This window comes from Rufibacter radiotolerans (assembly GCF_001078055.1).
GTDB classification, from domain to species: Bacteria; Bacteroidota; Bacteroidia; order Cytophagales; family Hymenobacteraceae; genus Nibribacter; species Nibribacter radiotolerans.
Map to the genome: position 1 here is coordinate 1,843,192 of NZ_CP010777.1, position 57,671 is coordinate 1,900,862.

General features: G+C 49.0%; 51 protein-coding genes (2 of these 51 only partly in view). 13 read left to right on the forward strand and 38 right to left on the reverse strand.

What is annotated here, in order from left to right; genetic code table 11:
• The 4 genes from gyrA to TH63_RS07705 form a co-directional block, all read left to right on the forward strand.
• Positions 1 to 430 carry the 3' portion of a DNA gyrase subunit A gene (gene gyrA / locus TH63_RS07690; protein ID WP_048920439.1) on the forward strand. The gene continues 2,138 nt to the left of window position 1, outside the view, so 430 of the gene's 2,568 nt are visible here — the last part of the coding sequence; its start codon lies off the left edge, out of view; its stop codon occupies positions 428 to 430.
• Between the two features lie 64 nt (positions 431 to 494).
• Positions 495 to 1,652, forward strand: a complete 1,158-nt coding sequence (locus tag TH63_RS07695; protein ID WP_076606439.1) for a tetratricopeptide repeat protein — start codon at positions 495 to 497, stop codon at positions 1,650 to 1,652.
• 207 nt (positions 1,653 to 1,859) lie between these two features.
• Positions 1,860 to 2,240, forward strand: a complete 381-nt coding sequence (locus TH63_RS07700) for a methylglyoxal synthase (RefSeq protein WP_048920441.1) — start codon at positions 1,860 to 1,862, stop codon at positions 2,238 to 2,240.
• 95 nt (positions 2,241 to 2,335) lie between these two features.
• Positions 2,336 to 2,881 carry a DUF4136 domain-containing protein gene (locus TH63_RS07705; RefSeq protein WP_076606440.1) on the forward strand — a complete coding sequence of 182 codons (546 nt, stop codon included), beginning with the start codon at positions 2,336 to 2,338 and terminating at the stop codon, positions 2,879 to 2,881.
• A 123-nt stretch (positions 2,882 to 3,004) separates the two neighbouring features.
• On the opposite strand, the gene TH63_RS07710 is transcribed toward TH63_RS07705, so the two are convergent.
• From TH63_RS07710 to TH63_RS07720, 3 genes are read right to left on the reverse strand one after another with little or no spacing between them, the layout of a single operon-like run.
• On the reverse strand, positions 3,005 to 4,129 hold the full coding sequence (locus tag TH63_RS07710; RefSeq protein ID WP_048920443.1) for a VIT1/CCC1 transporter family protein: 1,125 nt from the start codon (positions 4,127 to 4,129) through the stop codon (positions 3,005 to 3,007).
• A gap of 28 nt (positions 4,130 to 4,157) precedes the next feature.
• Positions 4,158 to 5,324 (reverse strand): efflux RND transporter periplasmic adaptor subunit, encoded by a 1,167-nt coding sequence (locus TH63_RS07715; protein ID WP_048920444.1) that lies wholly within the window; start codon positions 5,322 to 5,324, stop codon positions 4,158 to 4,160.
• A gap of 4 nt (positions 5,325 to 5,328) precedes the next feature.
• Complete coding sequence (locus tag TH63_RS07720; RefSeq protein WP_048920445.1) at positions 5,329 to 9,723, reverse strand: CusA/CzcA family heavy metal efflux RND transporter; 4,395 nt, start codon at positions 9,721 to 9,723, stop codon at positions 5,329 to 5,331.
• Between the two features lie 213 nt (positions 9,724 to 9,936).
• On the opposite strand from TH63_RS07720, the gene TH63_RS07725 reads away from it, so the two are divergent.
• Positions 9,937 to 10,788 carry a cyanophycinase gene (locus tag TH63_RS07725; protein WP_048920446.1) on the forward strand — a complete coding sequence of 284 codons (852 nt, stop codon included), beginning with the start codon at positions 9,937 to 9,939 and terminating at the stop codon, positions 10,786 to 10,788.
• 533 nt (positions 10,789 to 11,321) lie between these two features.
• Here TH63_RS07725 and TH63_RS07730 read toward each other — a convergent pair.
• Both TH63_RS07730 and TH63_RS07735 read right to left on the reverse strand, forming a co-directional pair.
• Positions 11,322 to 12,635: a S41 family peptidase gene (locus TH63_RS07730; protein WP_082161592.1), complete on the reverse strand. Its 1,314-nt coding sequence runs from the start codon at positions 12,633 to 12,635 to the stop codon at positions 11,322 to 11,324.
• A gap of 7 nt (positions 12,636 to 12,642) precedes the next feature.
• Complete coding sequence (locus TH63_RS07735; RefSeq protein WP_197088654.1) at positions 12,643 to 13,317, reverse strand: TIGR02117 family protein; 675 nt, start codon at positions 13,315 to 13,317, stop codon at positions 12,643 to 12,645.
• Between the two features lie 402 nt (positions 13,318 to 13,719).
• Between TH63_RS07735 and TH63_RS07740 the strand changes: the two genes are divergently transcribed.
• A complete protein-coding gene (locus tag TH63_RS07740) occupies positions 13,720 to 14,763 on the forward strand; it encodes a nucleoid-associated protein (protein ID WP_076606619.1) in 1,044 nt (347 codons plus the stop codon).
• Positions 14,764 to 14,857: 94 nt separating this feature from the next.
• Here the strand turns inward: TH63_RS07740 and TH63_RS07745 are convergent, their stop codons facing one another.
• The 5 genes from TH63_RS07745 to TH63_RS07765 form a co-directional block, all read right to left on the reverse strand.
• Positions 14,858 to 15,253, reverse strand: a complete 396-nt coding sequence (locus TH63_RS07745) for a phage holin family protein (protein ID WP_082161593.1) — start codon at positions 15,251 to 15,253, stop codon at positions 14,858 to 14,860.
• A gap of 90 nt (positions 15,254 to 15,343) precedes the next feature.
• The gene (locus TH63_RS07750; RefSeq protein ID WP_048920448.1) at positions 15,344 to 16,045 is read right to left on the reverse strand and encodes an N-formylglutamate amidohydrolase; all 702 of its coding nucleotides are present in this window, start codon (positions 16,043 to 16,045) and stop codon (positions 15,344 to 15,346) included.
• Positions 16,042 to 17,283: a carboxylate-amine ligase gene (locus tag TH63_RS07755; protein ID WP_048920449.1), complete on the reverse strand. Its 1,242-nt coding sequence runs from the start codon at positions 17,281 to 17,283 to the stop codon at positions 16,042 to 16,044. The genes TH63_RS07750 and TH63_RS07755 overlap by 4 nt, the downstream gene beginning before the upstream one ends.
• Complete coding sequence (locus tag TH63_RS07760; protein ID WP_048920450.1) at positions 17,280 to 18,746, reverse strand: RimK family protein; 1,467 nt, start codon at positions 18,744 to 18,746, stop codon at positions 17,280 to 17,282. Before TH63_RS07760 ends, TH63_RS07755 begins: the two co-directional genes overlap by 4 nt.
• A complete protein-coding gene (locus tag TH63_RS07765; RefSeq protein WP_048920451.1) occupies positions 18,721 to 19,500 on the reverse strand; it encodes a peptidase-C39 like family protein in 780 nt (259 codons plus the stop codon). Before TH63_RS07765 ends, TH63_RS07760 begins: the two co-directional genes overlap by 26 nt.
• 259 nt (positions 19,501 to 19,759) lie before the next feature.
• On the opposite strand from TH63_RS07765, the gene TH63_RS07770 reads away from it, so the two are divergent.
• From TH63_RS07770 to TH63_RS07780, 3 genes are all read left to right on the forward strand, one after another.
• The gene (locus TH63_RS07770; protein WP_048920452.1) at positions 19,760 to 20,479 is read left to right on the forward strand and encodes a LytR/AlgR family response regulator transcription factor; all 720 of its coding nucleotides are present in this window, start codon (positions 19,760 to 19,762) and stop codon (positions 20,477 to 20,479) included.
• A 129-nt stretch (positions 20,480 to 20,608) separates the two neighbouring features.
• Positions 20,609 to 21,178: a TetR/AcrR family transcriptional regulator gene (locus TH63_RS07775; RefSeq protein ID WP_076606621.1), complete on the forward strand. Its 570-nt coding sequence runs from the start codon at positions 20,609 to 20,611 to the stop codon at positions 21,176 to 21,178.
• An 11-nt stretch (positions 21,179 to 21,189) separates the two neighbouring features.
• Positions 21,190 to 22,056, forward strand: coding sequence for an alpha/beta fold hydrolase (locus TH63_RS07780; RefSeq protein ID WP_048920454.1), 867 nt, complete (start codon positions 21,190 to 21,192; stop codon positions 22,054 to 22,056).
• A gap of 58 nt (positions 22,057 to 22,114) precedes the next feature.
• On the opposite strand, the gene hisIE is transcribed toward TH63_RS07780, so the two are convergent.
• The 8 genes from hisIE to hisG form a co-directional block, all read right to left on the reverse strand.
• Positions 22,115 to 22,765, reverse strand: coding sequence for a bifunctional phosphoribosyl-AMP cyclohydrolase/phosphoribosyl-ATP diphosphatase HisIE (gene hisIE, locus TH63_RS07785; protein ID WP_048920455.1), 651 nt, complete (start codon positions 22,763 to 22,765; stop codon positions 22,115 to 22,117).
• Between the two features lie 63 nt (positions 22,766 to 22,828).
• Positions 22,829 to 23,581 carry an imidazole glycerol phosphate synthase subunit HisF gene (hisF, locus tag TH63_RS07790; protein ID WP_048920456.1) on the reverse strand — a complete coding sequence of 251 codons (753 nt, stop codon included), beginning with the start codon at positions 23,579 to 23,581 and terminating at the stop codon, positions 22,829 to 22,831.
• 172 nt (positions 23,582 to 23,753) lie between these two features.
• Positions 23,754 to 24,473 (reverse strand): 1-(5-phosphoribosyl)-5-[(5-phosphoribosylamino)methylideneamino]imidazole-4-carboxamide isomerase, encoded by a 720-nt coding sequence (gene hisA, locus TH63_RS07795; RefSeq protein ID WP_048920457.1) that lies wholly within the window; start codon positions 24,471 to 24,473, stop codon positions 23,754 to 23,756.
• A gap of 2 nt (positions 24,474 to 24,475) precedes the next feature.
• Entirely contained in the window at positions 24,476 to 25,057 is a 582-nt protein-coding gene (hisH, locus tag TH63_RS07800; RefSeq protein WP_048920458.1) for an imidazole glycerol phosphate synthase subunit HisH, read from the reverse strand.
• Positions 25,057 to 26,151: a bifunctional histidinol-phosphatase/imidazoleglycerol-phosphate dehydratase HisB gene (hisB, locus tag TH63_RS07805; protein ID WP_048920459.1), complete on the reverse strand. Its 1,095-nt coding sequence runs from the start codon at positions 26,149 to 26,151 to the stop codon at positions 25,057 to 25,059. Before hisB ends, hisH begins: the two co-directional genes overlap by 1 nt.
• A 145-nt stretch (positions 26,152 to 26,296) precedes the next feature.
• Complete coding sequence (hisC, locus tag TH63_RS07810; protein ID WP_048920460.1) at positions 26,297 to 27,364, reverse strand: histidinol-phosphate transaminase; 1,068 nt, start codon at positions 27,362 to 27,364, stop codon at positions 26,297 to 26,299.
• Positions 27,365 to 27,551: 187 nt separating this feature from the next.
• Positions 27,552 to 28,832 (reverse strand): histidinol dehydrogenase, encoded by a 1,281-nt coding sequence (hisD, locus tag TH63_RS07815; RefSeq protein ID WP_048920461.1) that lies wholly within the window; start codon positions 28,830 to 28,832, stop codon positions 27,552 to 27,554.
• Between the two features lies 1 nt (position 28,833).
• Positions 28,834 to 29,685: an ATP phosphoribosyltransferase gene (hisG, locus tag TH63_RS07820; RefSeq protein WP_048920462.1), complete on the reverse strand. Its 852-nt coding sequence runs from the start codon at positions 29,683 to 29,685 to the stop codon at positions 28,834 to 28,836.
• A gap of 444 nt (positions 29,686 to 30,129) precedes the next feature.
• Between hisG and TH63_RS07825 the strand changes: the two genes are divergently transcribed.
• Entirely contained in the window at positions 30,130 to 31,005 is an 876-nt protein-coding gene (locus TH63_RS07825; RefSeq protein WP_048920463.1) for a DUF2911 domain-containing protein, read from the forward strand.
• A 101-nt stretch (positions 31,006 to 31,106) separates the two neighbouring features.
• Here TH63_RS07825 and TH63_RS07830 read toward each other — a convergent pair whose 3' ends face one another.
• From TH63_RS07830 to mnmA, 4 genes are all read right to left on the reverse strand, one after another.
• On the reverse strand, positions 31,107 to 33,563 hold the full coding sequence (locus TH63_RS07830) for a TonB-dependent receptor (protein WP_048920464.1): 2,457 nt from the start codon (positions 33,561 to 33,563) through the stop codon (positions 31,107 to 31,109).
• Between the two features lie 6 nt (positions 33,564 to 33,569).
• Positions 33,570 to 34,226 carry a ribulose-phosphate 3-epimerase gene (rpe, locus tag TH63_RS07835; protein WP_048920465.1) on the reverse strand — a complete coding sequence of 219 codons (657 nt, stop codon included), beginning with the start codon at positions 34,224 to 34,226 and terminating at the stop codon, positions 33,570 to 33,572.
• Positions 34,227 to 34,408: 182 nt separating this feature from the next.
• Positions 34,409 to 35,143, reverse strand: a complete 735-nt coding sequence (locus TH63_RS07840; protein ID WP_048920466.1) for a hypothetical protein — start codon at positions 35,141 to 35,143, stop codon at positions 34,409 to 34,411.
• A gap of 17 nt (positions 35,144 to 35,160) precedes the next feature.
• Positions 35,161 to 36,270 carry a tRNA 2-thiouridine(34) synthase MnmA gene (gene mnmA / locus TH63_RS07845; RefSeq protein ID WP_048920467.1) on the reverse strand — a complete coding sequence of 370 codons (1,110 nt, stop codon included), beginning with the start codon at positions 36,268 to 36,270 and terminating at the stop codon, positions 35,161 to 35,163.
• 281 nt (positions 36,271 to 36,551) lie between these two features.
• Between mnmA and TH63_RS07850 the strand changes: the two genes are divergently transcribed.
• Positions 36,552 to 37,172 carry a phosphoribosylanthranilate isomerase gene (locus TH63_RS07850; protein ID WP_076606441.1) on the forward strand — a complete coding sequence of 207 codons (621 nt, stop codon included), beginning with the start codon at positions 36,552 to 36,554 and terminating at the stop codon, positions 37,170 to 37,172.
• A gap of 242 nt (positions 37,173 to 37,414) precedes the next feature.
• On the opposite strand, the gene trmB is transcribed toward TH63_RS07850, so the two are convergent.
• From trmB to TH63_RS07905, 11 genes are all read right to left on the reverse strand, one after another.
• The gene (gene trmB / locus TH63_RS07855; protein ID WP_048920469.1) at positions 37,415 to 38,071 is read right to left on the reverse strand and encodes a tRNA (guanosine(46)-N7)-methyltransferase TrmB; all 657 of its coding nucleotides are present in this window, start codon (positions 38,069 to 38,071) and stop codon (positions 37,415 to 37,417) included.
• 3 nt (positions 38,072 to 38,074) lie between these two features.
• Positions 38,075 to 39,367 (reverse strand): bifunctional folylpolyglutamate synthase/dihydrofolate synthase, encoded by a 1,293-nt coding sequence (locus TH63_RS07860; RefSeq protein WP_231583567.1) that lies wholly within the window; start codon positions 39,365 to 39,367, stop codon positions 38,075 to 38,077.
• Between the two features lie 16 nt (positions 39,368 to 39,383).
• Positions 39,384 to 40,232, reverse strand: coding sequence for a hypothetical protein (locus TH63_RS07865; protein ID WP_048920470.1), 849 nt, complete (start codon positions 40,230 to 40,232; stop codon positions 39,384 to 39,386).
• Between the two features lie 6 nt (positions 40,233 to 40,238).
• Positions 40,239 to 40,640 carry an ExbD/TolR family protein gene (locus TH63_RS07870; RefSeq protein WP_048920471.1) on the reverse strand — a complete coding sequence of 134 codons (402 nt, stop codon included), beginning with the start codon at positions 40,638 to 40,640 and terminating at the stop codon, positions 40,239 to 40,241.
• Entirely contained in the window at positions 40,640 to 41,347 is a 708-nt protein-coding gene (locus TH63_RS07875; protein WP_048920472.1) for a MotA/TolQ/ExbB proton channel family protein, read from the reverse strand. The genes TH63_RS07870 and TH63_RS07875 overlap by 1 nt, the downstream gene beginning before the upstream one ends.
• A gap of 1 nt (position 41,348) precedes the next feature.
• Positions 41,349 to 42,551 carry an HU domain-containing protein gene (locus TH63_RS07880; RefSeq protein WP_048920473.1) on the reverse strand — a complete coding sequence of 401 codons (1,203 nt, stop codon included), beginning with the start codon at positions 42,549 to 42,551 and terminating at the stop codon, positions 41,349 to 41,351.
• Between the two features lie 6 nt (positions 42,552 to 42,557).
• Positions 42,558 to 44,231: a hypothetical protein gene (locus TH63_RS07885; RefSeq protein ID WP_048920474.1), complete on the reverse strand. Its 1,674-nt coding sequence runs from the start codon at positions 44,229 to 44,231 to the stop codon at positions 42,558 to 42,560.
• On the reverse strand, positions 44,221 to 47,265 hold the full coding sequence (locus TH63_RS07890; protein WP_076606442.1) for a tetratricopeptide repeat protein: 3,045 nt from the start codon (positions 47,263 to 47,265) through the stop codon (positions 44,221 to 44,223). The genes TH63_RS07885 and TH63_RS07890 overlap by 11 nt, the downstream gene beginning before the upstream one ends.
• Before the next feature lie 214 nt (positions 47,266 to 47,479).
• The gene (holA, locus tag TH63_RS07895; RefSeq protein WP_048920475.1) at positions 47,480 to 48,532 is read right to left on the reverse strand and encodes a DNA polymerase III subunit delta; all 1,053 of its coding nucleotides are present in this window, start codon (positions 48,530 to 48,532) and stop codon (positions 47,480 to 47,482) included.
• Positions 48,533 to 48,771: 239 nt separating this feature from the next.
• On the reverse strand, positions 48,772 to 49,575 hold the full coding sequence (locus TH63_RS07900; RefSeq protein WP_048920476.1) for a hypothetical protein: 804 nt from the start codon (positions 49,573 to 49,575) through the stop codon (positions 48,772 to 48,774).
• A gap of 89 nt (positions 49,576 to 49,664) precedes the next feature.
• Positions 49,665 to 50,174, reverse strand: a complete 510-nt coding sequence (locus TH63_RS07905) for a hypothetical protein (protein WP_197088655.1) — start codon at positions 50,172 to 50,174, stop codon at positions 49,665 to 49,667.
• Positions 50,175 to 50,571: 397 nt separating this feature from the next.
• On the opposite strand from TH63_RS07905, the gene tyrS reads away from it, so the two are divergent.
• Positions 50,572 to 51,876, forward strand: coding sequence for a tyrosine--tRNA ligase (gene tyrS / locus TH63_RS07910; protein WP_048920478.1), 1,305 nt, complete (start codon positions 50,572 to 50,574; stop codon positions 51,874 to 51,876).
• A gap of 167 nt (positions 51,877 to 52,043) precedes the next feature.
• Here tyrS and TH63_RS07915 read toward each other — a convergent pair whose 3' ends face one another.
• Positions 52,044 to 52,226: a hypothetical protein gene (locus tag TH63_RS07915; protein ID WP_048920479.1), complete on the reverse strand. Its 183-nt coding sequence runs from the start codon at positions 52,224 to 52,226 to the stop codon at positions 52,044 to 52,046.
• 111 nt (positions 52,227 to 52,337) lie between these two features.
• Positions 52,338 to 53,576: an aminotransferase class I/II-fold pyridoxal phosphate-dependent enzyme gene (locus TH63_RS07920; protein WP_048920480.1), complete on the reverse strand. Its 1,239-nt coding sequence runs from the start codon at positions 53,574 to 53,576 to the stop codon at positions 52,338 to 52,340.
• Positions 53,577 to 53,779: 203 nt separating this feature from the next.
• Between TH63_RS07920 and accC the strand changes: the two genes are divergently transcribed.
• Positions 53,780 to 55,282, forward strand: a complete 1,503-nt coding sequence (accC, locus tag TH63_RS07925; RefSeq protein WP_048920481.1) for an acetyl-CoA carboxylase biotin carboxylase subunit — start codon at positions 53,780 to 53,782, stop codon at positions 55,280 to 55,282.
• Positions 55,283 to 55,450: 168 nt separating this feature from the next.
• Here the strand turns inward: accC and bshB1 are convergent, their stop codons facing one another.
• The 3 genes from bshB1 to trxB all read right to left on the reverse strand — a co-directional run.
• Positions 55,451 to 56,179, reverse strand: a complete 729-nt coding sequence (gene bshB1, locus TH63_RS07930) for a bacillithiol biosynthesis deacetylase BshB1 (protein ID WP_048920482.1) — start codon at positions 56,177 to 56,179, stop codon at positions 55,451 to 55,453.
• Positions 56,180 to 56,188: 9 nt separating this feature from the next.
• Positions 56,189 to 57,238: a M23 family metallopeptidase gene (locus tag TH63_RS07935; RefSeq protein WP_048920483.1), complete on the reverse strand. Its 1,050-nt coding sequence runs from the start codon at positions 57,236 to 57,238 to the stop codon at positions 56,189 to 56,191.
• 103 nt (positions 57,239 to 57,341) lie between these two features.
• Positions 57,342 to 57,671, reverse strand: partial view of a thioredoxin-disulfide reductase gene (gene trxB / locus TH63_RS07940; protein WP_048920484.1) — the final stretch only. The gene runs 615 nt beyond the window's last position; 330 of the gene's 945 nt are visible here — the last part of the coding sequence; its start codon lies beyond the right edge, outside the window; it ends in the stop codon at positions 57,342 to 57,344.

Here is a 57,671-nt window from a genome sequence, read left to right on the forward strand (position 1 = left end):
CACCAACTTATTGGTAGTATCTGAGAAAGGCTTCGGGAAACGTTCATTACTGGAGGAATACCGGATTACCAACCGGGGCGGTAAAGGCGTGAAAACCCTGAACGTAACCGAGAAAACCGGTCACCTGGTTGCCATCATGGGCGTGATTGATACAGATGACCTCATGATCATTAACAAGTCTGGCATAAGCATTCGCTTGCGCGTGGCAGATCTGCGGGTGATTGGACGGGTATCACAAGGGGTAAGGCTTTTGAGGCTAAACGAAGGCGACGAGATTTCTTCTGTGGCTAAGATTGAAGTGGAAGATAAGGCGGAAGTCATCTTAAACGAATCTGAGCTGCCACTTGATGAAACCTTGAACCCGGAAGACCTGATTGATCCTGAGACTGCCACTGATTTAACTGGCCCGGAAACCATAAGTGAGAACTAAGCTTCGGCTTGGTTCTTAAATTTTTAATTACACAAAACAACTATCCACAAACGTAAAGAAAGCAATGAAAAAGTTTCTTTTGACTGCAGTAGCGGCAATTTCCATGCAAGTGGCCTTCGCCCAGACTTCTGCTATTACCAATGCCATTATGTACCAACAGAAAGGTACACTAGATAAGGCCAAATCTGAGATTGACAAAGCGGTGGTGAACGAGAAAACGGCCAACAACGCTAAAGCCTGGTATTACAAAGGCGTCATCTACATGGACATGGCCAATCACCCCGTCTATGGCAAACTGATGGACCAGACGGAAGCGACCAAACAGGCGTTTGAGGCCTTCTCTAAAGTGCCGGCCCTGGAGGCCAATGCCAAGAAAAAGGAGTTCACCGAGGAATCCAACAAGCGCAAGGAGATCCTGACGAACAACATGTATGCCCTAGCCTTGAACGCAGGGGTGGAGCAATACAATGCCAAGAAGTTCGCGGAGGCCCAGAAGTCTTACATGGAGGCCATCAACTATAAGCCAGAAGATACTACGGCTTATATCTACGCCGCTTATGCCGCTGCCGGAAACCAGGATTATCCTGCCGCTAAAAAACTGTACAACCAATTAGTAGACAAAAACCTGGCCTCTGCCTCAGTTTACAGCCAATTGCTGTACATCTCTGCTAACGTGGAGAAGAACGACAAGGAGACCATGGCTATTCTGGAAAAGGCCCGTGCCAAATACCCCAATAACCGTGACTTCATGCTGCAGGAACTGGATTTGTTCATCAAGTCGGGCAGAGAGCAGGAAAGCCTTGCCAAACTGGATGCCGCCATTGCCGCTGACCCTAAGAACGCCAACCTGTACACCGTTAAAGGAAACTTACTGGAGCGCACTAAAAAGCCAGAAGATGCCTTAACCGCCTACAAAAAAGCTGCTGAGTTAGACCCTACTAACTTTGATGCCCAGTACAACCTGGGAGTTTACTATTTCAACAAAGGCGCTAACCTGAACAACAAAGCCAACAAGATGAGCCTGGCCGAGTACCAGAAAAGCGGGAAAGCCGTACAGGCCGAAGCCAAGAAATTCTTTGTTCAAGCGTTGCCTTACTTTGAGGCCGCCCACAAGGCCCAGCCAAAAGACCGCACCACGGTTCAGTCTCTCCTGAAAGTGTACACCGCTTTAGACAGACCAGCTGACGCCAAGAGAATGGATGCCATTCTGCAGACCTTATAGTTAACCGCTGAATTATTTTTAAAAAAAGGGCCTCCTGTGAGGCCCTTTTTTTATGTCCTTACTTTTCCTTTGGGAAAAAGGACTTTCTGTCTTTCCTGTTTTTGGCCTGTTTTCTTAAGAACAGGCCAAAAACAGGAAAGTAGGATACCACGCTTTTTAAATAAAACTGTAGTTTTAGCCAGTTAAGAAATTAAGTCTATGACAAAGATGAAACGAATAGCCGTGATTGCCCATGATGGCATGAAAGCCGAAATGGTGGCTTTTGTAAAAGACCATTCTGCCTTGTTCAGTAACTCAAAATTGTTTGCCACCGGCACCACGGGACAGTATGTACAGCAGGCCGGCCTTACAGTGAAGAAACTTCTGTCTGGCCCCAAAGGTGGTGATGCCCAGATTGCCAGCATGGTGGCCGAAGGAAAACTGGACGCCGTTATTTTCTTTAGAGATGCCCTAGGCAAACATCCCCATGAACCAGACGTGCAAATGCTGCTTCGCCTCTGTGACCTGCATAACGTAGCCCTGGCCACCAACCCATCCACCGCCAAACTGCTGGTGCTTGGGTTAGAAGCCCAAATGGCCAATGAGTAGCATTTATTAGGATTGATTGCCCTGCAATAGCTTTAAAGAACTTTGTCTCACTTAACGGGTATATAAAGGGATGTAAACCTTTAAAAAATAAACCCATGGTAAGACTGAGGCTGATGATGTGTTTAGGGCTCCTTTTTCTGGGTGTTGCTTGCCAATCGGTGCGGGTAGTGAAACAGGAAGCGGCTGAACAGTTTTCCCTAGCTTCCTATAAGACCTTTGACTTTTACCCTGAAGATAACGGTGCCAAAGATACCCTGAGCCAGGAGAGTATCCTGGATATGAAGATCCTGAAAAAAGAGGTGGAACAGCACTTGACTGCCCGAGGTTTGGTAAAAAGTCCGCAGGAACCAGACGTTTGGGTGAACCTGGGGATGGTGATAGTAGAGAAAGACCAAACCCGGGAAACTATCTTCGGCCGTGATGCGCCCTATTACCTGGGCCAGCGCCGCTACTCCTGGAAAAGCCAGGAAGTAAAGGTAGGCCAGTACAAAGAAGGCACCATTTCCCTGCACCTGGTAGACCGGCGGAACAATGAATTAGGATGGCAAGGGGAAGCCGAGACCGTTATCCCGAAGAAGCCGGCCTCCTCCGAGGAAAGAATTAAGGAAGGAGTGGCCGCTTTATTTAAGAGAATAAAGTAGTTCTTTTTTGGGCCTGTTTTCATTAAAACAGGCCCAAAACAGAAACAAGTCTTTAGGAAAAAGATTCTGTATCTCCTTCATAGCTTCATTTTCCATGAGCCTTCCATCAAGCATTATGCAAGCTTATCCGGCGAGGGAAACCCCGATCCATTTCCCTATGAAAAAGGTGATGGCGGCCGCTGCCAGCCCAAACAGCACCTGCCGGGCACCGGAATACCAGACACTTTTGCCCGTAAACAGCGTAATGGCCGCTCCAATAATAAACAACCCCAGCGTACTGAAGACCAGGCTCTGGATAATGGCGCTGTTACCAGAAGTATAGAAAAAAGGTATTACCGGCAGCACCGCGCCAACCGCAAATAGCAGGAAAGAGGCAATGGCGGCTTCCCAGGCCGAGCCTTCCAATTCATCTCTGTTGATACCTAGTTCCTCTTTCACCAGAATATCATGCGCCCGCTTGGGGTCAGACATGGCGGTGGCAGCCATCTGGTGGGCCTGCTCCTCAGGTAATCCCTTGGCAATATAGATGAGGGCCAACTCGCGCAGTTCCCCTTCGGGGTTGGTTTCTATCTCCAGCATTTCCAGGGCCATTTGCCGTTCATATAGCTCCTGCGAGCTTTTTACGGATATCCATTCGCCCAAGGCCATGGACAAGGCCCCGGCCAGAAGCCCCGCCAAACCCGCCAGCAAGACGCCGCTGCCGCCGTTGGTGGCACCGGCTACGCCCATCACCAGGCTCATGTTGGACACCAGCCCATCATTGGCACCTAATACGGCCGCCCGTAAAGCGTTTCCGCCAATGCTCCGATGCTTGCCTTCTATGCGGGAAATGTGCTCGCCCGTCACCTTGCTTTTATTGTTTAGCAGGGTTTGTAGGATCCTGACGTGGTTGACTTCATCGCCGGAAGGCGCAATATTGCTTTTCTCTTTTAGCGAAAGTTGCGCCACGGCTATGCTTTTCTCGGTGTCCATGAGCACGCCAATCACGTAGCCGTACCCCAGGATTTTACCAAGCCGGTCCAGCACCCGGGCCCGCCAGGAGGGGGGCGGCAAAGAAATATCATGCCCGTCTTGCTTCAGCCTTTGCTGCATCTTTTCGGCGTGTTCCTGCTCAATTTCCCCTAATTCCTGAAACAAACGGGCAATGGCCGGCACTTCCTCGGCAGCCGCAATGCGCCCGTACAGGTAGGAAGCGTCTACTTCGGTTTGCAGGCTGTCTGTGTATTTTCTGGCGGGTACTGGATTCATAACAGGAGTTTTAAATTGCGAATAAAAGCTATTCTTCCTCTTTGTTCTTTAGTTTCATGAGCAGGGAATAGGCGCCCTTGGTGACATAGGTCTGGCTTTCGGGGTTAAGGCCCGGGGAGGGAAGGCCCGGGGAGGGAAGCAAGGCCGTGAATCCGTGCTCTGAGTTCCCGGTCTGAGCCTCCACCATCTCAAAGACGCCAGTGTCACGGACGGTAAACACAAACTGCTTGTTACCGAAGCGCACAATGGCATCTTCTGGCAAGGTGTAGGCTTCATGGCTTTGTAATTCTATTTCGGCGGTCATAAACATGCCAGGCACCAGGGAAGGGTCATCCTTCTCCAGATGGCAGTGCACTTCAATGGCCCGGTCCTGGGCCACGTCTTTGCCAATGTAGATGATTTTGGCAGGGTGCTTCTTCTCCGGCTGACTGGTCTGGTAGGCCATTACCTGTTGCCCTATCTGCAGCTTACCTAAATCTTTTTCGAAGACCGTCAGCATCAGGTGTAGGTCTTTGGGATTGACCAATTCAAAGAGAATATCAGAGGGGACCACATATTTCCCCTGGTTCACGTTTACCTTGGTCACGTACCCGTCAATGGGGGAATACAGCCTGAGCCGGCGGGAGAGGTTTTGCTCTGTCAGGCGGCTGGGGTTTAAACCCACCATGCGTAGTTTTTCTGCCAGGGCCTGCTGCAACACCCGCTGGCTTTTATACTCCGAAACGGTTTGCTGGTAAACTTTGTCGCTGGTGGCTTTGCTTTGGTTAAGGTCGCGCTGGCGGGCGTATTCTTTTTCCAGGTAATACAGGCGGGCCTTGGCGGTGAGGTAATCCTGCTGCAGTTGTATGTAGGCCTGGTCTTCCAGTTCGGCCATGAGCTGCCCTTTTTTAAGGTGCATACCGGGTAAAAGGGTCGTTTTCTTGATATATCCGCCCAGCGGCACACTCACGGAGACAAGGCTTTGGGGCGGCGCCTCCATGACCCCATTTACCTGCAGGGCCGTGCCAATGGTTTTAAGCTGCGCCTTTCCTGTCTTTACGTTGCCATTGCGTAATTGCGCGGGCGTGAGCTGCACCAGATTGGTCACCTGCTCTTTCTCTGCTTCTGCCGTACTGGGTTCTGACGCAGGCTCAGAGCTGCAGCCCAGCAGCAGCCCGCCTAGAACAGAGATTAAGAAATAGACGGTTCTTTTCATGGGCTTATCTTCTGCCGGTTAGGGCTTTAATGTCTAAAGTAATCTGGTTGTAACTTCTCACCGCCTCGAGGTAATTGGTTTGGATAGTGATGGCCTGGTTAGTGAGCAACACCCATTCCAGGTAATCAATCTCCCCGTTCCTGAACAGGTCATTGGCAGAGGAGATAATGGTGGCAGCATTCGGCAAAGCCGATTTCTCAAAATAAGTCAGCGCCTCTTCGGCTAACAGAAACTGCTCCCGTGCCTTCTTGAGTTGGGCCTCCAGGGCAAAGGTGACCGCCACTACGGAGTTCTCAGCGATCTGCTCCTGGATTCTGGCGGCCTGGATTCTGGATTTCTGCGCCCAGGAAAATAGAGGCAGCCCAACTCCTACCTGAACCGAGGAGAACCGGTCTGCTGAACTGTAATTCTTTTCCACTCCGTCTACGGTCTGGTTTCCCTTTATGCTTTGGTTATTGTACCCGGCCAGAAGGTCGGGGAGGAGCCTGTTTTTTTCGGCCCTGGTTCTGGCTTTGCTAACTTCCTGTTGTTGCTGCAGCAGTTTCAGGTAGGGGTGCTGCCTGACGGAAAGTGAATCACGCACCGGGGGAAAAGCAATCTTCAGAGGGTGGACCGCTGGCACAAACACGGTATCTGTCTGTAGAAGATCCTGAAACTGCTGCTGCAGGCTGACCATCTCTTGCTGTACTTGTTTTACGTGCAAACTCACTTGTCCGTGCTGTGTTTGGGCGGTGTTTTTCTCTAGGATGTTGCTGGCCCCTTTGGCAAACCGAAGCTCGGCGTTGCGCAGAAAAGAGGCATACAAACTGTCGGTTCGTAGAAGTAGTCGCTGTTTTTCCCGGGAGTATAGCATCTCATAAAAGACCTTAGTTACCTGCCATTCCAATTCATAGGCCGTTACCTCACTTTGGGCATTGCCCTGCTGCCATTCCTGTTTAAGAAGGTTTTTCTGTGTAGTGTACACTGCCGGCAACTTCATGCTTTGGGTGATTCCAAAACGGGTGTCTTTGTAAGCGCTGTTGATCTGGCCATATTCGCCGTTGACCGTGGTGGAAGGAAGGTCCCAGGCGGTACCCTGTAGTTTCTGCAAAGAAGAGGCGTGCAGCCGGTCGTTCTGCAACCGCAGGTTTTGCTGCAGTGCCTTGGCCACCGCGTTGTCCAGGGTTATAGGTTGTTGCGCAGCCGCTACCGCGGGTAAAAGAAAGGCAAGTAGTAAAAGTACAAGGGCGGGAGCAGGAGTAGAGCCTGTCTCTTCCTGGCCTGGGTGCTCATCATGGTAGACGGCTTTCTCAAACAGAATATACAGGGAGGGTAACACGAAGAGTGTAAGAAGCGTAGCCACCACCAACCCGCCAATCACCACAGTGGCCAAAGGGCGTTGCACCTCGGCCCCGGCGCCCGCGCTAAGCGCCATAGGCAGGAACCCGAGAGAAGCCACGCTGGCCGTCATCAAAACTGGGCGAAGGCGGGAGTGCGTGCCTTCCAGCACGATTTCCTGGAGCGTCATGGGTTTGCCCGCTTTTTTGCGCAGGCGGTTGAACTCTGCTATCATGACAATGCCGTTTAGAACCGCTACCCCAAACAAAGCGATAAAACCTACCCCCGCTGAAATACTGAAGGGCATATCCCTGAGCCATAGGCCAAATACTCCACCAATAGCAGACAGGGGAATGGCCGAAAAGATAAGCAGCCCGTACCGGAAAGACCTGAACGCGAAATACAAGAGAAGGAAAATAAGCGCCAGCGAGACCGGGACCGCCACGGACAGCCGTTTGCGGGCCGCCTCCAGATTCTCAAAAGCGCCGCCGTACACCACGTAATAGGCAGGAGGGAGGTTTAATTGCTGCTGTACCTTTTGCTGCAATTCCGCTACCAGGCTCTGCACATCGCGGTCCCGTACGTTAAACCCTACCATTATGCGCCGTTTGGCGTCTTCCCGCTGAATCTGGTAAGGGCCTTCCTCCAGCTTGACCTCAGCTACCAGGTACAGCGGAATCTGCTGGCCGTCTTGCGTGGGGACCAGAAGGTTCTGCACGTCGTTTATGTTTTGGCGCAGTTCCCCCTGCAGGCGCACCACCAGGTCAAACCTTCTTTCGCCCTCAAACACCAGCCCCGTACTTACCCCTGCAAAGGCGGTGTTCACGGCCTGGTTGATGTTTGAAATGGTGGCTCCGTGCTGGGCAATGGCGGCGTGGTTGTACTTGATCACTATCTGGGGCATACCGGTGACAGTCTCCACGTACATGTCTTTGGCGCCTTGCACCGTAGCCGCTATCTGTCCCAGCCGCTGGGCATAATGAGCTAAGGTGTCCAAGTCTTCACCGTAGATTTTACACACCACATCCTGGCGAGCACCGGTCATCAATTCATTGAAACGCATTTGCACCGGGTACTGGAAACCAGCTGTGATGCCTGGCACCTCCTGCATGGCCTCGCCCATTTTCTCCGCTAATTCATTAAAGGAAGAAGCAGAGGACCATTCTTTTTTGGGTTTCAGGATGACCATCATATCACTGGCCTCAATAGGCATGGGGTCGGTGGGGATCTCGCCGGAGCCTATTTTGGTAACTATTTTCTCTACTTCCGGGAAACGGTCCAGCAATATACCAGAGGCTTGCTGCGTGGCTTTAATGGTGGTGTTAAGGTTACTGCCGGTCAGTACCCGGGTATCTACCGCGAAGTCGCCTTCCTCCAGCGCCGGGATAAACTCCCCGCCCAAGGACATGAGCACCCAAACGGCCCCGGCAAAAAGAAGAAAAGCACTGGCCACCACCGTTTTGGGATAGTTGATGACGCGGCGCAGGTGTTTTTGGTAGAAGTTTTCCAGGCGGGCCATCATCCGGTCAGAGAAGGTAGGGGTATGCGTGATTTTCTTACTTAAAAACACCGCGCTCATCATTGGCACATAGGTAATGGACAGGAGGGCGGCACCTACCAGGGCAAAGGATACCGTTTGGGCCATGGGTCTGAACATTTTACCTTCAATGCCCTGCAGCGTAAGAATAGGCAGGTACACTATGAGAATAATGATCTGCCCGAAGATGGCGCTGTTCATCATGCGGCTGGCAGCTTTCTGCACCGTGTCGTCCATGTTTTGCTGGGACAGGTGGATGGTGGTGGCAAAGCGCTTGTTATAGGCAAACGTGTGCAGCACGGCCTCTACTATAATGACGGCCCCGTCCACAATCAGCCCGAAATCCAGGGCGCCCAGGCTCATCAGGTTGCCACTGACGCCAAACGTGTTCATCATTGTGATGGCAAACAGCATGGAGAGCGGGATCACTGAGGCCACCAGTAAGCCCGCCCGAAAGTTGCCCAGGAACAAAACCAGAACGAACACTACAATTAGCGCCCCTTCCAGCAGGTTGCGCTCTACGGTGCTTATGGCGTTATTCACCATCTTGGTCCGGTCCAGGAACGCTTCAATCACCACGCCTTCGGGCAACGACTTTTTGATTTGTTCAATGCGCGTTTTAACTTCCTTGATGACCTGGTTGCTGTTGGCACCCTTTAGCATCATGACCACGGCGCCCGCAACCTCGCCTTTGTCATTGTAGGTCATGGCCCCAAAGCGGGTGGCATGCCCATAGGTTACTTCGGCCACGTCACGCACCAGCAGGGGAGAGCCGTTGGAGGTTTGGCCCAGGGCAATATTTTCAATATCTTCCAGAGAACCCACCAAACCTTCGCTCCTGATAAAAAGTACGGCGTCTCCTTTGTCTATGTAAGAGCCCCCGGTATTTTGGTTGTTTTGCTCCAGCGCAGTAAATACATCGGCAATGGATAATCCATAGGATTTAAGCCGGAGCGGGTTCACCTCAATCTGGTACTGCTTCAGGAAACCCCCAAAGCTGCTGACATCTGCCACGCCTGGCACGCCCAGCAACTGCCTCCGGACAATCCAATCCTGGATGGTGCGCAGTTCCATGGCGCCATACTGGTTTTCATACCCTGGTTTGGGGCGGACCACATACTGGTAGATTTCGCCCAGGCCAGTGGTCACGGGGCCCAGTTCCGGCTGCCCCACGCCTTGCGGAATTTGCGAAGCGACCGTCTGCAACCGTTCGGCTACCTGCTGCCGGGCCCAGTATACATCAACCCCGTCTCCAAAAACGATGGTAACCAGGGAGAGCCCGAAACGCGAAAAACTCCTTATCTCCTTAATTCCGGGAATGTTGCTGTTGGCCTGTTCCACCGGAAAGGTGACCAGCCGTTCAATGTCCGGGGCACCCAGCGAAGGAGCCACGGTGATGACCTGCACCTGGTTGTTGGTAATGTCTGGGACGGCGTCAATGGGCAGGAGGGTCACGTTATAAGAGCCTACCACTACCAATACAATCACCATCAGGCCAATGATGAGCTTATTTTGGATAGAGAAGGAAATGATCTTGTTTAGCATGACCCTTTTCTTGCCTTTTGGGTCCTGATACCTGGACCAAGCTGGAACGGATAGTTAATAAAGGGGCATTTAATGCTCCTTTTACTTAAACAATTCTAATCTTTAATACGAATAAAACCAGTAAATACCCATGTATAATGCTAGAAATGCAAAGGGATTTTCCCCTACGTTGAACCGGGGACGTCAAAAAATAAATCGTCTAAATAAGCCGTCATGGAGGTACCTAAAGGAAAAATAATAGCCATAGGAGGGAACGAAGACAAAGGAACTGTTCCTGCCCCAACCGAGGTGCAAGCGCAACACCAGTTAAGGTTCTTTGACTATGGAATCTTGAAGCGTATCCATGACGAACTCCATGGGCTAGGCTCCCGCATAGAAGTGGTCACCACCGCCTCGTTAATTCCGGAAGAGATAGGAAAGGTGTACCAAGAGGCTTTTCTCCGTTTAGGGTGCGACAACGTGGGGGTGCTCCACATAAAATCTATACAAGAAGCAAATGACCCCCAAAACCTGCACAGGTTTTCCGCTGCGCATGGCGTTATGTTTACTGGCGGCGATCAAAGCAGAATCACAACGGCCTTTAATGGCTCAGAAGCCCTGAAAGTCCTTAAGAAAAGGTATGCGCAGGAGGAAAAGTTTTTGATATCGGGGACCAGTGCGGGCGCCATGGCCCTGTCTCAGGTCATGATCAAAGGGTCCTGGGAACAAAATGCCCTGGTTAAAGGGATGGTGACGTTAGATAAAGGGATGGGTTTGTTAAACGAGATTGTAGTAGACACACACTTTGTAAACCGCCGCCGCATTCCGCGCCTAATAGAAGCCATTGCCAGTAATCCGTTACACCTGGGCATTGGCCTGGGGGAAGACACCGGAATTCTGGTGACAGAGAACCAATATATTGAAACCATAGGTTCTGGCCTGGTCATAGTCATTGACGGCCGACAACTGGAGGAAAACAACTATGGCGGGGTGAAGGAAGGGGAAGCCCTGTGCCTGGAACATCTGGTCATGCACGTACTACCCAAAGGAAGACGCTATAATATGGCCACCGGGGAGTTCATGTAAGCCTGTCAAGCCCTGGTAGAGGCATTTCCCACAGGAATTTTGCTGAATGCAGGATAGGGACTTTCTAGTGGTTATTCTGGAAAGCGAAAACCAAAAGTAGCAAGAAACCTGTTACCGCCAGTAGACCGTGGCCAACTGCCAGAAGTTTTGGGAATGGGTTTACCCGTCAGGTCACGGAAATTTTTTTAGTATGATAGATAAAAAAAGATGGATAAAAGGCACAGTTGTGAGAGCAGCAAATAGATGAGAACAATAGTGGTCTCCAATTAAGGCTGCAGCAAAAAGGATACTATTTGTAAGCCTTATAATTTCTACATACTTACAAAAGGATGCTAGCTTTGCAAACCCTAGTAATATTGTTAGAGGAAGCGATTACCTGGTATTTGAGAGGAAATTCTAAACATAAGGAAGTGGTTTGAAGTACTACTTTACATAATATAAATTATAAGACTTTTATAGAGGATTATTTTAAATAGCCTTATACCTTATTATATGTTAAGTAGTATTTAGACCCATGCATAATCAGCAAAGTCTTATTGTTTAACTAACACCTTAGCTTTTTCAAACAATGGATCCTCGTTCAGATATGCTTCTGGCAATGCTGAAAGTTCTACATCTGGCGTAATGCCTTTGTCTAAAGATTGTCCAGCCTTATTAAATGATTTCCCGGATGGCAGGAACAGGCCTACGCCATTTGATAACTTAAATTCCACCGGGTTGCCATTGCTTCCCGCAGACCGCTGGCCAATTAGTTGCGCATTCAGAGAGTTTTGCATCATCAATAAAAAGGATTCGCAGCTGCCGGCGTTTTGCGGGCCCATTAAGACCACTACTTTACTTTTATACAAGAAATCTTTAGCGGGCTCCAGAACCCTTGTGATCTCTTTGGTAAATGTCTTATGGGCTTCATCAAACAGTAGCACCTTTTCATAAGCCACCGGTTTATTTACAAAATGGCGGGCAAACTGCTGGGCTAACAGATCATCACCGCCCGGGTTTCCCCGCACATCTAGGATCAGGTACGGCAAATGCTGCAAGGCTTTTAATTTGGCGGTGGCAAAGGCAATGTCAACTGCTTGGGTTTTGTTCCAGGTATTGATCCTGATATAGCCAATGTTGTCTTGTACCGTACCCGCCACCACAAGTCTTCTAGGACTGGTTGTCAAATTCTGGAGCTGGGCATTAACCGCCTCAAAGTTATAGTTGGTGATTTTAAAGGTTGGCGGCTTGGTAACAAACAAGGTTTTGCCCAGGCGTACCCATACGTCCAGATCATCTGCCGGAGCTAAGCCATGAATCAGTTTGGTGGCAAAACCGCCGGTAGTCTTCTGTCGGATAATTTCCGGCTCCAAGGAATTTAAGGCTGCCTCCCAGTTATAGCCATTTTTACTAAGGGGCACATACCGCTGTAGAAAATAAGCTTTGAATTCCTGAAAAGCCGTTGCGTTGGCTTTTTGGTTTAATTCATTCTTCCTGCTTTGGGTATGAAACACCAATTGGGTGGCGGGCAAAGGCATGCCGCCTGCACTCTGGAATTTGTTACTGCTCTCCCCGTTCATGCGTAGTATATACAACCTTCCCCCTTTCAATTTCACGGGAATAATCACTTTCCTGGTGGTTGGCCAGAAGGGTTTGTCTATAATGTCTACCGAGGCCATGCTGGTGCCAGGAAAAGAGACTCCAGAGGTCATGTCCTTATCAAACTCAATGGTAATCTGAGTAAGTGTAGTGTCTACATCTGTCGCGCCGGAAGCTGGGAAAGACCTGGTTACTTTGGGCGCATTTGGCTGAGCCCAAACCGTCATTACAGAAAGCAGCCCAAGAACAAATACAGACAAAAACTTCATTTGAGGGTTATTTGTAGTGGTAAAAGATACCCTGGTAAAAAGGTGTCCAGATGGCGGCTTTCTGACCACAGGCTTTCAAGCCGGCATTGGCCCACGTGTTGCAGGTGTAAAACAGATTGTAGCTCCCTTTGGCCTCATAAAAAGCATCATCCATTCCGTAATTGGCATTTGTCACAATGTGCCTTGAGTCCCCGCGGGCATCTAGGTCAAACCGGGCTATAATAAACTTAGCCAACCGCTCATATTGCTCCTGACTTATGTCAATTCTCTTGCAGGCGTCATTCTCCACCATGGCGTGCATAAAGGTGGCATGTATGGCCGAAGAGCTTAGACCGGTCATGGCCTCAAACGCGGTACTAACCTTTAAATCTGCCCAGGTGGGTGTTTCCAGATAAAAGCCCTTGTCTCCCCACCCAAAACCCAGGTACCGGGCGGTGGTATCATTGCCTTTGGTGTGGCTGTACTTAACATATTTAGTCCAATCAATGACATTGCTCTTAACCGGTACTACCAGATCTGTGTGCACCCCATTGGTGAGAATATAAATGGAAATCTCTTTTTTGGTTTCAGGCTCCTGCGCCACACTCATTCTGGACAAGACAAAGGCAAAAACAAAATATATTAAAACCAAAAGGACCAGGACCATAAAGCCGTAGCCCACAATGTGGAGCGCTAATTTCAAGAATGGAAGAGTTATAAAGTTTGCTACAAGGAAAAAGAAATTACCTGGTTTTTACTCGTTTTAAGAAAAACAGGCCATAAACGGCAATAAAAATCCTCCCCTTTTGTAACAAGTACGGCAAACCTGCCATTAAATAGAAATAAATTTTGGCCGTAAGGTCCTCCCCTTTCTGTTTTAACCCCGTTTTCCTAAAAACATGCCTAAAACGGTTAGGCTGGCAAGGAGCTTAAAAAGCGTTTCCTCCCTCCTTCTTCGTTCTGCGGGTCCGTTACCTTTTTCCCAAATGAATTTAACCCAACAGAAAACATAGCCGTTGAATGCAGTTCAGAATTCTTATTTTTGCAGCCTTTGCCAGGCCATTTACCCCAACAGTTTCCTGTACTTACTACTCTGGACAACACCATGAAATTTGATACCGCTTCGCTTACCCAGCTTTCCATTCACCACGTGGGCAACAAAGGGCTGGAGCAAAAACTCACGCTGTCAGAGAACCCCGTCTCCCCTGGGGATGGTCTAATCGAAAGGCTGGAAAAGTTCTTTCTTACCAAATTCGCGCAGGCGCACGAGCGTTTCAAATTCACCCATGCTTCCTCGCTGCAGTTTAATGAAGTGTACAGCTACGCCGAGAACATCTTCGCCGATAAGGAGAACTTTCATGAGAACAGCCGCAACATTGCCCGCCACCTGTTTGAAAGCTCCAGCCACCCCAAGATTAAGCCCGGCGAACTGTACGTGTGCCATTTTATTAACTGCGAGATTGAAGAACGCGTAGTGGAAGCCGTGGGGATCTTTAAAACCGAGGTGAAAAGCGGCTACTTTGACGTGCAGCGCAAAAACCGCGACTTTGCCATCTCCTACCTGGAGGGCATTGACAGCAACAAATTTGACAAAGGCTGCATCATTTTCAATACCCGTCCGGACGAGGGCTTTATTGTAGCCATCATTGACAACCAGAACCGCGGCGAAGAAGCCCAATACTGGCGCGCGAATTTCCTGGGCCTTACCCAGATCAGCAATGAATTCCACCAGACCAACCACCTGCTCAACATGACCAAGGAGTTTATCTCTGAGCGCATGACCGAGGAGTTTGAGGTAGAAAACACGGATCAGATTGTGCTATTAAACCGGTCGGTGGAGTACTTCAACAAACACGAGACCTTTGACAAAGAGGAGTTTGAGACCGAGGTCTTTGGGCAACCCGACCTGATTGAGTCATTCCGGAATTTTGACGGGGAGTACCGCCAGAACTATGACATTGAATTAGAAGACAGCTTTGATATTTCGCCGCAGGCCGTTAAGAAACAGTCAAGGGTGTTCAAAAGCGTGCTCAAGCTGGACAAGAACTTCCATGTATACATTCATGGCAATAAAGACATGATAGAAAAAGGCGTGGACGAAGACGGCCGCAAGTATTATAAACTATACTTTGAGGAAGAGGAAGTATAGTTTTCGTTTTAAGCCCGTTTTTCTGAAAACAACGCAAAAACGCCCGCTCAATGTAAGTAGAGCGGGCGTTTGTTTTATTAAACTAGTGTACTGGCTAGCTTAGCAGCGCTTCGGTTTTTGGCGAAAGCGAACCGTAATCTTCGCGTACTTCATCGTCATTTGACCGGTGGATGAACGTGCTTACCAAAGACAAGGCTAAGGCAATAACCAGGGCAGGCCAGAAGCCTCTTACCTCAAAGCCACGCACCAACTTGTCTACAATCTTAATCACGATGGCAGAAACAATCAGTTTCACTATGAACTCCAGCAGGAAGAACGTGACCAGGTTCAGGACAAACGTCAGGATGTAACCTATCAAGACATTCAGGATACCAATTAGGATGGCTACCCACAAGGCGGTCCAGAAACTTTTCACGGTTACCTGCGGCATCAAATACGCTAGTAGCAGCAACACTCCGGCGCTTACTAAAAGATCAAGAATAAAATTCATTTGTTTTCATAGTTAAGGTAGAACAGAATTTTGATCATCGGGCCACTGCTGACCGACTTGAAAGCATATACTGCACTTAAGGCAATTAGGTTAAAGCGCCTGCCTAAAAGATTGCACCAGGACCTGCTGCAGCTCCTGCCATTTGGCGGGTTTCCCCTCCGGGAAACGTTGGTTTACCTCCAGTTCAAGGCCGGCATATTGATCATTGGAATAGTGCTTGCGAAGTTGGGTCACAAACCCATCGGCGGTGCCTTTGTAGGGGTAGTTGTACCTGATTTTATAAGCCGGCTGAAGTTGCTGCATCTGTTGCCGCCAGCGGGCGGCAAAGAATTGCTCCCGCTCCCGCTTGGGGTCATACAGAAAACCAATATCGGTGGTGCGCTCCTTGCCGTTTAGCTCTGGGGTGAAGCTGTGCACCGAAAGATGCAGCACCTGAAAGCCTTTCTCTACCCACGCCGCCACCTGGTTCTCCACCTTCTGCCGGTAAGGGTAGTAATATTTCTCCAGCACAGCGGCTGACTGTCCCGGAGAAAGCACCTGCGTGATTTCTGAGAACAAGTTTGGGTGGTGCAAAGACCGGTTCAACTCTACCAGTAACCGGCTGGTGGTGCTGGAAAGACTGAAGTCTGCCTGGCCCTTGAATTTTTTGAACAGTTCCAGCGCCCCTATGTCATACCCCCGGTGGGTTTGCAGGACGTCTTGGTGCTGCGCAAAAAAGGTCGCGTATTCTGCCGGAATCTCATTGCCGCCGTGCTCACAGGTCACCAATATCTTTAACCGCCGGTCATTCACGGGACAAACAGTTTATTCTGGGCAAGGCTTTGCGCCAGCCTTTGGTACACGTCTTTAATCTCTGGTAACCCAGGGGCTTCGCCCAGCGCTTTCAGAAGCCTGGTGGACAAAGGGCCATGTTCTAATAAAAGGTTTGCACTGTGGGCTAATTCTGAGGAAAAAGCTTCCTGGCTATAGATTTGTGACCACAAGTTTTCCCATACCTGTTTCATGGAAGCCTGCTCCTGCTCTATGCCAAATAACTTTAAATAACCTGTATTGGTGATTTGCGTTTCGGGGCCGTTTTTCAGAGAATTGAGGAAAAGCGCAGCCAGGTCTTGCGTGTCTGCTGTCTTCTGGTCATAATAACTGCTCCAGGTTTCGGCGGTTAGATGCTTGAGTACTTCGGTTACCAGCGCCACAATGGTAATATCTGCCAGCGGGCACTCCTGGTTGTCAATGATCCTTATCTCAATGGCGCCCCGGCTAAACCTGGCAATGGCTCCTCTGGAGTTCAGGAATTCGTCCTGTAATTGGCCGTCTGGGTCATACGGGGCAATGGCTTCAAACAAAGGCCTGAAAATCTGCGCATGGTAGTCTTCCTCAGAAAATACCGCCTCCGGAATTACCTGCCCGGCAATGAGCGGTATTTTTTGTTGATTTTTCCGGTACACCTCCAGGCGGGTATCCAGGAGGCCTGTGATCTGGCTGTCCAGCACCGGGGAAGCCGCGCTTATGGCCGGGATCAACGGTAACACTAACCTAATGGCCGCATGCAGCCTGCCAAATTCCACATCATTCCCAAAGGGCAGGTTCAGGTGGGTGCTCTGCAGGTTAGACCAGCCGTGGCCCTGGCAGTTGAAAATACGGTTGTAGGCCTCGTAAATCTCACTGGACTCATGGGGCCACAACACGGTTTCAGCATTTGGGTCCATGAATGGGTGCGCGCCTGAGGGCAACAGCATGGCATTGAAGGGTTCCAATAGTTCATTTACCCGCAGCACTTCCTGGTGAAAGGAATTGGCCAGAGAAGTAAGTTCAGGCGCGGGGCCGTTGGTCTTGAGCTCTAGTACGTGTAGCACCAGCTCATTTGACCAGGCCATGGTGCCGCGCTCCACGTCTGAGGTCAACTCCCCTGCTTCGGCTTTGAGAACCTCGTCTGCTATGGGTTTTACGGCCAGCGTGTCACGGTCTACAATCATGTATTCCATCTCCACGCCAAACCCTTCAAAGAGACCTAATTTGCGGTTGGTGCTCATGACAATTCCAGCTTCTTTTGGTTATCTATGCGGCGCTTGATTGATTTGAGAATGGTGAGGTAAAGGTCCTTCTTCAGGAATTTATCTTCCACGCCATAGTCAATATTGGGGTTGTCATTCACCTCAATCACGTAAGCCTTCCCGTCTATCTCTTTCACGTCTACCCCGTACAATCCGTCCCCAATTAAATTGGCGGCCTTTAGCGCAGTGTGCAGAACAAAGAAAGGAACCTGCTCAAAGGGCACGGTCTCAAAGTTACCCGAGATGTCTTTTTTCTTGCCTTCCCAGTTATAGATCTGCCAGTGGTCTTTGGCCATAAAATACTTGCAGGCATAAAGCGGCTGCTTGTCCAGCACGCCAATGCGCCAGTCAAAATCAGTAGGCGTGAATTCCTGGCCTATGATCAGGTCAGACTCGGCCAACATTTCATTAAGCTGTTCGGCCAATTCCTCTTCTGTTTTCACTTTCACCACGCCCTGGGAGAAAGACGAATCTGGTTTCTTGAGCACACACGGTAGCCCTAGTTCTTCCACCACTTTGTTGCAGTTATCGCGGTGAATGATCATGCTTTTCGGGATGGGCACCTTGGCTTTGGTGAGCAACTCTGCCAGGTACACTTTGTTGGTGCACCGGAGAATGGAAACCGGGTCATCAATCACCACCAGGCCATCGGCGTGGGCCCGGCGGGCAAACCTATACGTATGGTGGTTCACCGATGTGGTTTCTCTGATAAACAGGGCATCAAATTCTGAAAGCCGGCGGTAGTCTTCTTTGGTAATGAGTTCCGTGTAGAAGCCTAGCGTCTCGGCGGCTTCCATAAAGTTCTGGATGGCCTTGTCATTGGACGGTGGGTCGCTGTCGGCGGGGTTCACCAGAATGGCCAGGTCATAGATCTTCTTGTTGATGCGGTTGTTGGAGAACCGGTTACGGGCAAAATAGGCCCGCGCAAACTTGTACAGGTCCCGCAAGTGGTGTTCTGGTACTTCATTCACCGGAATGGGGTTGATGCTTTCCAGAATCCATTCTTTGTTGTAGACAAACTGCGCCCGCAGCAATGGGGCTTGAAACAGGTCATGCAACTGCTTGCTCAGTTTCTCATATTGCTTGGCCACGTTCTGCCCAAAGTAAATGCTGAGGGTAAAATTCTTGGACTTGAGCTTGGAAAGGCTTTTCTGGATAGACTCATTTATCTCATCGGTGATAGCCCTTACAATGGTCTGGGACTTGAGATCCTGAATGGTGGTCACGTTGGGGATAGCCCTGTGCCCCCTGGCTTCGGCTAATAAAGACACATAATACCCACTGCTCTGGTACTTGTAAGAACGGCATAAATTGAAAATACGGGCGCTCTTAATTTCAGTGTAGGCAGGATCTGTGAGGTACCGTTGCGCGTCTACCACTTCTACATCCTCTACGTCTAAATCCCAATCTTTAGGATTATTGACTACTACTAATTTGCGCATGAAGGTCTTTTGGGTCTGAAGTATAACTTGAATTTGGTTCTATGGCCAATAAATTGGCATCATACGTGACAATGCCCAGCATAATGGCATTAAGGAGCCTTGATATGGTGACATTGTAATAATTGTTGCCATACAGGGGGTTTTCCTGGTAAGGATCTGCCACGATCACGTGCTCTTTGTCATCGTCATTCTCAAAGCCGGCCAGCACCACAAAATGGCCCAGAGGCTCTCCCCGAACATCATCATAAATGGCTTCGCCGCGGTCATTGGTTCTTTCACGGGCGCAGTTATAGAGGTAGGTAGCGCTCAGGCCGGTAAGCAACGGCACGCCTCTGGAGAAATAGCTGTCCAGGAGGTTGGCCGTGAGGTCGCGGTGGCAAATCTCCCCGCCCAGCGTCAGGAACTCTACATAGGCTTGGGTGGCCACATGCAGTTTGGCGTCTGGTTTGTAGATCAGTTGTTCTTTGAGATTGGCAATGAGATCTTCTTTGCTAAGTTTAAACCAAGTGGGGTCAAACACGTGCAGGTTGTAGGTGTAGATTCTGGCCCGGTACCCTCTTTTCAAGGCATGGCAGCCTAAGAGCACCGCCAGGGTTCCACCTTCTTCTAAAAAGGAAACTTCTGAGATGACCTGCTCCAATGGTACCACATCTTTAAAATACTGGTATACCGCATGCAGGCTGGTAGGCCCGCAGGTAGAGTCATCTGGCTGGGTTAAAATCCTGAGAGAACTTAATAGGGTAACTGGAAGCACTTTGTCTACGTCTTTTTGTGTCTCTTATACGTGATTTACAAGTTGGGTTATAACCCAGGCGGGCTCCAGGGCAAAAACTTTTCAACGGCTAGGTAGTATTGGACAATCCAAAGTGCTTTTTTGCCTTAGGCCCAAAGGGTTGCTTTGGTTATATTCTTTTTTAAGAAAGAGTGTAGAATTCTGCAAACTATCACCTAGATTGGTACTTTAAGCGGCAAAGCCTTTAAGCGGCAATTTTCTGTAGTAAATCTTATTCCCCTTGAAAAAAGAAACACCTTACCGGGCCATTATAATTGACGATGATGAACTTAGCCGAATGATTCTGGAGCGGCACATCAAGGCCACCCCCACCTTAGAATTGGTACATTCCTTTGGGTCTAGCACCGAAGGCCTGGCCTGGCTGTTAAAGAAGGAGGGAGTAGACCTGCTTTTTCTGGACGTAGAAATGCCTGAAATGACCGGACTGGAATTGCTACGCACGCTGCCCCAAAAACCACAGACCATTCTTATCACGTCGCATAAAGACTTTGCCCTGCAGGCCTTTGAACTGCAGGTAGCCGATTACCTTCTAAAGCCCGCCGACTTTGCCCGTTTTACCCAGGCAGTTTTGAATGCCATAGGGAAAATGGAAAAGCCAAATGGTTCTCCTGCCCTTGTAACCGCTCAGGCTGAGGCCCTGTTTGTGAAGGTTGACAATAAGATCATTAAGTTAGATCTTAACCAGGTAGGGTACATTGAAGCCCGCGGTGATTACGTGGTCATTAACATGGAAGGCAAAAAACACATTGTCTACACCACCATGAGCGCCATTGACCAGAAACTCCCTGAAGATCAATTCATGCGGATTCACCGGTCATTTATTGTGAACTTAAGATTGATTGAGCTGATTGAAGATGATTCTGTTTTCATGCTGGAGAAGTACATTCCTATAGGTGGCTCTTACCAGTCTAAATTTTATAGCCGCATCAATAAGCTTTAGCCGACTCTTTTTCTTTTCGCACCTGCAAAATCCCGTTTTGGGGCTGTTTTTGATGAAACAGCCCCAAAACGGGATTTTTTTTTGGCATTTATTTCCAAACTTTATAACCTGAACGAACGTTCAATCATTATGTCTAAACGTAAAATTCAGCGGGAAACGAGCCTGCAATCCATTCTGGATGCCGCCTTGGAATTGTTTGCAGAGCAGGGATATGATAAAACTTCCATCCGGCAGATAGCCCAGAGGGCCGATATTTCTTTAGGGTTACTTTACAATTACTTTAAGAGTAAGGAAGATCTGCTGAAGGAGATTCTAGTGAAAGGCAGGCAGGATATTCTGGCTTCTTTTGAAAGACCCGAAGGTCTCACTCCTATTCAGTTTCTGGAGCACCACATTAGAAAGACATTTGAACTGCTGGAAAAGAATAAAAACTTCTGGCGGTTGTATCACAGCCTTAGGCTACAGTCTGAAGTGCTGAGAACGCTGGAGCAAGAGGTGGCTGCGGAAAACCAAATGATCCTCCAAAAGCTTACCCATAATTTGGCAGCCGCTGGCTCTACCTCTCCCTCGGCAGAAGCAGTGCTTATGTTTGCTACCCTAGACGGAATTGCACAGCACTACCTTATTCTCCCAAATTTCCCCTTACAGGATGTCATAATCCGGTACCTGGTTCAACTGAAAAGTCATCTGGCCTCTTAAAAATAAAGACTATGGAAACGAAGAATTGGGTTGATCGCTTGGCGTATCCATTCAAAGAAAACTACCTGCAGGTACCAGGTGGGCGGCTGCATTATGTAGATGAGGGAACCGGAGCGCCCCTTCTTTTCGTGCACGGTACCCCAACCTGGTCTTTTCTGTGGCGGCACCAGATAAAAGAGCTTTCCAAACAATACCGCTGCATTGCGGTAGACCATCTGGGTTTTGGCTTATCTGATAAACCTAAATCGTTTTCATACTCTTTAGAGGACCACCGCCAAAACCTGGGAAGGTTGGTAGACCATCTGGGACTGAACAAGGTTAACTTAGTGGTCCATGATTTTGGCGGATCTATTGGTTTGGGCTGGGCAGTAAGGAACCCTGATAAAGTATCCCGCCTGGTGATTATGAATACATGGATGTGGCCGGTCACAGAAGTGAAACCCATGATGCAGGCCAGCAAGTTATTTAGTAGCTGGTTAGGCAAGTTGCTTTACATAAATTTCAACCTTTCGCCCAGATTTCTGCTGCCCCAGGCCTTTTTTCAAAAAGAAAAACTAACCAAAGAGATTCACTCCCAGTATTTAGGTCCTTTTCAAAAAGAAGAACAGCGGTGGGGATTGTGGTACTTCGCGAAGGCCTTAGCGGGAGAAGCTGCTTACTTTCAGGAAATATACAACCAACGCCCCGTCCTGCTGAATAAGCCAACTTTGCTTATCTGGGGAAAACAGGATAAACTCATTCCTTATTCTTTCCTAGAAAAGTGGAAGGAAACATTACCGATGGCGAAAGTGGTAGAATTGAATACGGGGCATTTTATGCAGGAGGAAGAACCGGAAACCGTTACCACCGCCATCCAGGAATTCTTAACCCGCACCTAAACAAAAGGACCAGTTACTGATCTGTAACTGGTCCTTTTCGCTTTATAACTAGAATATTTTATCCGCGGGGTTTGTGCCGGCTTTCCAGTACCTGCACTACTTCGGCAAGAGAAAGGCCAGAGGCTTCCAGCAGCACTAGTAAGTGGAAAATCAAGTCGGCGGCCTCGCCTTTCATGGTGTCCGTTTTTCCGGCTACGGCATCAATCACTACCTCAACAGCCTCCTCCCCTACCTTCTGTGCCATCTTGTTCAGGCCTTTGTCAAAAAGAAAGTTGGTGTAGGATCCTTCCACAGGGTTCTTTACCCGGTCTTTGATGGTCTGCTCCAGGCTGGCAATAAATTGAAGGGCCTTTTCTGTGGGCGTGAAGTTCTGAAAACTCCTCTGGTGATAAGAAGGCTCTCCATTTTGCTTGTCAAAGCAGGTTTCGGTATTGCGGTGACAGGCCGGGCCGGTAGGGTTTACCAAAACCAAAAGAGTATCACGGTCGCAGTCCAGTTCCACCTGCACTACTTGCAGGGTGTTACCAGAGGTTTCGCCTTTGGTCCAGAGGCGGTTTTTGGAGCGGGAGTAAAAGGTAACCAACCCGGTTTCCTGGGTCTTCTGGTACGCCTCCTGGTTCATGTAGGCCAGCATGAGTACTTTCCCGTCGGAGGCATTCTGAATGACAGCCGGAACTAGCCCGCCGCCTTTATTGAAATCTATGGTCATTTAGGTTGAGGTAATAAAGGCTAGCTTCTTGGGTTTCTTAAAAGTAAGGCCAGCATCCAGGTACTAATATCTAACGTCTATATGGTGATTGGCCAGGAAATGCTTTAAGTCTGTAATGCTCACTTCCTGAAAGTGGAAGATACTGGCGGCCAAGGCGGCATCTGCTCCGGCTTCAAACACGTCCAGGAAATGTTGTTGGTTGCCCGCCCCCCCTGAGGCAATAACTGGCACTATTACTTGCCTTGAGATTTCACCGGTAATGTCCAGGGCGAACCCGTTTTTGGTGCCGTCGTTGCTCATGGAGGTAAGCAGAATTTCACCGGCACCGCGCTCCACTACTTCCTTCGCCCAATCCAGCGCGAAAAGCCCCGTGTCTACCGTACCGGCTTTGCTGAACACTTTCCAGCCTTCGGCGGTGTGCTTGGTATCAATGGCCACGGTCACGCATTGACTCCCGAACCGGTTGGCCAATTGGGTGATCAGTTCGGGGTGCTGAATGGCAGAAGAGTTTATGGAAACCTTGTCGGCACCGTTTTGCAAAAGCACCTCTACGTCTTCTACGGCACTAATTCCCCCTCCCACTGTGAACGGAATGTCTATGTGCCGGGCCACTTCGCGCACTAATTCCCGCAGGGTTTTGCGTTTTTCATTGGTAGCGGTAATGTCCAGGAAAACCAGTTCATCGGCGCCCTGCTTGGCATAAAGCGCCGCCAGTTCCACCGGGTCCCCGGCATCCCTAATATCTTCAAACCGAACGCCCTTGACGGTGCGCCCGTTTTTGATGTCAAGGCAAGGAATAATTCTTTTAGTAAGCATATAATGGGCTTTACCCTAAACCGCTCTTTTTAAGGGTGGCTTCCGGCTTTTGCTGTAGTTATTTGAAAATCGTTTTGAGCCTCTTTTTTAAAAAATAGCCGTAAAACAGGAACTCATACTTTTAAAGTGAAGCAGAAAAAGAATACATCTCCATCTCCTTAAATCTTTAAATCTAGATTACCTCTTTGGCCAGATCTTCCAGTGAAATGGTACCTTCATAAATGGCTTTCCCGATGATGGCGCCATGGAGACCGGCTGCTCTTAATTGGCGCACTTCCTCAATGGTGGTCACACCGCCGCTTGCAATAAATTGGAGGTCTGGAAAGGAGGCGATCAACTTTTGGTAAATATCTAAGGAGGAACCTTGTAGTTTTCCGTCTTTGCTCACGTCTGTGCAGATAAACGTTTTGGCGCCCTTTTCAGAAAAAGAGGCTATAAACGACTCCAGCGTCAAATCACTTTGGTCTGCCCAGGCATTAATGGCGATGAAGTTATCTTTGAAATCGGCCCCTACAATAATGCGGTCGGCGCCATATTCTTTCAGCCATTTTTGTACCGTTTTTGGTTCCCGCACAGCTATACTTCCGGCGGTAACCTGCTGTGCCCCTGCGTCTAACGCCATTTGAATGGCATCTACACTTTGCAAACCTCCGCCGTAATCAATGACCAGGTTGGTTTCCCGGGCAATGCGCGCTAAAATGGGCAAATTCACCGGTTGTTTGGCCCGGGCCCCGTCCAGGTCAACTAAATGTAGCCGACGAAGACCCAAAGCCTCAAACTGTTTGGCCACTTCCACGGGGTCTGAGTGGTAGGTAGTTTGCTGTGAGAAATCGCCCTCGGTAAGACGAACGCATTTGCCGTCAATCAGGTCTATGGCTGGAATGATTTCCATATCTAAAGCTGTAAAAAGTTCTGGAGAATCTGCGCACCCGCCGGGCCGCTTTTCTCGGTGTGAAACTGTACTGCGTAAAAGTTCTGGTATTGCAACGCCGCGCTAAACGGTTCTGGATACGAGCTTTGGGCAATGGTGTACTCCGTTACGGGCGCGTAATAACTATGCACAAAATACGCATATTCATTTTCTTTGATGCCTGAAAATAAGGGGCCATTCAGATCATGAAGGTTGTTCCAGCCCATGTGCGGCACTTTTAACGCCACCTCAAACCTTTTTACCTGAACGGGAATAATGCCTAGCATTTCGGTGTCGCCTTCCTCAGAGTGCTGGCACAAGAGCTGCATGCCCAGGCAAACACCCAGAAAGGGTTGGGTAAGCGTAGGTAATAGCTGGTCCAGGTTCTTTTCTTTTAAGGCGCGCATCGCAGATGAGGCCTCTCCCACCCCCGGAAAGATCACTTTGTCCGCCGACTTGATCTCTTCTGCATTGGAGGTAACGGTGGCCTGTACCCCCAATCGCTCCAGTGCGAAGAGCACACTCTGCACGTTGCCGGCTTTATAATCTACAATGATTGTTTTCATTACAGAATTCCTTTGGTGCTTGGAATCTCCATCTTATTCACATCGCGCACCAGCGCCATTTTCATGGCTTTGGCTACGGCCTTAAAGATAGCCTCAATCTTGTGGTGCTCATTTTCTCCCTCGGCTTTGATGTTGAGGTTTGACTTGGAAGTGTCTGAAAACGACTTGAAGAAGTGCATGAACATCTCAGTGGGCATATCGCCTACTTTCTCACGGGTGAATTTGGCGTCCCACACCAGCCAGGGACGGCCAGAAAAGTCAATGGCGGCGTGCACCAGGGCATCATCCATTGGTAATAAAAACCCATACCGACTGATACCACGCTTGTCACCGATGGCCTGGGAAAAAGCCTCGCCCAGGGCCAGGGCCGTGTCTTCAATGGTGTGGTGCTCATCAATATGCAGATCACCCTTCACGTTAATGCGCAGGTCTACGCCTGAATGGCGGGCCAATTGGTCCAACATGTGATCAAAGAAACCCAGGCCGGTGTGCATGTCTGATTTCCCTTCGCCATCCAGGTTGATATCCACAGTAATCTGGGTCTCGTTGGTGTTACGCTGGATGGTGGCCTTACGAGCCGGCAGCTTCAGGAAGGCATAAATAGCATCCCAGTCGGTGCTGGTGAAGGCGGCCTCTTCATGGGCCTGGTCCTGCAGGAAAATGCTTTTAGCCCCAAGGTTTTTAGCCAGTTGAATGTCTGTCTGGCGGTCACCTATTACATAGGAGTTGGCCAGGTCATATTCGCCGGAGAGGTATTTCCCCAGCATACCCAGACGCGGCTTGCGGTTAGGGCTGTTCTCGTGCTCAAAAGAAGGGTCAATGAAAACCTCAGAGAAAATAATGCCCTCCCCTTCCAGTATTTCCAGCATTTTATTCTGGTAAGGCCAGAAGGTATCCTCGGGGTAAGAGTCGGTGCCCAGGCCGTCCTGGTTGGTAACCATCACAAACTCGTAATCCAATTCAGAATAGATTTTGAAGAGGTTCCGGATGACTTTGGGGTAAAACGTGAATTTCTCAAAGGAATCTACCTGAAAATCGGTAGGTGGCTCAATTAATATGGTACCGTCTCGGTCAATGAATAAGACTTTTTTCATGTGGCTGGTTTCAGGTATAGGCGAGTTGGTGGCTCCCTATACAAGGATAGTTGATAATAGGCCTGGGGATACAAGTATGCCAGGGCCTGAATAAATTATTCTGTTTTAAGCCTGTTTTCTGGAAAACAGGCTTAAAACGCAAAAGCTAAGCTACGCTCTTTTCCTGGGAGTATGCCTTTAAAGACCCTAATAAATGGTCATTTTCAGCGGGCGTACCAATGGTTATGCGCAGGCAATTGGCACAGCCCGGCTGGGTAGAACGGTTTCTGACCACCACGCCTCGCTCCAGAAGATAGGCATACAGGTCATTGGCGTTGGCCACCTGCACCAGCACGAAGTTGGCATCTGAGGGGAACACCTTTTCAATTAGCGGCATCTGGTTAAAGGCCGCCATCACCCGCTCCCGCTCTGTGGTAATTACCTGTAACATGTCTTGCAGTTGCGCTGTTTTGTCCAGTGCCGCACTTACCAGTTCCTGGGTGACCGCATTGATGTTGTAAGGGGGCTTTATCTTGTTGAGGTAGGCAATGATTTCTGGCGAGGCAAAGGCCATACCCAGGCGCAGACCAGCCATCCCCCAGGCTTTGGAAAGCGTTTGCAGCACTACCAGGTTTGGGAATTCAAAAAGGCGCGTGCTCCAGCTAGGGGCCTCGGTAAAGTCAATATAGGCTTCATCTACTACCACCAACCCATTGAAAGACTTGATCAGGCGCTCTACAGTGTCCGGGTTCAGCAGATTTCCGGTGGGGTTGTTGGGCGAACACAGGAAAAGGATTTTGGTACGGTCTGTCTGTTTTGCGGCTATTTTCTCAAAAACAGGCTGAAAACGCTCATCCAATGCTACCCGCTGAATACCCACGTGGTGAATATTGGCGCTTACCTCATACATGCCATACGTGGGTGGCAGCAAGATCACTTCATCTTTCCCGGGTTCGCATACCAGCCGGACCAACAGGTCAATGGCTTCATCTGAGCCGTTGCCAATAAAGATCTGCTCAGGACGTATGCCTTTCAACAGTGACAGCTTTTCCTTGATGGCTTTCTGGTAGGGATCTGGATACCGGTTATAGTCTACCCCGCCGGCCAGGCTCCCCAGGTTATTCTCGTTGGCATCTAAATAGACGCTGGCCTCACCCTCAAACTCATCCCTGGCCGAAGAATACGGCTTCAATGACAGCAGGTGTGGGCGAATGAATTTATCTATTGAAAACATTGTATAATGTGCTAATTAAATAATGTGCTGATGTGCTATTTTACTGGTTTAGGTAAAACACACCATACGACTGCTTTAATTCTTTACTCCTCTCTTTTGCCATTCTGAAACGACCTTGTGGGCGAACTGTAAATGCTTGACACAAACGGGTTGGCCAATCGCTACCCAGATTTCCAGGAGGTCAAACTTATTTTTTAGCGAGTCTGATAGACACCGCATGCTTATGGGCGCGCAGTCCTTCAGCTTCGGCCATGGTTTCCACGGCTGGACCAATACGCTCCAGGCCTTCGCGGGTAAGGTGCTGAAAGGTGATTTTCTTCACAAAGCTATCCAATGACACCCCGCTGTAATTACGGGCGTAGCCGTTGGTAGGTAACGTGTGGTTAGTGCCTGAGGCATAGTCTCCTACCGATTCTGGACTGTAGTGACCCATGAAAACAGAACCCGCCTGGGTTACCTTTTCTGCCAGGGCTTCCGGGTTCGCAACAGAGAGAATCAAGTGCTCTGGCGCGTATTGGTTAGAGAAATCCAGCGCTTCTTCTGACGTGTTTAACACTACCCCTACGCTATTGTTTAACGCCTGCTGGGCCACGGCCTGGCGAGGCAATTGCGCCACTTGCGTGGCAATAGCCGCCTTTACGTCTTGAAGCTGTTTTTCTGAATTCGTGACAAAAACAACTTGAGAGTCCGGGCCGTGTTCAGCTTGGGACAGTAAATCGGCTGCCACGAAATCTGGGTCCGCGGAGTCATCCGCAATCACCAGCACTTCTGAAGGTCCGGCTGGCATGTCAATGGCTACGCCTAATTGGGTAACCATTTGTTTGGCGGCTGTCACGTATTGATTACCCGGTCCGAAAATCTTGTCTACCGCCGGAACCGTTTCTGTTCCGAAGGCCAGGGCTGCAATGGCCTGGGCCCCGCCTGCTTTTAAAATGCGTGAAATCCCTAGCACGTGGGCAGTATACAAAATGGATGGGTGCACGGTGCCATTTGCGCCCGGAGGCGTAGCCAACACAATTTCCTGGCAACCCGCAATTTGCGCCGGTATGCCCAGCATCAACAAGGTAGAAAACAAAGGAGCGCTTCCGCCGGGTATGTATAGCCCGACCTTTTGGATAGCCACTGATTTCCGCCAGCAGGTTACCCCGGCAATGGTTTCAACCTGCTTTACCGGTTCCCGCTGCGCTTCATGGAACACCTGTATGTTATTATAAGCTAGCGCAATGGCTGCTTTCAATTCCTGAGAGACTTGAGAGATGGCCGCAGAAATCTCAGCTTCACTCACCCACACATCTTGCAGGCTCGCTTTATCAAATTTAGCGGCCAGTTCTATAAGGGCGGCATCACCACGTTGGCGTACCAGGTCAAAGGTTTGCTGCACGCCTTCCCGTAATTGGCTCAGTTCCTGCACCGGCCGTTTGCTCAGGGCTGCCCAATCTGCGGGTTCTGGATAAAGAAACGTCTTCATGTTAGCCTATCATTTTTTCAATAGGAACCACCAGAATGCCTTCGGCGCCGGCCTCTTTCAGTTTCTGGATAATGTCCCAGAAGTCATCTTCGTTTACCACAGAGTGTAAAGAGCTCCAGCCTTCGGTCGCCAAGGGAATAATGGTAGGCGATTTAATGCCCGGCAGCAACGGCTTGATTTGCGGAATAGCAGAGTTTGGCGCGTTCAGGACTACGTATTTAGATTTCTGGGCTTTCTGCACAGCTTCCATCCGGAACAAAAGTTGCTGCAGAATCCGGTTTTTCTCCTGGTCCAGGTTTTGGTTGGCAATCAGGACCGCCTCAGATTTGAACACAGTCTCTACTTCCCGAAGGCCGTTGCTGATCAAGGTAGAACCCGACGAAACAATGTCACACACGGCGTCTGCCAGGCCAATGCTGGGCGCAATCTCCACCGAACCGCTTATGGTATGTATGTCGGCTTTCACTCCTTTTGAAGTGAGGTATTCCTGCAACAGGTTGGGATAAGAGGTGGCAATGCTTTTGCCTTCCAGGGTGGTCACATCCTGGTAATCGTCTCCTTTAGACACGGCCAGAGACAAGCGGCATTTACTGAAGCCTAGGTTTTTAACAGAGAGTTTCTGGAGTCCTTCCTCTACCAATACGTTCTGCCCTACAATCCCAATGTCGGCCACGCCGTCAGCCACGTAGCCCGGTATGTCATCATCCCGGAGAAAAAGGATTTCCAGCGGAAAATTGGTGGCCTCTGTTTTGAGTTTTGAAGTGGTGCTGATAAAAGATATGCCGCATTCCCGAATGAGCTTAAGGGAGTCGTCTGACAAGCGACCGGATTTTTGGATGGCTAACCGGATCATAGAAGTATGGAGTTGCTTTGGTAAGCGTGGTGAATTGAGACAAAGATAGTACCTGAACTGCTTATCTTCCTGACAAGCAACGGTAAATATGGGGCCCAGCCCCAATACGGGCGATATGATGTATTGATTCCTCCTAGGAGGAATGGTGGAAATGATGGCAATGCACGCCCTGCACCGTAGAAACGGCGTTAGAAAGGGAGATATGTGTTAGGGCGTTGCTCATCTTGGTGCGCCAAAGGTAAAAAGTATTTCCAATAATCCTTCAACTTAATCGTTTCTATTTCGCTTGCGTTGAAAGCCTAACAACAGTTACCTTTGCAAAGCGCTACTTTATATCAAAATAAATACATTATTAAGCGCCGCTGCTTTTTATTGGTGAAGAATTGACCTTCTGGCAGAAATGTTTTGTTGCTTTTAGTACGGCTACTTAAGTGTGTTGAAACTATGAAAATATCATTCCTTCTTCTTTCCTGCTTCTTCCTTCTTTGCCTTTCTGGCTTTGCCCAAACTACCCTTAAACTGCCGCAGGCAAGTCCCCGGGTAAATGTCACCTACACCATTGGCGTCACTGAAATCACGATCAATTACGGGGCACCCGGCGTGAAAGGCCGCACCATCTGGGGGAAACTGGTGCCTTATGGCCAGGTTTGGCGGGCGGGTGCCAATGAAGCCACCACTATCAAATTCAGTACCGAGGTGAAGATTTCGCAGGAGACCATTCCCGCGGGTATCTATACCTTGTATGTAATGCCCCAGGATGAGGATAACTGGACCCTGATTTTAAGCAAGCAGAAAGGCCTTTGGGGAACGGAAGGCTATGACCCTGCACAGGACCAGATCAGGTTGCCCTTCTCCCCTAAGAAATCGCCTTTCCATGAAACACTCCAATATACCGTTACTAACATTCAACCCAACAGCGGAAACTTAACCCTTAACTGGGCCGACCAGCAATTGGAAGTGCCTGTACGGGTAGAAACCCATGACCAGACCATGCGCCTCATCAAAGAAGCTCTGGACCATTCAAAGAAAACAGATTGGTCTGTGTACGCGGAGGCGGTCAATTACCTGTTACAGCAAAACCAAGACCATGAACTGGCCTTGAAGTGGGTAAACAAATCCATTGACATTGAGGAGAACTTTTACAATACCTGGTTAAAGGCCAAGCTGTTAGCTCAGAACAATGAATACATGGAAGCGCTGGAACTGAACAAAAAGGCTCAGCGGTTAGGCAAGAAAACCAAGGAAAGCTACCAGACCTACGCCGATGAAATTGAAGATGATGCCGTGCTATGGAAGGAAAAGAGATTCAACGTCAATTAAGCTTCTAACCTGTTATAGGCCTGTTTTCACGAAAACGGCCCCAAAACGGAATCGTCTGCTCTATACCAGAGCAGGCGATTCCGTTTTAGACAATCCGCTGGTTAGAACTTGGCCATGAACCGTACGTTCACCAAACGGCTAGTCAGGTAATTAGGTACTGCATAGGTGACGCCATTGAAATCTTTAATGTAATTATAAGACACCACGTTGTTGGCGGCAATCATGTTCAATACCTCCAGGCTCAGCCAAAGGCTTTTAAGTCCGAATTTACTTTCCTCTGAGGGCCTGAGGGTGATCAGTTTGGAAAACCCAATGTCTACCCGTTTATAGGAAGGTCCGTCAAAGGCGCTCCGCAGGTTAATATCGCCGGGAGGGCCGAATGGAAGGCCGGAGCTAAAAACGCCGTTCAGGTACATGCGCAAGGTGGGGTTGTTGGGCAAATGGTCCTGGAAAAATACCCCGAAATTTAATAACTGATCTGAAGGACGACGCACATAGCCTGTCGCTTCTTTGCGGACCACTTCTCTAGTCTCAGGGTTTCTGATGGATGTGGAATCGCCGGTCAGGTTTTCCCTTGTTCTCAGGAATCCTACGCTAAACCAAGACTCCTCCCCTTTGATAAACTCGCCGTTCACCCGCACGTCCAGGCCCATGGCATAAGCCGTGCCTTTTACGCCAGGCAAGTACCTGATGCGCATGTTGTCCTGCTCATAAGGGATAATGGAGGGCAGGTATTTGTAATAGGCTTCGGCGGAAAGTTTGAAAGGCCGCCCCCATTTCTGAAACTGGTATTCTGAGCCCGTGATAAAATGCCAAGCCTGCTGGTTCTCCATATTTGGGTGAAGGGTACCGTTCCCATTGCGTAATTCACGATATAACGGGGCCTGCACGTACAAACCTGTGGCTACTTTAAAAGACCAGGCCGGTAAATTGGGAAACCGTAGCGCGTATTGCACCCGGGGGCTGACAGATAATTGCTTGTTCACCGACCAATAGTGGAAGCGCGCACCGTAGGTAAGGGTTTGTATGCTGTCCAGTTGCCACTGGTGCTGCGCAAAGCCTTGGTAGCGCCAGGAATTCAGAGATTGCTGGGTATGCAGCGTGGTAAGGTTATAGACGTAGTCGGATGAATCCTGGAAAGAATACTCCTGCAAATGGTCCTGAATGTTTTCATGGCCAGTTTTAAGCCCCGCGCTAAACTCACTTCTTCTGGAGGCTGTCCAGGTAGTTTTAAGTTCAATGGTCTGCAGGGATGCCCTTAACCGGTTGCGGGAAAATTCATACCTGGAACCAATTCCCCGCTCTCCGGCGCATCTATTGAAAGGCGAAACGCCCGGCGAAGGCTCTGCGTCACAGAATCTGTAACCCGCCTCCAAATCCCGGTATTCGCGCTCCTGGCTGTATAACCCAGAATAGATAAGCTCGGCCTTCAGATTTGGTTTAAGTTCATGCTGGAGTCTGAGCCCGCCCTGGTAGGTAGTATACCGCATTTGCTCCTGCCCGTCATAGCCTACTAAAAGTCTTACCATTTGAAACTGATTCCCGAAACTTGTTTCCCGAGTTTCTGGCCGTACTTGATAGTTATTATGGGCGATGTTCCCTAAAAAGCTTAGCTGGGTTTTGGGTTCCAGCCCCGCTGCCCTTTGGTCTGCCGGTGACAGATCATAAGTGAGAAACGTCTGGACATCTGAGAATTTTGGCCGGTAGTTTCCTTCTACCTGAAGGCTATTCAGCACATAAGTGGCGTTTTTGTGTCGGGCGCCCAGCAGGTAGGTCATCCGGCCTTTAGCCGCAACGCCTTCGGTATGCAAAGAGCCCCCGGTCAGGCTTCCGGAAACGGTACTCTCAAAGGTGGTGAGTGTTTTGTATTGGATGTCTAATACAGAAGAAAGCTTGTCGCCGTATTTGGGTTGCCAACCTCCGGAAGAGAAAGTGATGTCCTGCACCAGGTCTGGGTTCACAAAACTAAGTCCCTCCTGCTGTCCACTAATGTTCAGGAACGGTCGGTACACTTCCATGCCATTTACATAAACTAGGTTCTCATCAAAGTTTCCGCCCCTCACGGAGTAACTGGAGGAAAGCTCATTATTACTAGTCACGCCGGGCAGGGTGAGCAACACTTTGTTGAATTCCTGAAAAGGAGCTGGCAGCCGTTGGGTTAGGCGAGGGTCCAGCCTGGTAATACTAACCTGTTCTCGGGTATCATTCAGGCTTTTCCCTAGTATTCTTACTTCATTAATGTGAGTATTTACTTCCTGTAATTCTACGGTCAGGAATCGGGTTTCCTGAGGCAATAATTCTATCTCCCGGGTATAGGCGTGATAGCCAATGTAGGTGATGACCAGAACGTGTTTGGTATTTGGCTCCAGCTTTAACGAAAATTTTCCCCGGGCATCGGTGGACGTACCCAAGTCTTTGCCCTGGATAGCCACCGTGGCGCCCACCAGGGGCTTTTGCTTTGGGTCTTGAACTATTCCCTGTAAAAACGACTGTTGTGCCCAGGAGGGCAGACTGGTTGAAAGAAATAGAACAATCAACCAACCCCTGCGGAAACCCATGTACGTTTACTTTTGAATTTGCTTCAGATCAAGGATGGTTTGAACCGGGTTTTCTGAGTTGAAAACAAAGGAGCCAGCTACCAATACGTCTGCCCCAGCCTCTAATAAAAGCGGTGCATTTTCTTGGTTTACCCCACCGTCTATTTCTATTAAACAGGCTGAACGTTTTTGAGTGATCAAGGTTTTTAAGTCCTTAATTTTCTGGTACGTATGCTGGATAAACTTCTGCCCTCCAAATCCTGGGTTCACCGACATCAAACACACCACATCAATATCCTGAATGATTTCGGAAAGGGAGGAAATGGGGGTATGCGGGTTCAGGGCCACCCCGGCTTTGGCGCCGCTAGCTTTAATCTGTTGCAGCGTCCGGTGCAAATGCGGGCACGCCTCATAATGCACGGTGATGTTATCTGCCCCCACCTGTCTAAACTGCTCAATATAGAGCTCCGGGTGCTCAATCATCAAGTGCACATCCATAGTCTTCTTTGCTATCTTCTGGATAGCCTGAATAACCGGAAAGCCAAAGGAGATATTAGGCACAAACCGCCCGTCCATTACGTCAATATGGATCCAGTCAGCAGAGCTTTGGTTTAACATTTCAACATCAGTGCCTAATTGGGCAAAGTTGGCGGCTAAAACAGAAGGAGCAATTAGATGAGACATGTGAGGAAGATTTTATGATGCTGCAAAGCAACGGTTTCTAGAGAGGAAAACAAATTGGAAATTGCGGGATATGTTTAAACTACGGGCGCCTTTTCAATAGATCTTATATATGACTGAAGAGTTAAAGAAAAAGGCATTATCCTCATTTTAGGGTAATGCCTTTTTCTTGGTAATATATTGGTTTAAATTTTACCTGAGCTTTCCAGTTCCTCAATTCGGTCTGTTCCAGATATAATATATCCAGAACCTATCTGACAGTTGGTACCAGGAGAAGCATCACAATTGTATCTTACCTTTGAAAAGCGATAAATGGAGCCAAGATCTGCCGCATAAATCTCATACACCTCTACTTCATTAATGAAATCATCAGGATCACTTTTCGCTTTGTTAACCTTTAGGGTGTTTGGGTACGTTTTGCCCGCTACATCAAAAGAAGCGCCTATTTGCTCATAGAAAAAAGTATCCCTTAGCTGTCGGTCCTCCTCCTTGGGAAAGTAGTTAGGATTAAAGGCATTCGGGTTCCAACTTTTACCTTCTTCCACCGGGTACACCATTTCAACCACAATGCGGTTATTGGTTTGTAACTGTAGATCACGGGTGCTTTTTGAAATGGCTTTCACCCCAGTAACTATCCAAGACTGATTGGCATTAGCCCTTTGGCTTACCTCTACCGTGTACCATTCTTTGCCAGTCTGGTCTTTAGATACGCCTTTTACTAATTCGCGGGTTTGCAACAAGGTGGTTGTGCCAACGTTGTTGGTATACTTCGTTTCCTTAACGTTATAAACCCGGTAAGTACCCACTTCCATGGGATAGTACGCCTGACCAGTTTTCAAAGGGTCTAATACAACCTCCTCATCACCGCAGGAAGAAAATATTCCAGCCAGGATGGCTACCACAAGCAAAAGTTTTTTCATGGAGTTTTTTTAATAGACTATTCGTCTAACATAAAGCTTGTTTCAATCCACCCTCCGCCTATCACGTCATCTCCTTCATAGAAGACGGCGGCCTGACCAGGGGCAATGGCGTTGACGCCTGCGTGGAATTTTACCAGCATTTTATCTCCCACCTGTTCAATAGTAGCAGCCGTACCAATGTCATTATAACGTACTTTGGTTACGGTTTCAGTGGGCAGGCCATGTAGGTTCTCGTATTTACCCAGACTTAACTTGCCAACGTTCATTCCGTTCTTAGCCAGCTGCTTGTAATTGCCAAGCACTACCCTATTCGTATCTTTCTCTATTCGGGTTACAAAAGCAGGATACCCTAGGGCCACACCCAGGCCTTTGCGCTGACCTATGGTGTAAAACGGATAGCCTTCGTGCTTACCAACAACGGTGCCGTCTTCCAGCACAAACTCGCCCCCGGCTACTTCTGCCTGTAAGGTAGGTACCCGACGCTTCAGGAAACTGCGGTAGTCATTGTCTGGGATAAAGCAGATCTCATATGATTCGGCTTTCTTTACCAGGGCATCAAAGCCACGGTCCATGGCCATTTGCCTGATCTCCGTCTTGTGCAGTTGCCCCAGCGGGAAAATAGTCCGGCTTAAGCTTTCCTGCGAAATTCCCCAGAGGGCGTAGGATTGGTCTTTGTTATGGTCTTTGCCTTTGGAGATCACGTAACGGCCATTCTCCTGCCTGATGTTGGCGTAGTGCCCGGTGGCTATGAAATCACAGCCTAGTTTATCGGCGCGGCGCAACAGGGCATCCCATTTAATGTGGGTGTTGCATAGCACACAAGGATTGGGCGTGCGGCCGGCAATATACTCGTCCGTGAAGTGATTGATGACATAATCACCAAATTCCTCGCGTATGTCAATAATGTAGTGCGGGAAACCCAGCTGCACGGCTATGTCGCGGGCGTCATTGATGGAATCAAGGCTGCAGCAGCCGGTTTCCTTCTTGCTGCCACCTGCACTGGCGTAATCCCAGGTTTTCATGGTCATACCCACTACTTCGTATCCCTGCTCATGGAGCAATACTGCTGCCACCGAGGAATCAATGCCGCCACTCATGGCGACCAAAACTCTTCCTTTTGAATTCATTTTTTTCTAAGATGAAACGGGATTCACAGTCCCGCCGAAAAACAATGTTGCAAATATAGTGAATTCAGGGGGCTTTCGCTCCTCTCTGACCCTAAGGCAGTTTCTGCTTCTTATCTCAACCCCTTCGTAAAAGAAATAGTTTAACCAATATGCCTTAAGAAATTTTCAATGAATTCTTTCTTTTTATGCAGTCCTTATAGGCAATAAGCGGTTTACCAAGTACATTTGACCAGCAAAACAGTCTTGTTTAGGAGCTGTTTTTCTCAAAACTAGATAAAAACATGGCACTGAATACAATAGTCCTGGTAAACCAAATCACTAACCTTAGTGATGCCCGTTATTGCGCCGGTATGGGCGTAGAAATGTTAGGTTTTTCCCTTCAGGCTGGTCAGCCGCAACACATCTCACCGGCTGCCTTCAAAGAAATCTCTGGCTGGGTTTCTGGCGTGAAACTGGTTGGAGAAGTCACAGACCTGCCCGTTAATGAGCTGGAAGAACTGCTCTTAGACTACAAAGTAGACCTCCTGCAGTTGAACAGCCTCTATTATATTGAAGAGTTAGATGACCTGCCCCTGCCCATTATACTGCGGGTCATGATTGATAAAGATTCTGTGGAAGAGAACATCATCAGCACCCTGGATCTTTACCACCAGCACGTAGAGTATTTCCTGATAGATTCTGAAGACTTCTCCTTTATTGATGAGACTAACCTGCGGTTCCTACGCGATATTTCCAAGCAATACCCTATCCTTTTAGGCTTTGGGCTGACCAAAGAAAACACCAAAGAAGCTCTGGACCGCATTCAACCGGCAGGCATAGCCCTGAAAGGTGGTGAGGAAATTAGACCTGGTTACAAGAATTTTGATGAGCTAGAGGAAATCTTTGAGCAATTGGAAGACTGAGATAATGTGCTAATTTTTTAATGTGCTAGTAAGCTAATTTGTGATTAGCCAAAGCCTTGAATGTAAAAACAGAAACTTAGGCTACTCTGAAATTAATTAACTTCTTTGATAAAAGCCGAAATCCGTTTTGGGCCTGTTTTCTGAAAAACAGGCCCAAAACGGATTTCGGCTTTTAAATGGTTTAAAGGTTCTGTCCCTTATGGGTGATTACAAATCAATAAGATCCTTAACTCATTAGCACATTAACCAACTGTAAATTGCAGGTATTTAATAGGCACGCCCAACTCAAGATAGGTTTTCTCAAAGGTGGTGTAAATGCCCATGGTGTGGTCCTGTAGGTCAGATTCATATAAGTCTTTGGTATAAAGCAGGTTTTGCGCCTTACGCTCTTCCAATACTTCCAGGGAATAATCAAACAATAGCTCACTGTCCGTCTTGAGGTGTACCTTGCCGCCGGGCTTTAGAATACGCTGGTACATGTCCAGAAACCGGGGCGACATGAGCCGGCGCTTGATATCGCGTTTGCGGGGTTGCGGGTCTGGGAACGTAACCCAGATTTCATCCACCTCCTGCTCCCCAAAATGTTGGTCAAGGTTCTCAATAAAAACCCGAAGGAAGCCCACGTTGTGCAGGGCATTCTCTATGGCCAAGGTGCTGCCTTTCCAGATGCGGTTACCCTTTATGTCTATGCCGATGAAGTTCTTTTGAGGGTACCGCTGGGCCATGCCAATAGTGTATTCCCCTTTTCCGCAGCCTACCTCCAGTACTAGGGGTTGGTTCTTATGGAAGAACTCGCTGTTCCAGCGTCCCTTTAACTTTTCGTACTGATCTTTGCCGGGTTCTACCACGTTGGCCCGGTTCGCGTTTACCGCAAATTTCTCTAGTTTACCTCTGCCCATGAATTATAGTTCGGGAATTTCCGCTACCACAAAGGTACTGCCTCCTATGAATATTACCTCATCTTCCTGTGCATAGGCTTTGGCGGCCAAAATGGCGTCTTCCACGGTGGGATAAGCGGCCCCCTTAAGGCCGGCGAACTGGGCTTCTTCCCAAAGCTTCTGTACGGGCAAAGCCCTCGGTATCTGGGCCTCACAGAAATAATACCGGTAGGAAACTGGTAAAAGCCGAAGCACGCTTGATATGTCTTTGTCATTAACGGCGCCAAATACCACATGCACCTGGGGAGCTTTTAACGCCAGCAATTGTTTCACCACCTCCGTAAGGCCGTCTATGTTATGCCCGGTATCACAGATGGTAAGCGGCTTTTCTGACAAAATCTGCCATCGGCCTTTGAGCCCGGTCAACTGTTGCACGTTTCGGAGCCCTTCACGGATATGTGCTTCGGTAATCGTGAAACCTTGCTGGTTTAGCTGTGCTACCGTCGCCAAGACGCCAGGCAGGTTGAAGCGTTGGTAATTCCCCAGTAAGGACAACTCCAGGTCCTGTAAATAAATAGCGCCCTTGTGCCTTACAGTATAGATAGAGGAAAAGGCTTTGCTTTCTTTTAGTTCCACCTGGTACTCCTGGTCAGCGAAGAGCAGGGGACTTTGCGTTTCAAGGGCTTTTTTCTCAAAAGTGCCTGAAACGGCAGGTTGGGTGGTACTGATGATTGCCGGGATGCCAGGCTTGATGATGCCTGCTTTTTCCTGGGCTATTTCTGGTAAGGTATTGCCTAAGAGCAGTTGGTGGTCTAAGCCAATATTGGTGATTAAGGAAACCAGAGGGGTAATGATGTTAGTGGAATCAAGGCGGCCGCCCAGGCCTACCTCTATCACGGCAATGTCTACCGCTTCTTCTTTAAAATACTCAAAGGCCAGGGCCACGGTCATCTCAAAGAACGACGGCTTAATTTTCTCAAAGAGCGCCTGGTGCTGGGTTGTAAATTGGGCCACCTTCTCCTTGGAGATCATCTGGCCATTTACTCTAATGCGTTCTGTGAAGTCTTTGAGGTGCGGTGAGGTGTACAGGCCGGTTTTGTAGCCAGCCGCCTGCAAGATTGCCGCCAGCATGGAAGACGAGCTTCCTTTCCCGTTGGTGCCGGCAATGTGCACGGCTTTAAAACTGTCCTGGGGATTATGTACTGCTTCAGTTAAGGCAATGATGTTGTCCAGGCTCTTCTTAAAAGCAGCGTTGCCGATGCGGTGAAACATCGGCAACTGCTGGTAAAGATAGTCTAAGGCTTGTTCGTAGGTCACGAAATGCAGCGTTGGGTTAGTTGGATCTTATGATAAAGGTAATGGTTCCGGTAGCGCCTGAACTGGCATTGGCGCCATTGATCCGGCTAAAGGTGGTGCGCTGTACCTGGTTCTTATACCAGTTCTCAACCTGCGGACTCACGTTACTTTCTATCACTTTTAAACTGACAATATCTCCGTCGGCATCAATCTTAATCTGGATCTTGACAATTCCGCTTTCATTGTCATACGGGTCAGGACGGGGAGCAATGTCATAGCGCCAGCCGGGCATGTCCAGGTTTCCGCCGCCGCTACCGCCTTTACCGGTTTTCTTACCGGGCATCAACCCTTCCGGATTTCCTTTGTCTCCTACGGTATTTTCATCCCCGTTATTATTTCCCGTAGGCCGGTTGCTGGTCCCGGCTGTGCCGTTTCCGCCGCCATCTTTGGCTTTGCCGGTCATAAGGGCCCGGTTATCTACCTTTTTAACTACTTCCTTAGGCGCTTCTACAGGTTTGGGTTTCGGCTCTTCTTTTACTGAAACGGGAGATTCTGCTGTGGTAGTAACCACTTTCTCCGGCTTAGAGGCCTCTACAGGCTGTGGTTGTGGTTGAGGCTGTGGCGTCACTTTAGGAGCCACCGCGGCCGGTTTGCTATCTTCTGGGTTTGGACTAGGATTAGGCTGGGCTTTGCTATGTACATCCCCGCTTCCGGTCTCTGTGGTTCCGAAGGACATTTCAATGCCGCCCAATTGATCAAGCGGTGGATCTGGGGTCTGGTAAGCCAGGAAATAAAACAGGAAAAGTAACAACAGCAGATGAACCACCAGGCTCACGCCCATGGCAATGCGTTTATTCTTTTCCTCTTCTTTTTGTAAGGCAATCATGTATCCTTATTCAGTTGCAATAGTGGCAATAGAAATCTTCGCCTTTAAGTCGCTGGCAATCCCTCCTACCTTCACCAGGTACTCTACGGGAACGGTTTTGTCTACATTCAGGACAACAACCCCCTGCCCTTCTTCGGTTCCGCCCAAGGCAGCGGACAGGTCGGAGCTAAGTGTTTCCAGAGTAGTAGGTCTATCGTTTACGTAATACTGTAGGTCTTTGGTAATGGTCACGCTTACCTTCTGCATGGTAATGCTGCCCTTAGAACTGGAAGGCAGGTTCACCGGCAAAGCAGTGGGTGTTACGAAATTGGAGGTGAGCATGAAGAAAATCAGGAGCAGGAAGATGATGTCCGTCATAGAAGACATGCTGAACTCCGCGCTGATTCGGTTTTTGGAACGTAAATTCATTAGGCTTGCGGCTCCTGTAATAAATCAATGAACTCAATGGAGCTGTACTCCATATCATGCACAATGCTGTCAATTTTGGCTACCAGGAAGTTATATCCTACGTAGGCTGGCAAACCTATGATCAATCCGGCCGCCGTAGTTACCATGGCTTCATAGATACCTCCAGAAAGCAATTTAGGGCTGATAGACCCTTCGGCTTGGGCAATAGCGATAAAGGCACCGATCATACCCGTTACCGTTCCCAGGAAGCCCAGCATGGGGGCAGCCCCTGCCACGGTGGCCAGACCAGAAAGGCCTTTTTCCAGACGGGCAATCTCAATCTTTCCTACGTTTTCAATGGAAGCCTCAATGTTTTTCAAAGGGTGACCAATGCGGGAAATTCCTTTTTCCAACATGCGGGAAATGGGAGAATTGGTTTGGGCACATAACATGCGGGCGCCTTGTACGTCACCGGCAACCACCAGGCTTTTTAAGCGGGCATTAAAACCGGCCGGGTTCTGGGCGGCTTTCTTAATGGTAAGGTAGCGCTCCACAAAAATGTAGATGGCCATAATGGAAAGGGCCGCCAGAGGGAACATGGCCCAACCACCCGACATGGTTAAATCTAATAAACTAACGGTTTCTGGTGCTGTCTGGGCGGCAGTTGCCGCGTTTGCTAAAGTGTCTACTGGAGCTGTAGTGGTAATCTGGAGCAGAAAAGCGTTCATGTTAATAGTTAAATACCCAAAGTTCATTGCTTATTTTAGAACGCAAGGCCGGTAAGGCTGCGTAGGCTTCGGCTTCTGAGGCATAGTCTGCCACAGATACCCGCTGCCGTTTGGTGTCATAGGCTGGCGCTACAATCTTAGCGTCATATCCTTTTCTTTGAAGGCTTTTCTGGTTACTGGCCGCATACCCTTTCAAAGAGAATACGCCCATAATAACGTAAAAACGGCCTGTTCTCTGTTTAATTGTACTGCTGCTTACAGCTGCTTTATCAACCGATTCCGCCTTTTTTACTTCTGCATTGGCAACCGGGGCAACCACTGCTTTTTCTGCTTTAACTGGAGCGGTGACAGGTGCTGTCTCTACTACAGTTAGCGCTTCTGAAGTAGCTACCAGGGCTTCTTCCGTTTTAGGGCCGTTTTCCGGAAATTGAGCCAAAAGTGAGTCATCTGTGGCCAGTTCCTCTTCAATGGAGGCACCATCCGGAAGGGCTGTCTTGTATTGCTCCGTTAACTGAGCTTGCTCAAAAGCATCTACCTCAGTTACTTGTGAAGTTGAATTGGAGACTGGCTCCGAAGTGGAAGCAGACTTGATAAGGGCAAAAGGATTCAGAGAGCTTAAAGCCACATCAGACTGCATGGAAAGCAGGTAGATACCGGTTATGGCCATTCCACCCAGCACCAGCGTGGCGCCCATGCGGTAAAGCTTCCGAAAGCGGCTGCTCTTTTTGCTTTCTTCTTGCGCAGCCGTCTGGTCTTTGTAGTTGCCTCTTAGCACCAGGGACTCTTTGCCCGGGATAGGCTTGGAAACCAGTTCCGGTAACCCAAACGAATGCTCCAGGAAGTTATCAGCGTCCAGGCTTTCAAACACCAGCTTGCGCTCGGCATTGTACCGGAACACCCCAACGTCTTTCAGCTCAAACCTATGCTGGGTCAGTAACTGCTCTTTTAGCTCCTGGACAAAGGCCGCTACGGTTTGTTGGGCCTTAGGCATGGGCCACTGCTGCTTGTGGGCCAGTGTAGAAATCAATAACCCATCATTTACCTTCAGCTGTTCATTAAAGGCCACGCGCTTATAGGGCGGTGAAAACGTATGTTTCACCGGATGGATCTTAGCAGGCGCATAATGCGTGATTAGTCCCCCAAAATCAGGGATGATCACGCAGTCATAGGCGTACAATAAAGATTTTATGTGGCTTTGAACCATATGCTTTTAGAAAGAATAAGTAACCCCACCAATAAAGGAAATCCCCTGGTTAGGATAATTCACAAAACGCTGGTACTTGCTACCCAGCAGGTTATTGCCCATGATAAAGGCCGAGAACCTGGGTGAGAAGCGGTAATCTGCCTTCAGGTTCAAGTCCACGATCGTGTCTGTCTCTTGCAGCAACTTGGTACCATCTGTGCGGGTAATTTCCCCAAACGAACTGCTAATATAGTAAAGTTCAGTGTTGAAGAGAATCTTGTCCCAAAGATTATATGAGCCAAAGGCCGTCACCATGATTTCGGGGCGATGGAAAGGCTTGGTTAAAGAGGTGACGTTATAGCTGTTATTTTCGGCCTTTAGCCCTATTCTCAGGTCCTCAGATTGGTTAAAGGTCAATTGACCAAACAGTTGAAATACTTTGGTTACGCCGTCATCATACAGAATATCTAATTTGGATGAATCTGCGACGGCATTGTTATAGAAATACAGGTTGCGGAACCTCTGCAGGGCAGCCCGACCGGTAAAGCTCAGGTATTTACTGATGCTCCCATTCACCCCTCCGTAAATCTCCAGGCCTTTGTTTACGTCAGCTATGTACTGGTTCTGGTTCAGGTAAGGATTCTCTTTGCTCAGGCCGTAAAGGGTGGTCCGTTGAAGATCCCCGCCCGCCCCGGCAAATATTGAAAGGCCATTCTCAATCACTTGCACGTTAGCTTCCAGGGCCGGATACACGTTAAACTTCTTGGCGTCATTGATGGTGTCTCCGGTGTAGGCAATAGTGGCTCCCAAAAGGAGGTTGAGCTTGTCTAACTGCAAGGCATATGCTGGCCTAATCTTGAAGAAGCCCCGTCCATAGGTTTCTTCATCGCCTTTTAGGCTGGTATACGCCATTTCGGCATTCACCACTACCTTAGACTCATCGCTTAAGTCATAGACAGTCTCCACGTTCCCGAACAGGTGCGTCTCCTTGGCAGAGAAGTCATCATTGGTGTAGTTAAGGCCCACTTTTCCGTTGTAATGAAAAATGGTTCTGGCCTGCGTGAGGTTGTTTAAGTTGCCTTCTACCAAGAAGCGGTTATATACCTGTTTAACAGTATTCTTATCATACTCAAAGGCAGGGTTACGGCCATAGAAATACGCCTGATCGCGGTCATACTTTATCCGGGCGCCTACTGTTACCGGGCCTGAGTATAATTCACCGTGCGCCTGCAGGTAACTGTTGGCAGCGCCGGAGTTTTCAATAGGTCCGTGTGCCGAAGACAAATGCCCTACCTCTGCGCCAAAAGAAGACTTATCGCTGCGTTTGTTATGGAAGTAGCCTTTGGCGTAGACGGTTCCGTAGTTGCCAATGCCGCCCTTCACGTAGTTGCCATAGAGTTTGGTCAGTTCCTCCTGCTGAATGGTAAGCACCTTCATGGGCAGGTTAATGTAGTGCTCAGGCAGGCGGTACTCATTGTAGCGGTAGGTTACCTTGCGGTCGCCTAACTTGGGTGGTTGGATGAGGAATTTCTCAAAGTTCCGGTTGGCTTCCGGAAGCTCAAGCACCCGGTTTTTCTCTACTACAATTTCTGTGTTTTCAAGTTTAGTCCCTTCGCCCCATCCCGTTTGAGCCTGAGCGGCAGGTAGAAAGCCCAACATTAAGAGAGCAGATAGGCCTGCCAAGTGTATCTTAGTTCTCATTTTCTTTCTCGTTAGGGGTGTTTACCGGAGGAGTAACGCTGTTTTCCAATGCGGCCAGCTTGGTTTTAGCTTCGGTTTTGATTTCCTCCAGCGGAGAATTTTCTATAATGGAATTCAAAGTTGCTTTCGCCTGAAAGGCCTCATTCTGCGCAACGTAGATATCAGCAATCATCAGGAAGGTCTTGCCTAACCAAAGGTCATAATCCCCAAAGGTCTTGCTGAACTCAAAGCCGTGGTCCAAAGCCTCTTTGTATTTCTTTTGCTGGAACAGGATTTCTGTGATGAGGTAATGCGCCTCGGCACCATTCACGTCCGTAGCCGAAGTGGCCGCCGTTGTGAATTCTTTCATGGCCTGGTCAGTACGACCCAGGGCCAGACTGGCTTTGCCTCTGAATAAAAGCGCCGTGTTATAAGCGTTTAAAGTAGAATTGCCGCGGGCAATCAGGTCATCTGCAATCAGAATGGTGTTGTTGAAGTCATTGGTGAAGTAGAAGCTCTTCATTAAGCCTACCAAGGCGTTGGCCTGCTCCTTCTTGTTCACGGCCAGGTCACGCAGGCGCGAGTAGAAAGCGGCAGCCTCACCGTAGTTGCCGTTCTCAAATTCCATGTCTGCCACACGCTGGACGGCTTTGCTCAGATACTCCGACTTGCCCTGGATGGCAACTTCTTTGAGGCTGCGCAAGGCATTGGCCTTATCTCCGCTTCTAAAGTAAGAGTCACCCAGGAAATACCGGGCATTGGCCACCGAGGCGCTGGCCGGGTAGCTTTTCAGGAAGCCCTCAAACTTAGGAATGGCCTGGGTATACTTTTCATTAAAGTAAAGCGATTTAGCAGCTTCAAATTCAACACTTTCCAGCGCATCACTTTCCGGGTTGGCTAGCTTGAATTTCTCCAGATAGGTGTCCAGCTGCTCGGTTTGGTTGGCGGCGCCTAGGGTTTCCTGCAAGCTATACAGGGCGTTGTTGGCTATTGGGTGCGTGGGGTACTGGTCAATCACGCGCTTGAAGTCTGCGATGGCTTCGTTCTTGCGTTGCAAGTTACTGTAAGCCACTCCTCGTTTCTGCAGCGCGTTTGGTACCAGGGTGCTGTTGGAATAGTTGTCTATCAGCTGGCTGAAAGAAGCAATTGCCGGGGCGTAATTTGAGGCCTCAAAGTCAATGATACCTTTTTGGTACACGGCATCATCGGCGTAGCGCGACTTTGGATAGTTCTTTAGTAAGATCTGCAAGCTGGCAATAGCCTGTTCTCGCCGGCCCGACAGGTTTTGCACCACTCCTTTCTGGAAGTGCACGTAATCTGCGTCTGGGGTGCGGGCGGCCAAGGCCTGGTCATAGTAAGAAAGGGCCTGGCTGTAATCCTTGGTTACGTAGTACGTATCGGCTAGCCGGATCATGGCGTCTGTGTAGTTGGGATTGCCCGCCTTGATGGAATTGTCACTCAAATACGCTTTGAAATGCACCAGGGCCTTGTCGTACTGCTTTTCATTGTAATACGCGTAGCCAATGCCGTAGCGGGACTTCACGTAATACTCGGTGCGACCGGAGCCGGGGGTCTGGAAAACGGCGCCGTAGCTGTTGATGGCTTGCGGCCAGCGCTGACCAATGGAATAAGCTTCCCCCTTCAGGAAGTTGCTGCCCGCCTGAATCTCCTTGTCATAAGGGAAGCCCAACGATTTGTCTAGCATCTGCACGGCCTGCTGGAACAACTGGTCATTGTAGAGCTTAACGGCCTGATAATAAGTAACCCGCTGATAGGTCTCATTGATGCGGTGGCTGCGCTTGGGCAGTTTCTCAATGTGCTGGATGGCTTCCAGGTAATTGCTGGAGTTGAGGTAGGCATCACTTAAAATATCATCGGCCTCGCCGGCAAACCTAGACTCTGGAAAATCTTTGCTGAATGAAGCCAACGAGTTGATCACCTCAGAGAAGTTGCCCAGTTCATAGTTTAGCTGCGCGTACTTGATAGTGGCGCCTTCCTTTACGTTGCGGTCTATGTTAAGCTTGCGGGCCTGGTCAAAGGCGCCCAGCGCAAACTGCTTGTTGTTGTCTTTGAGGTAACTTAAACCTAGGTGATAGGACGCGTTCTGGCCCAAGGAATCTGAATGGAAGGCCACGGCCTTCAGGTTCTGGATGGCGCTTTTAAAATCGTTGTTCTTATAATCGGTTATCCCTATTTTGTACTGTACGGTTTTGTCAAGGGTCTTTTTGCCTTTGGCGTAGCTCTTGAAATACTCAGAAGCTTTTTTGAAGTCATTGCGCTGGAAATAGGCATCCCCTACCAGCAATTCAATTTCCTGGGGGTTCTGTACTTTAGGCGTCTTCTGCAGAGAGGCTTCGCCGTAGCTGATTACCTCCTGGAAGTTCTTCTCTTTATAAAGCACCTCGGTGAGCATGTACGGCACTACCAGGCTGTAACTCTCATCCTTTTCGGCAACCTTAAGGTCTAGCTTGGCGCCAATGTAATCTCCTTCTTTGTAGGCCAGGTAACCGGCATAATAGCTAGAGGCATAGGAATATTCATGCGTGCCGCGTTTGTTGCGGTCAAACAGTTCTTTGGCTTTCTTGAAATTCTTTTTGGTAAAATAAGCGTACCCCAGCTTAAACTCTAACTCCTTTAACTGCGCGTCATCCAGGCGGTCGGCGGGGGCTTTCTCCAGGTACTGGATGGCCTTGTCATAGTTCTTGCTGTCAAACAGGGAAGTACCTAGCTCAAAGAACGCCACGCTGGCCTTGGGGTGCGTAGGAAAGCGCTTGGCAAACTGCAACACCAACTGCTCAGCGTCCGGGTGGAACAGGTACAGCCCACTGATGGCGTAGTAATACTGCGCATCGGCGGTTTTGGCGGGGTCATTAATAAGCCGGATGTACTCTGCGAAGGCCTGCTGAGCGGCCCCAAACTTTTCGCGGTCAAAAAGCTCTAACCCTTCCTGGAAAAAACGCTCTTCTGAACGGAAGGTCAGCGGGTGCTGCGCGTGTGCCACGTTGGCTCCTCCCAGCAAGGCGGTGGCCAGGGCTAACTTGTAAGGTATCTTCATAGGTAATTAGGGTTTTGACCTTGCCTCAACCAGAAAGCTTGGTTGGCTACAGGAAGGCCCGTCCTTCAAATTTAGAAAAATTGTAAGGAAGCGACTGCAAAAGTTAAGGTATTTGCTACCGTTGGAACGACAACATAGCGCTTTTAGCATATACCAGGGCTCCAAAATTTCCTGTTTTAGGCCTGTTTTAAAGAAAACGGCCCTAAAACAGGAATTACCTGATCACCGGTATGGGGTGTAATATTTTAAAGACCAGCTCCTTTAAGATATCTGCGTCTGAGAGCGTCCCCCCTTCTATGCCTTTGCTCTGCAGGTCTGCTTGGTGAATAAAGGTGATGATCTGCAACACCCGGCGGTATGGGTAGGCCCTAAGGGCGCCCAGATATTCCTTGGCCAGGAAGGCGCGGTTGCCCAGCTCCTTGGCCACCGCCTGCTCATTGATCTGCGGCAGCAGGTGCAGGGTCATGAGCTTGGAGAAGAAAGAAAACAGCAGCACCAGGTTGGGGATAAGCGGATTGTCCTTGGGGTTTGATTCAAAATAATTCAAAATGCGATTGGCCTTGAGCACGTCTTGCCGGGTAAGGGCGTTCTGCAGCTCAAAGATGTTGTATTCCTTGCTGATGCCGATGTTCTCCTGCACCAACTTATCATCTATGGTCTGCCCGGGTTTCAGGTTCAGAGTCAGCTTCTCAATCTCATTGGCCAGCCTGGATAGGTCTGACCCGATGAACTCGCCCAGCATCATCACCGCCTGGGGCGTGGCCTGCAGGTTCTTGCTTTTAATGAAGGAGGTGATCCAGCCGCCTACCTGGTTGTCATATAGTTTTTTGGTGGTGAGCAAGACGGCCTGCTTCCCCAGCAGTTTGCCCAGGCGCTTGCGGCCGTCTACGGATTTATGTTTGTGGCAGAAAACCAGAATGGTGGACGGCAATGGGTTATTAAGATAAGCTTCTAACTGACGGGCGGCAGGGTCTTTCTCGGGGTCGGCCTCAAGGTTGGGTAGGTTCTGGGCCTCTTTCACAATTACCACCTGCCGGTCAGACATCATGGGGAATCGCTTGGCCTGCAGCAGCACCGTGGGCACGTCTGTGTCTTTGCCGTACAGCACCACCTGGTTGAAGCCTTTCTCCATGTCATTGAGGGCATTCCTCTCAATGTAGTCTGAGATGAGGTCAATGTAATACGGCTCCTCGCCCTGCAGGAAATACACAGGGGCGAATTCGCGGTTCTTGAGTTGCTTCAGGATATCATCTGCGGTAAGCGCCATAGCAAAGGTTGGATGCTGGAAGGGTTCATTCTACTACACCCCAAAGTTACTACTGTGGCGTAAGGATTCCACTATGTGGAGAGAAAATAGCAGGGTGATTGCATGGAGAGATTTGGATGGGTGAGGCGCTTTAGGTTTATTTGTTATTTTAAGAGAGTTGCCTTTACCAATATCACAAAGGAAATTAATATGGGGCGGCAATAAAGCATGATGCGTATGCCAATTTAGGGAATTTTGTTCTATTGTTTATGTGTTATTATCTCTTTTCCTAATGGCACTTTTCTAATTATGTCAAAGTAGTTAATTAATTCTTCCACAAGACATATTACGCATTCAATTGAATTCTCAATTACCCAAAGCGATACTTCGTTGATACTAGCCTTATTGTTATCAACTAACTTAAATTCTTTAAAATGCTTTTTCAATGATGAAGGAGCAGATATAGAGATAATGTATTTTCCTTCTTTAACGTAGTGTTTTAAGCTTTCAGATACAAAGTCATCCTTATAGTGAATAAGTTCAGCCCTATATTCGCCCAATTTGAAAACCCAATTTTTATCTAAATCATTTATTAGCTTGGCTAAGGATGTTTCTTTGAAGTTGCCAGTTCCTCGAGAGGTTCTTACTAATTGTGTCCAAAGTAATTTTTTCTTTTGCTTGTTATCCTCTAAAATAAACTTTGTCAAGCAACTGGTGTAATCAAATAATGAAAGTGTATTAAATATTATACTATCAAGTAAGAAGTCTTGCTTGAGTGCTATCTGGCTAGTTATTAAGGGTGAAATTTGTTTGTTATTGATACTTTCTTCACCACTTATATTTATTGAGGCAAGAAGGTCATAATGATAAAAAATACTTTCTAACCTTAGGGTTATGCTATTTCTAAGTTCTATGAAATCATTATTAGCAATAGATCCTGAGATTTTATTGGAGTACTCAAACACCATTTTTACTAATAGGTTCTTTAAAAACTTCCTCTTTCCTTCAAGTCGCAAGACCGAAGTGGTATGGTTTGAATATTTAGCTTTATCGAACTTGTTCATTTTCTTTTCTAAACTTGTTAACGTCTGAGCTAACGGTTAGTATAAAAAACGTGCAAGGCCGTCGGCCGTAGCATGATTTTTATACAGTGTTATGGCCTGTTTTTCTTTATTAGCGCATACAGGGCTTCAATTTTCATTGGTTCTTCTAAAGTCCACTTTCTCATTGTGTTTAAGTTGACCATTCTTGCGAAGTCGTTACCACCCTCAATTATATAGTTGTACTTATTCCCTTTAAACCAAACAACAGCGTAGCATATTTCTCCTCCATGCTTTTGCTGAAAGAATCGTTTTCGATTTGCTTCTTTAAAAATTGCTTTCAAATCGGCTGTTTCTGCTCCGTCCAATTTTACCATTTCGGCTTGTCGGGAAGCAAGGTCACGATGGTTATGCTGAAGTCCTGCCGTTGTCCCTGCGCGTTTGAAGTCTTTATAAATAAATATTGAATCTGCTTCAATTTGGCAGAAAGCTGGAATTGTAAATAGTATCGGTAATGTAAGGAGCAGTATCTTTTTCATATTTATAAATTGGCCATAACTTGTTGCTAAACGCAAACCTTCGCTTATCTGCACAATGTGCGGAGGTTTTTCCTCCCCAGCCAACGCGTCTTGGGTTGGTAAGGGTTCTCCTAACAAGATAGCGTTTTTGGCATGTTTTCCAAAAAAACACCTTTAAAACAGTTTAAAAGCAGTAAAAAGACATAAACAGGTCGGCCTGTGCTTCCTGAACCGGTGCAGGCAAAAGGATATCTTATAAAATAAATTCAGTGTACCCGTGTATTACCCGGGTAATACACGGGTAGCAGCTTGCCCATCGGGCTTTCTTTTTGAGCCTGTTTTCTGAAAAGCGGCCTCTAAACACCTCTCCTTTGCTCTAATTACCTTCTACCTATTCGCTCCTTTTCCCCACACTATCACTTCTCCCTCCGGTTTAACCTATCTCCCCTGCCATCCATTTTAAAAGATGTGTATCTTTGGCCCTTGTAAAATTTGAAGCCACATGAATTTAATTGAAGAACTGCGTTGGCGCGGCATGCTGCAGGATGCCATGCCCGGAACAGAAGAACAACTGAACGCAGGCATGACCACCGGCTATATAGGCTTTGACCCTACGGCCTCCTCGCTCCATATAGGCAACCTGGCCACTATCATGCTCCTGGTGCACCTGCAGCGGGCCGGGCACAAACCCATCGCGCTGGTAGGCGGCGCCACCGGTATGATCGGGGATCCCTCGGGCAAATCCGCGGAGCGCAATCTGCTCTCTGAAGAAGTGCTGCGCGATAACCAGAACGGCATTAAGAAGCAGCTGGAGAAATTCCTGCAGTTTGAGGGCGTGCCCAACGCCGCCGAGATCGTGAACAACTATGACTGGTTCAAAGACTTCTCTTTCCTGGATTTCCTTCGCAACGTGGGCAAGCACCTCACGGTGAACTACATGATGAAGAAGGAGAGCGTGCAGAAGCGGATCACCGCCCAGGAAGGCGAAAACGGCGCCGAAGGCCTTTCCTTCACCGAATTCTCGTACCAGCTCCTGCAAGGCTATGACTATTACCACCTATACAAGCACAAGAACGTGCGTCTGCAGATGGGCGGCTCTGACCAGTGGGGCAATATCACCTCAGGTACTGAGCTCATCCGGCGCATGGAAGGCGGCAAAGCCTTTGCTTTGACCACGCCCTTGGTGACCAAGGCAGACGGCAGCAAGTTCGGGAAATCTGAGAGCGGCAACGTGTGGCTGGCCCCCAACATGACCAGCCCCTACAAGTTCTACCAGTTCTGGCTCAACGTAGCCGATGAGGAAGCCGAGAACCTGATCAAGCGCTTTACCCTGTTAACTCAACCAGAGATTGAGGCCCTAGTAACCGAACATGCCCAGGCCCCGCACCTTCGCGTGTTACAGAAGGCCCTGGCCAAAGAGGTAACCACCACCGTGCACTCCAAAGAAGACTATGAGAGCGCCGTGGAAGCCTCGCAGATTCTGTTCGGGAAAGGCGACCTGGAAACCCTGAGGAATTTACCTGAAGCCACCCTGCTGGCGGTGTTTGAAGGCGTGCCCCAGATAGAGGTTTCCAGGGCCGGATTGACCACCTCTACCCCTGCCGTTGATTTCCTTTCTGAACTGACCCAAAACCAGATTTTTGAATCAAAAGGAGAGGCAAAAAAAATGATCCAGAATGGCGGCGTGAGCATCAATCGGCAGAAAATAGGCTCCCCAGATGAAGTTATCACCCAGGACCTGCTCCAGGGCAAATACCTGGTAGTGCAGAAGGGAAAGAAGAATTATTACCTGGTAAAAGCCCTTTAACCGACCAGAAACCAAGAAAAGCACTCCTGTTTCTATTACCTGTTTTGGGGCCATTTTCAGAAAAACGGCCCCAAAACAGTAGAAAGGCCAAAAAGGCCAGGGCATAAAAAAAGGAGGGTTTCGAAACCCTCCTTTTTTTATAATGCTTTATTAATGAGCAACTTATATTACTTTGCTTCTGCGTTTTTCATGTCTTGAACTTCCTTACGGATGTCCTGAGCCATGTTTTTCAGATCCTGCATACCTTTTCTTACACGAGTTCCGGCAGCTGAATTCTTCTTGTCGTAGAATTTTTCAAAGTCACCTTCCAGAGAAAGAACCAGATCCTTAATTTTAGAAAAATTGTTCATTAGAGCTTGTTTTAATGGTTTAACGTTTCGTTTAATGGCTCTAATATAGGAATTATAAAATAAGGTGCAAAAAAATTACTGGTTGTATTATTTTAGTAAAGACCGCCGTTTTTAGACCGCAACCGATGATTTTGTATAAAGTCCTTTATCTAACTTGACAGAAATTGCCTCAAAGGCAGCAATGGTTTCGGCCACGTCTTCCAGGGTATGGATGGCGGTCGGGATCAGGCGAAGCATGATCACATCCTTAGGCACTACCGGGTACACCACAATAGAGCAGAAGATGCTGTAGTTCTCACGCAGGTCTAGCGTAAGCGCGGTGGCATCTGAGATCTGGCCGTTCAACAGAACCGGGGTAACCGGAGACTCCGTGGTGCCAATGTTGAAGCCTTTCTCGCGCAGACCTGCCTGTAAAGCCTCCACAATCTTCCAAAGGTTGTCTTTCAGCTCAGGCTGGGTGCGCAACAGCTCCAGACGCTTCAGGGCGCCAACCACCAGGGTCATTGGCAATGACTTGGCGAAGGTCTGGGAACGCATATTGTAACGCAGGTACTCAATTACCTGTTGGTTACTGGCCACAAAGGCGCCAATGCTGGCCATAGACTTGGCAAAGGTGGAGAAGTAGATGTCAATACCGTCCTGAATACCCAGGTGCTCGCCAGTGCCCGCACCGGTCTCTCCCATGGTTCCAAAGCCGTGGGCATCATCTACCAGCAGCCTGAACTCAAATTTCTCTTTCAGGGCCACCACTTCGCGAAGCTTGCCCAGGTTACCACTCATGCCAAACACGCCTTCGGTGATTACCAGAATGGCGCCGCCGGTTTCCGCTACCAGGCGTGACGCCCGCTGCAGCTGTTTCTCCAGGCTTTCTATATTGTTGTGCTGGTACACAAAGCGCTTGCCCTGGTGCAGGCGAACACCATCAATAATACAGGCGTGTGATTCGGCGTCATAGACAATCACGTCATGGCGGTCTACCACAGCATCAATAATAGACACCACGCCCTGGTACCCGAAGTTCAACAGGAAGGCGTCTTCTTTTTGCACAAAGTCGGCTAGCTCTTTCTCTAACTGCTCGTGGTTTGTAGAGTTACCAGACATGATACGGGCCCCCATTGGCAAGGCCATTCCAAATTCTGCAGCTGCGTCAGCATCCGCTTTTCTAACCTCGGGGTGGTTAGCCAAGCCTAAATAGTTGTTCAAGCTCCAGTTCAGAACCTCTTTGCCCCTGAATTTCATGCGCGGAGAGATTTCTCCTTCTAGCTTTGGGAAAGCGAAGTAACCATGGGCGTAGTGTGAATGGCTGCCAAGCGGTCCGCGGTTGGCTAATAACTTTTCAAATAAATCCACTTTAGATAAGATTAAGGCGGTTAATGATGTTCAAGACGTGAAACATCTTGCTAAATCATTTAAGTTACACTTAAAAGACCAGCAAATTTACATTGATCTCACTCAATTACAAAGTTCATATATACTTCCCGGCATAAAATAGCCTTTTAAGTTTGCCCATAATGAACTTTCTTTGATGATTGAACCGAATTTATTTCGCCTGAATGAAAAAAATCCAGAAGCTTTTGGTGGCAAACCGCGGAGAAATTGCCCTCCGGATCATGCGTTCGGCCCGTGAAATGGGCATTAAAACGGTAGCCATCTACTCAGAGGCAGACCGCAAGGCCCTGCACGTGCGCTACGCCGATGAAGCCGTTTGCGTGGGCCCGCCCGCCTCCAGCGCCTCTTACCTAAGAGCCGACGTTATTTTAGAGGTTTGCCAAAACTTGGGAGTAGATGCCATTCACCCCGGCTACGGCTTTTTGTCTGAGAACGCCCTATTTGCCCAGCAGGTAGAAGACGCCGGCATTATCTTTATAGGCCCTTCGCCTCAGGCCATTGAACTGATGGGCAGCAAGCTGGCCGCCAAGGCCGCCGTGGCCAAGTTCAACATCCCCATGGTGCCCGGCACCGAGTACGCCATCACCGACCTGGAAGAGGCCAAGCAGATAGCCACCAGCATAGGCTTCCCTATCCTGATAAAAGCCAGCGCCGGCGGCGGCGGAAAAGGCATGCGGGTAGTGGAACACGTAGAGGAATTTGAGCAGCAGATGAAGACTGCGGCCAGCGAGGCTACCTCCGCCTTCGGCGATGGTTCCGTGTTCATTGAGAAATACATTGGCTCTCCCCGCCACATAGAGATACAGGTGTTAGGTGATACCCACGGCAACATTGTGCACCTTTTTGAGCGTGAGTGCTCTATCCAGCGCCGCCACCAGAAAGTGATTGAAGAAGCTCCTTCGGCTATCCTCACCCCTGAACTGCGCGCCGAGATGGGCCGCTGCGCTGTAGACGTGGCCCGGGCCTGTGATTATAAAGGGGCTGGTACCGTGGAGTTTCTGGTAGACGAGAACCTCAACTTCTATTTCCTGGAGATGAACACCCGTCTGCAGGTAGAGCACCCGGTTACCGAGCAGATCACCGGCCTGGACCTGGTGAAAGAGCAGATCAAGATCGCCCAGGGCGCTCCTCTCTCCTTTGCCCAGGAAGACCTGATCATTACCGGTCATGCCATGGAACTGCGGGTATACGCCGAAGACCCCACCAACAACTTCCTGCCAGACATAGGAACCCTCACCACCTACAAACGCCCCCAGGGCCCAGGCGTGCGCGTAGACGATGGCTTTGAGGAAGGCATGGAGATTCCTATCTATTATGACCCCATGATCGCCAAACTGGTGACCTTCGGGAAAGACCGCGAGGAAGCAATTGAAAAAATGATCAGAGCCATTGACGAATACAAGATCACCGGCATTGAGACCACCCTGCCCTTCGGGCGATTTGTGATGGAGCACGAGGCCTTCCGGTCAGGTAATTTTGACACCAAGTTCATTGACCGGTACTTCAAAGATCCATCCGTCCTGAAACAAGCTTCCACTACCGACGAAGAAGAGATTGCCGCGGTATTGGCCGGACTGTTCGCTTCCCAAACCAAACAGGCATCTGCCCCGCAGGAAACCACCTCTTCCGTAAACGGAAGCTCAGGCTGGCGCAAAAACCGCTTATAGCATTCTATTTTCGTTTTGGGCCTTTTTTAGCTAAAAAAGGCCCAAAACGAAAAGCACATGAAAAAGGGAAAGCCCATCTATACAAGATGGGATTTCCCTTTTTATTTTCAGCTACTTCTGGTTTTAATCAGTTTTAGCAAAAACGTCCTTTAAATGGGTTTTTGCCTTTTATAGGAGATCAAACAGATTCCTAACCCCCATGTGACGTTCTTTGGTAAAGCCCTCGCCGTAGGTTACCCCAATGGAATGGCCTAGTTCCAGGGCCCGGGCTTCAATGAACTGCATGAACACCGGCGAGGAGATATAGGTAGCAGGTTCCCCGGTCTCTTCGTTACCGGGCGTAAAGAACTGGCTTTTAAAGGCCCTGATGGACTCTACTTTTTGGTCCCAGAAGGGGGTCACGTCTACTACCAGGTCTGGTTTGATGAAACGGTCCTGGATGTAATGGTACACCGCCTTCGGTCGCCAGGCCTCTTGCTCCTCTCCTTCTGGCGTATAAGTTTTCACCTGACGCAGGCCGGAAAAAAAGCAGGACTCAGAGACCAGCTGGCTGCCGCGCCCATGGTCTGGGTGGCGGTCATGGATAGCGTTCATCAGTACAATCTCAGGACGGTACTTTCTGATGGCGGCAATCACCAGGCGCTGGTGCTCCTCATCATTCCTGAAAAAACCATCGGCCATGCCCAGGTTCTCGCGGGCGTCCAGGCCCAGAATAGCAGAGGCATCTGCTGACTCCTGCGCCCTGGTCTCTGGGGTGCCCCTGGTGCCTAGTTCTCCGCGGGTGAGGTCTACTATGCCCACTTTTTTTCCCAGGGCTTTATGAGCCAGTATAGTGCCCACACAGCCAAGTTCGGCGTCATCTGGGTGAGAGGCAAATGCCAGAAGGTCAAGTTTCATGAATTGGGTTTATTTTATCCGTAGGCTTCGGCCCACTTTTAAAGTAGTTCTGGTGGTAATGCGGTTCAAGCGCGTGATCTGCGAGACCGACACGCCGTACTTACGCGCAATGGAGCCTAGCACCTCGCCGCTGCGCACCTTGTGGTACACCGTGCGCCTGGCCCTGGAGGGCGATGAAGAAGACTTGCGCTTGGCACTGTTGTAGTAATTGAAGAGCGCCGAGGTAACCTTGAAGTTCTTGCCTTTGAGCAGGTAATCCGGGAAGTTGTAGAGTTCCTCCGGGTCAATAGGATTCCCCTCATAGCGTACCTCATAATGCAAGTGCGGGCCCGAGCTACGGCCCGTGCTTCCGCCCCACCCTATTAACTGGCCGGCTTTCACATATTGGCCTACCTTGGCAATGGGTTTGCTCATGTGACCGTACAGGGTCTCCAGGCCGTTTACATGGCGCACCACAATGTAATTGCCGTAACCGCCGCCGTCCCATTTAGAGATACGCACCACCCCGTCAAAGGCGGTCTTCACGGAATCACCGGTGTCCAGGTCAAGGTCGGTGCCGTAGTGCCAGCGGTAGCCCCTGAACCCGAAATCTGAGGTGACCGGTGTACTGACCAGCGGCATTTTGTAGTTATGGCGATTGTCATAGAGCTTCAGGTTGACGGTGTCATCTAACCTGCGGCCGTCTTTCCGGTAAGGGTTAATGTTGTGGGTATCCCAGATGGCATAATAGCCCGCTATCTTTATCCAGACACTGTCGCCTACCTGAATTTCCTCAGACATCTCTACAATGCTCTGTTGCCCCAGCCCCAAAGAACTGGTGTCTTCACTTACAATGGAGAGTTTGCGTATGGGGCTGAAAAGGCCACGGCTGGGCTTGTCCCCGTCCTGGGTAGTTTCCTGTTTTACTACCACGGCCGTGTCAGGCTTCACAAATTTAATTTTGGGAGCCTTCCTTCTAAATAAATCTTTGGTGGCTCTCTTTTTCTGCGCTTCGGCCAGGTGCCCTGATAGGCTCAGGGTAGCCAGCAGCAGAAAGAAAAGTAGTCTTCTAAAAAGCATTTAATCCTATTAATCACCAGAGCCAGGTTTCCTGGTCCGGCTTTAAAACTGGAAAAGCCCCAATTTATTGCCTGGGCAACGTCATTGAGGCTTTTAAATCTATTTATTGATCATGTAAGGCGGCCAGGTAGCGCTCGGCATCCAGGGCGGCCATACAGCCTGTACCGGCTGCCGTCACGGCCTGGCGGTACACGTTGTCCTGCACATCGCCGCAGGCGAACACGCCGTCTACGTTGGTCTGGGCTGTGCCTGGTACCGTTTTCAGGTAGCCGCTTTCATCATGCTCCAGGTAAGGCTGGAAAATCTTGGAGTTGGGCTCATGGCCTATAGCCACAAAAAAGCCGGAAACGGAAATGTCTTTAAGCTCTCCGGTAGAAGTGTTCTTGATGCGGGCACCGGTCACCACGTCATCGCCCAGGATCTCTTCAGTGAC

What these genes read in the sequence shown, in the direction of transcription:
- TH63_RS07695 (WP_076606439.1), top strand. Translation starts at nt 495, where the DNA reads ATGAAAAAGTTTCTTTTGACTGCAGTAGCGGCAATTTCCATGCAAGTG.
- TH63_RS07700 (WP_048920441.1), top strand. Translation starts at nt 1,860, where the DNA reads ATGAAACGAATAGCCGTGATTGCCCATGATGGCATGAAAGCCGAAATG.
- TH63_RS07705 (WP_076606440.1), top strand. Translation starts at nt 2,336, where the DNA reads ATGGTAAGACTGAGGCTGATGATGTGTTTAGGGCTCCTTTTTCTGGGT.
- TH63_RS07710 (WP_048920443.1), bottom strand. Translation starts at nt 4,129, where the DNA reads ATGAATCCAGTACCCGCCAGAAAATACACAGACAGCCTGCAAACCGAA.
- TH63_RS07715 (WP_048920444.1), bottom strand. Translation starts at nt 5,324, where the DNA reads ATGAAAAGAACCGTCTATTTCTTAATCTCTGTTCTAGGCGGGCTGCTG.
- TH63_RS07720 (WP_048920445.1), bottom strand. Translation starts at nt 9,723, where the DNA reads ATGCTAAACAAGATCATTTCCTTCTCTATCCAAAATAAGCTCATCATT.
- TH63_RS07725 (WP_048920446.1), top strand. Translation starts at nt 9,937, where the DNA reads ATGGAGGTACCTAAAGGAAAAATAATAGCCATAGGAGGGAACGAAGAC.
- TH63_RS07730 (WP_082161592.1), bottom strand. Translation starts at nt 12,635, where the DNA reads ATGAAGTTTTTGTCTGTATTTGTTCTTGGGCTGCTTTCTGTAATGACG.
- TH63_RS07740 (WP_076606619.1), top strand. Translation starts at nt 13,720, where the DNA reads ATGAAATTTGATACCGCTTCGCTTACCCAGCTTTCCATTCACCACGTG.
- TH63_RS07745 (WP_082161593.1), bottom strand. Translation starts at nt 15,253, where the DNA reads ATGAATTTTATTCTTGATCTTTTAGTAAGCGCCGGAGTGTTGCTGCTA.
- TH63_RS07755 (WP_048920449.1), bottom strand. Translation starts at nt 17,283, where the DNA reads ATGAGCACCAACCGCAAATTAGGTCTCTTTGAAGGGTTTGGCGTGGAG.
- TH63_RS07760 (WP_048920450.1), bottom strand. Translation starts at nt 18,746, where the DNA reads ATGCGCAAATTAGTAGTAGTCAATAATCCTAAAGATTGGGATTTAGAC.
- TH63_RS07775 (WP_076606621.1), top strand. Translation starts at nt 20,609, where the DNA reads ATGTCTAAACGTAAAATTCAGCGGGAAACGAGCCTGCAATCCATTCTG.
- TH63_RS07780 (WP_048920454.1), top strand. Translation starts at nt 21,190, where the DNA reads ATGGAAACGAAGAATTGGGTTGATCGCTTGGCGTATCCATTCAAAGAA.
- hisIE (WP_048920455.1), bottom strand. Translation starts at nt 22,765, where the DNA reads ATGACCATAGATTTCAATAAAGGCGGCGGGCTAGTTCCGGCTGTCATT.
- hisF (WP_048920456.1), bottom strand. Translation starts at nt 23,581, where the DNA reads ATGCTTACTAAAAGAATTATTCCTTGCCTTGACATCAAAAACGGGCGC.
- hisA (WP_048920457.1), bottom strand. Translation starts at nt 24,473, where the DNA reads ATGGAAATCATTCCAGCCATAGACCTGATTGACGGCAAATGCGTTCGT.
- hisH (WP_048920458.1), bottom strand. Translation starts at nt 25,057, where the DNA reads ATGAAAACAATCATTGTAGATTATAAAGCCGGCAACGTGCAGAGTGTG.
- hisB (WP_048920459.1), bottom strand. Translation starts at nt 26,151, where the DNA reads ATGAAAAAAGTCTTATTCATTGACCGAGACGGTACCATATTAATTGAG.
- hisC (WP_048920460.1), bottom strand. Translation starts at nt 27,364, where the DNA reads ATGTTTTCAATAGATAAATTCATTCGCCCACACCTGCTGTCATTGAAG.
- hisD (WP_048920461.1), bottom strand. Translation starts at nt 28,832, where the DNA reads ATGAAGACGTTTCTTTATCCAGAACCCGCAGATTGGGCAGCCCTGAGC.
- hisG (WP_048920462.1), bottom strand. Translation starts at nt 29,685, where the DNA reads ATGATCCGGTTAGCCATCCAAAAATCCGGTCGCTTGTCAGACGACTCC.
- TH63_RS07825 (WP_048920463.1), top strand. Translation starts at nt 30,130, where the DNA reads ATGAAAATATCATTCCTTCTTCTTTCCTGCTTCTTCCTTCTTTGCCTT.
- TH63_RS07830 (WP_048920464.1), bottom strand. Translation starts at nt 33,563, where the DNA reads ATGGGTTTCCGCAGGGGTTGGTTGATTGTTCTATTTCTTTCAACCAGT.
- rpe (WP_048920465.1), bottom strand. Translation starts at nt 34,226, where the DNA reads ATGTCTCATCTAATTGCTCCTTCTGTTTTAGCCGCCAACTTTGCCCAA.
- TH63_RS07840 (WP_048920466.1), bottom strand. Translation starts at nt 35,143, where the DNA reads ATGAAAAAACTTTTGCTTGTGGTAGCCATCCTGGCTGGAATATTTTCT.
- mnmA (WP_048920467.1), bottom strand. Translation starts at nt 36,270, where the DNA reads ATGAATTCAAAAGGAAGAGTTTTGGTCGCCATGAGTGGCGGCATTGAT.
- TH63_RS07850 (WP_076606441.1), top strand. Translation starts at nt 36,552, where the DNA reads ATGGCACTGAATACAATAGTCCTGGTAAACCAAATCACTAACCTTAGT.
- trmB (WP_048920469.1), bottom strand. Translation starts at nt 38,071, where the DNA reads ATGGGCAGAGGTAAACTAGAGAAATTTGCGGTAAACGCGAACCGGGCC.
- TH63_RS07865 (WP_048920470.1), bottom strand. Translation starts at nt 40,232, where the DNA reads ATGATTGCCTTACAAAAAGAAGAGGAAAAGAATAAACGCATTGCCATG.
- TH63_RS07870 (WP_048920471.1), bottom strand. Translation starts at nt 40,640, where the DNA reads ATGAATTTACGTTCCAAAAACCGAATCAGCGCGGAGTTCAGCATGTCT.
- TH63_RS07875 (WP_048920472.1), bottom strand. Translation starts at nt 41,347, where the DNA reads ATGAACGCTTTTCTGCTCCAGATTACCACTACAGCTCCAGTAGACACT.
- TH63_RS07880 (WP_048920473.1), bottom strand. Translation starts at nt 42,551, where the DNA reads ATGGTTCAAAGCCACATAAAATCTTTATTGTACGCCTATGACTGCGTG.
- TH63_RS07885 (WP_048920474.1), bottom strand. Translation starts at nt 44,231, where the DNA reads ATGAGAACTAAGATACACTTGGCAGGCCTATCTGCTCTCTTAATGTTG.
- TH63_RS07890 (WP_076606442.1), bottom strand. Translation starts at nt 47,265, where the DNA reads ATGAAGATACCTTACAAGTTAGCCCTGGCCACCGCCTTGCTGGGAGGA.
- holA (WP_048920475.1), bottom strand. Translation starts at nt 48,532, where the DNA reads ATGGCGCTTACCGCAGATGATATCCTGAAGCAACTCAAGAACCGCGAA.
- TH63_RS07900 (WP_048920476.1), bottom strand. Translation starts at nt 49,575, where the DNA reads ATGAACAAGTTCGATAAAGCTAAATATTCAAACCATACCACTTCGGTC.
- tyrS (WP_048920478.1), top strand. Translation starts at nt 50,572, where the DNA reads ATGAATTTAATTGAAGAACTGCGTTGGCGCGGCATGCTGCAGGATGCC.
- TH63_RS07915 (WP_048920479.1), bottom strand. Translation starts at nt 52,226, where the DNA reads ATGAACAATTTTTCTAAAATTAAGGATCTGGTTCTTTCTCTGGAAGGT.
- accC (WP_048920481.1), top strand. Translation starts at nt 53,780, where the DNA reads ATGAAAAAAATCCAGAAGCTTTTGGTGGCAAACCGCGGAGAAATTGCC.
- bshB1 (WP_048920482.1), bottom strand. Translation starts at nt 56,179, where the DNA reads ATGAAACTTGACCTTCTGGCATTTGCCTCTCACCCAGATGACGCCGAA.
- TH63_RS07935 (WP_048920483.1), bottom strand. Translation starts at nt 57,238, where the DNA reads ATGCTTTTTAGAAGACTACTTTTCTTTCTGCTGCTGGCTACCCTGAGC.